This window comes from Acidisoma sp. 7E03, from assembly GCF_054665075.1.
The window spans coordinates 332,820-388,034 of the sequence record NZ_BAAFHE010000001.1; the positions used below are offsets into that span (position 1 = coordinate 332,820).

Genomic DNA, 55,215 nt, shown 5'->3' on the forward strand with positions numbered 1-55,215 from the left:
ACGCCGACCAGATGGGCTTCGCCGAGATCGAAGGCGCCATCTCCAACTTCGGCAAGCGCGCGCGTGATGGGCAGCTCAAGCTCGAAGAGCTGACCGGCGGCACCTTCAGCATCACCAATGGCGGCGTCTATGGCTCGCTGATGTCGACGCCGATCATCAACCCGCCGCAGTCCGCCATTCTCGGCATGCACAAGATCCAGGAGCGCCCGGTCGCCATCGGCGGCAAGGTGGAGATCCGGCCGATGATGTATCTGGCGCTGACCTATGACCACCGCATCATCGACGGCAAGGAGGCGGTCTCCTTCCTGGTGCGCGTCAAGGAAGCGATCGAAGACCCCCGCCGCCTGCTGCTCGGGCTTTAATCAACCGATCGTCTGCTGGCGTGATCGCAGCAGACGTCAACGTCGTCATGGTCGGGTGGGGCCGTCTGCGGCTTGACCCGGCCATCCATCGTCGGGGCGCCGCAGCCTGTGGATGCCCGGCTCGAGGCTGGGCATGACGGAGTGGTGCGTGGAGAGAAAGAGATGAGCGAAGCTTTCGACCTGATCGTCATCGGCTCCGGCCCTGGCGGCTATGTTTGCGCCATCCGCGCCGCCCAGCTCGGGCTCAAGGTCGCCTGCGTCGAGAAGCGCGACACGCTGGGCGGTACCTGCCTCAACATCGGCTGCATCCCGTCCAAGGCGCTGCTGCAGTCCTCCGAGAACTTCCATGAGGCCGCCGAAAGCTTCAAGGAGCACGGCATCCTCATCGATAGCGTGAAGCTCGACCTCGCGCGCATGATGGCGCGCAAGCAGGAGGTGGTGAACGCCAATACCAAGGGCGTCGAATTCCTCTTCCGCAAAAACAAGGTCACCTGGCTGAAGGGCACCGGCAAGATCCTGGGCGCGGGCCGTGTTGCCGTGGACGACAAGGAATACGCGGCCAAGGCCATCGTGATTGCCACGGGCAGCGAGAGCACGCCCCTTCCGGGCGTGACTGTGGACGAGAGGCGCATTGTCACCTCGACCGGCGCGCTCGAACTCGAATCCGTACCGAAGCACCTCGTCGTCATCGGTGCCGGTGTCATCGGCCTCGAACTCGGCAGTGTCTGGCACCGTCTCGGCGCCAAGGTGACGGTCATCGAATTCCTCGACCGCATCGTGCCGACGCTCGACGCCGACGTGGCCCGTGATTTCCAGCGCATCCTCGAAAAGCAGGGCTTCGCCTTCAAGCTCGGTGCCAAGGTGACCACGGCCGAGGCCGGCAAGAAGGGTGTGACCCTGACGGTGGAACCCGCGCAGGGCGGCGCCGCCGAGACGGTGGAGGCCGACGTCGTGCTGCTCGCGATCGGCCGGCGCGTCTATGTCGATGGTCTCGGCCTCGCCGAGGCCGGTGTCGCGCTGGATGAACGCGGTCGCGTCGCGACCGACGCGCATTATGCGACGAACGTGCCGGGCATCTACGCGATCGGTGACGTGCGGGTGGGCCCGATGCTCGCGCACAAGGCGGAGGACGAAGGCATGGCCGTTGCCGAGATCCTGGCCGGCCAGGCGGGGCACGTGAACTACAATGCCATCCCCTCCGTCATCTACACATGGCCGGAAGTGGCGACCGTGGGCGCGGGCGAAGCCGAGCTGAAGGCGGCGGGCGTGGACTACCGGATCGGCAAGTTCCCCTTCTCCGCCAACGGCCGCGCGCGCGCCATTGGCATGACGGACGGCTATGTCAAGCTGATCGCGGAAAAGACGACGGACCGGCTGCTCGGATGCCAGATCATCGGCGCGGATGCAGGCGGTTTGATCGCGGAAGTGACGACGGCGATCGAATTCGGTGCTTCGGCGGAGGATGTGGCCCGGACCTGCCACGCGCATCCGACCTTGAGCGAAGCCGTGCGCGAAGCGGCGCTCGCGCTCGAAGACGGCGCCATCCATATGTGACAAAGGGCGCGGCCCCGCACCACGGGGCCGCGCTGCCCTTGAACCGCAGCCGCCGTCAGACGGCGGCGCGCATCCGGCGCCGCTTCTGCGCCGCGAACATGACCTGCCCCGTGGGGGCAATGCCCACGCCCGTGGGCGCCGGCTGCAGATCAGGGTCCAGCTTCATGAGCTCGGTGAGCGCGCGACGCCCGGCTTCCCGCGCCGGATAATCCGCCCCTACCTTCAGCGCCGCTTGAAGAACGGCTGCCAATTCCTTCTTTCGATTAAGTAACGACGTTTCGAGGTCGCCGGGCGGCAGTTCGATCGCCGCCATGTGTGCCTTATCTCTCGAAATGCGCATGGAGGTCCTCCTTTCACATCCGATGTAACACCTAGAAACAGATGGTGACGGTATAACGCCATTCTCAGGGAGGCATGGGAAGAGTGCAGACCAGTTCTCGTATTTGTGAATGGATGCGCCGTTCGCTCTCGGGGTTGACGGGGTGTCGGCAGCCCACCGCCCTCTTGGACTTCCGCCCTCGCTCCCCATTTGCCGCGGCAAAACCCGGCGCCGCCACGGAGGCTCCTGCGTGACCTTCCCTCGCCTTCTCGCCGCGGCCTGCCTGGTGTTCAGTCTGTCGGGCTGTCTGCATTACGACGCGCCACCCGATACGGCGCAGCTGCCCCAAGGCGCCTTCGGCACCAATGGCGATCAGGACGTGGCGGCGCTCGATGCCGCCGCCCTCGGCTTTGCCCACGCCATCACCGGAAACCCGGCCAAAGCCGCCTATTCCATCGCCGCACTCGATTATCTCGGCGGAGAGCTCAATAGCAATCCGCGCTGGATCGACATGGACCCCCTCGTCCGCCTGCAAATGCTGGACTGGCGGAAGAAGATGCGCACCGAGATCGGCATCAACCCTACCGCCTCCTCTCAAGCCGTGGTCGATACGATGCTGGGCCTTGCGGCGGCCTATCGGGCGGGCGACCAGCCTGCGGTCACGCGCCTGCTCGCCAGTCCGATCTTCACCGTCCCGCCCGGGGCCGTGGCCGCGCGGCTGGACGACATTCCTTATGCGGCCAATCTCAACGCCACCACGATGAGCGCGGACAACGCCATCATGGCGCCGAACTTCGGGCTGTGAGCCGCCCCCGGGCTTGTGACCGCAGGGCCAGGGCAGCTCCGCCTTTGTGACGGTTACGCCTGGTGAAACCGCCAGCCGGCGGCGCCAATTTCTGGAGCGCAACCCAAGGATGCTCCGTCATGCGCGCACGCGCCCCGGCCTTTGCCCTTCTCGCCGCAACATGCTTCGGATTGGCCGCACAGGCCGCGGAGACGCCCCACTCCCCGCAACTCAGCGGAGCGGATGCCGACTTCCTCCGCTATGCCGCCTATGACAATCAGGCCGAGATCGACCTCTGCCTGGTTGCGGAGAAGAAGGCGGCGAGCCCGGCCGTGCAGGCCTTTGCGCGGCTGATGGTGGATGACCACGTGCAAGTGGAAAGCGAACTGGCGGCGCTTGCCAATGCCGAGCAGTTCGAGACGCCGAACGGTATGGGACCAGACGGCCAGAAGACCTACGACACGCTCTCCCCCCTCGGCGGGCAGAGCTTCGACACGGCCTTCCTCAAAGATCAGGTCGAAGATCATGGGAAGGACATCAAGCGCTTCGGGGATGAAGCGGCGAACACGCATGATCCGGGCATCCGGCGGTTCGCGCAGCTCAACATCGCGATCCTCACCCAGCATCGCGATCTCGCCAAGGCGGTGCTCGCCGCCGACCAGTCCGGCGGACACTGACCGCCCTCAGGCGGTCGCAGCCTCGGGCAGCTTCATCCAGGCCGGCGGCTGCGGTCGGAGGCGGGCCTCGCCAGCGCTGAGAGGTGTGGCCCCGTCCAGCACCTCGAGCCGCAGGACGGCGAGGCCGCGTGCCCCTTGTGCCGAGCGCATGGTGCCGACATCCCGCCCCTCCGGCGTCAGCACCGGCGTGCCGGGCGGCGGGACCGCACCCTCGATCTCGACGGGGACGAGGCGGCGCTTGAGCAGGCCGCGGTAGCGGGTGCGTGCCGTCAGCTCCTGGCCCATGTAGCAGCCCTTGGTCCAGGAAATGCCGCCCAGCTCGTCGAACCCGGCTTCGAGCAGCACGGTCTTCTCGGTCTCCAAATCGCGGGAGCCATCTGGCAGACCGAGGGTGAGACGGTGCAGGTCCCACTCTTCCAGCGTTGCGGTCGCCGTCAACGGTTCCGTGGTGAGAAGGCGGAAACCGGCCTCCGGTAGGCGCGGATCGGGAATCAGAAGACCGTCGCCGATACTGGGCGCCGGGCCATCCCATGCCACCTGCACCTGTTCGGGCGAAGCCGCGAGCTGCGCCTTCGCCCGTAGACGGAAGCGGGACAGGCGGCGGATCAGATCCTCCCGCTGCTCCGCCTCCACGTCCAGCAGCAGCCGGTCGCCGTCCTGAACGATGAAGAACTCGGCGAGCCACTTGCCCTGTGGGGTCAGCAGCGCCGACCACAGGGCATGGCCGGGGGCAGCCAGCGTCACGTCCTGGCTCACCAGGCCCTGCAGGAAGGACACCCGGTCTTCGCCGGTCACGGCGATGACGGCGCGGTGGGGCAAAGTCGCGATCTTGGTCATTGCTTGCGTTCCCAGCCCTGTGGGCCCTGTTGCCAGTAGCTCAGCTGGTGGCCCGCGGCCTTCGCCGCCACCCACCGCTTGCGCGCGGCTGCCACCGCCTCACCGTCATTGCCGTCGAAGAGATCGAAGACACGCTCGTATTCGGCGAGGCGCGCACTGTCCTGCCCGTCGATGAGAAAGAGGAAGCGTGCGCGGTTCGGCGCCTCGTCCGCTTCCGTCAGCCAGATCGGCTGCCATTCCGCGTGGCCGGAGCCGGCATGGCCGTGCGGCAGCCAATCAGGATTCTGGCATTGCCAGAGGGCGCTATCGAGATGGGCGAGACGCTCGGCGCTGCCGCAGCGGATGACGGCACGTTGGCCGGCCGCGAGCGTGCGCCCGAGGAGAGGCGGCAGTGCCGCTTCCACCGCCGTGCGCGTCAGATGATAGAAGCCGATCTCCGCCATGGCTCCAGGCTCAAGGGTGATCCGGGTCTTCGTAGCGCGCGGCGACGAGCTGGTCGAGCAGCCGCACGCCGAAGGCGGTAGGCCCGGCGGGATAGCGGCCTTCGGCCTCCTCCCGCGCATCCACCGCGCCGATGTCGATATGTGCCCAAGGAGTCTCGCCCACGAAACGGCCGAGGAAGGCCGCAGCCAGCGACGCATCCGGCACCAGCGGCCCGGTCAGGCACTGCTTGATGTCGGCGATGTCGGAGACCAGCTGCTCGCGCTGCGCGGGCGTCACCGGCATGGGCCAGACCCGCTCGCCGACCGCGACGCCGGCGGCCGCGAGATGGGCGGCAAGCAGATCGTCATTGCCATAGACGCCGGCCATTTCATGGCCGAGGGCCACACCCACGGCATAGGTGAGGGTCGCGAGGTCGATCACGGCGCGGGGGCGGAAGCGGCTGACGGCATAGGAGAGCGCATCGGCCAGCACGAGCCGCCCCTCGGCGTCGGTATCGACGATCTCGACCGTGAGGCCGGCATGACCCTGGATGACGTCGCCGGGGCGGTAGGAGTCCGCTCCCACCATGTTCTCGGCCAGTGCCAGCACGGCAACGGCGGGCGCCGGGGAGTTGCGGCGCGCAAGCGCCAGGATGGCGCCGACGCAGGCGGCCGCCCCCGCCATGTCGCCCCGCATCTCCCACATCCGGTCAGCCGGCTTGATGGAGATGCCGCCCGTATCGAAGGTGATGCCCTTGCCGACGAAGCAGACCGGCGGCTCGGCGAGCCGGCCCGCCCAGCGCAGCACGGCGAGCTGTGGCGGGTTCACCGAGCCGCGTCCCACGGCCTGCAGCAGGCCGAAGCCTTGGGTGGCAAGCGCACGGCCCGAGAGGATTTCGACCGTGAGGCCCGCCGCTTCCAGCGTCTTGATCTGTGCCCCGAAGACCTTGGGGGTGAGCAGGTTCGAGGGTGTCGCGATCAGCCAGCGCGCGAAGCAAACCGCCTCCAACGCGGCCTCCGCCGCCCGGAAGCGGCGCCCGATCCGCTCCGGGTCATCGACCAGCAGGTCGAGGTGCAACGTCTCGCTCTGGCCCGGCTCAGACTCGCGGCGCCCCTGCCTGAGCTGCGGTGGCGCCCAGGCGCGCAGCGCGGCGCCGAGGGCCACCGGCACGCTGAGGCTGCGCGGCAAGCCGCGTCCGTCGATCGTGATGCGGGTCCGATCCCAGAGCGCGGCGGCCGCCGCGGCGCCCGCCTCCTCCGGTTGCGCGCCGTCTCCCAGGCCCAGCAGGAAAACGGGGCCACCCGTCTCGCCCAAGAGCGGCAGGGTCTGTCCCAGGGCCGCGGTGAAGCCGCCGGCGGCCGCCGCAGCCGCATGGTCGGCCGGTACGGCGCCCTGCATGACGGGCAGGACGCGCAGCGACTGGCCCGCCAGATCCGCGGCACCGATCAGCCGCAGGAGCGGCCGGATCTGCAAAGTCGGCATCATGTCAGCAATCCAGGCTGCGAAGCTCAGCCCTCATAATGGTCGCGCACGAGGCGATCGAGCAGGCGCACGCCGTAGGCGGTGGCCCCCTTGGGCGCACAGGCGGCATCCTTGCCGGACCAGACCATGCCGGCGATATCGAGATGGGCCCAGGGCTTGCCGTTGACGAAACGCTGCAGGAACTGGGCGGCGACGATGGCGCTGCCATAGCGCCCCGCGATGTTCTTCATGTCCGCGATCTCGGACTTGATCTGCCGGTCGTAGGCGTCCCCCAGCGGCATGCGCCACAGCTTCTCGCCCGTCGCGAGGCCGGCGGCGGTGAGCTTCTGGGACAGGGCATCGTCATTGCTGAAGAGGCCGCCATTCTCCTGGCCGAGGGAGACGATGATGGCGCCGGTGAGGGTCGCGAGGTTCACCATGAAGGCCGGGTCGAACTTCTCCTGCGCGTACCAGAGGAGATCGGCGAGGACGAGGCGGCCTTCGGCATCGGTGTTCAGCACCTCGATGGTCTGACCGGAATAGCTCGTTACCACGTCACCCGGGCGCTGCGCGGTGCCCGACGGCATGTTTTCGACCAGGCCGACGATGCCGATGGCATCGACCTTGGCCTTGCGTCCGGCGAGCGTCGCCATGGCGCCGACCACGGCCCCCGCACCCGCCATGTCCCACTTCATGTCCTCCATCCCGGAGGCGGGCTTGATGGAGATGCCGCCGGTGTCGAAGGTGACGCCCTTGCCGACGAAACAGACCGGCTTCTTAACGCGCCGTGCCCCGCCGCCGTTCCACTGCATGATGACGACGCGGGGTTCCTGCACGCTGCCTTGCGCGACGCCGAGCAGCGCGCCGAAGCCGAGCTTCGCGAGTTCCTTGGGGCCCATGACCTCGACCTTCACGCCGAGGGCCGTGAGCTTCTTGCACCGCTCCGCCATTTCCGCCGGGGTGAGGACGTTGGCAGGCTCGGTGACCAGATCGCGGGTGAGGAAGACGCCCTCCGCCGTCGCCTTCAGCGGGGCGAAGGCGGCGCGCGCCTTGGTGAGTTCCGCCGCCTGCACCGTAACCGAGGCGAGCTTCGGCTTGTCCTCGGTCTTTTCCTTGGTGCGGTAGCGGTCGAAGCGGTAGCTGCGCAGCACGGCGCCGAGTGCCAGATGCGCCGCGTCCTGGGGCCCGAGGCTCTCGGCGAGGAAGACCGCCTGAGGTTCGGGCGCGAGGGCTGCCGCCAGATGACCGCCGGCTTCTTCGAGCGTGAGGGTCGAAACCTCGGCGCGCTTGCCGATGCCTTGCACGACAACGCGGGTGAGACCGGCCGCCGGGGCGTAGAGCGTGACGCTGCGGCCTTTCTGGCCCTTGAAGCCTGCCACCTCCAGGGCGCGAGCGATCGCTCCCCCCGTCGCCTCGTTCAGGCCAGCCGCCGCGCCGGCCAGCTGCTCCTCCTCGGCCAGCAGCAGAGCGACGGCGCCGGCCTTGGGCACCACGGGCTTGGAGAAGGCGACATCGAGCATGGGCTGATCCTCAAGAACGTCAGGGACCGGCGGCGCCTCCGGCGGAGGGCGGCCGGCGATGGTCCGGCGCAACAGTAACAGCTGCCGCGCGCTTTGCCATGCCGGGCAGGCACGTCTATCACCAGCGAATGCCCCATCGCCCTTCCGACGAAGCCTTGATGCACACCGCCGCGGCGCTGGCGGAGGAGGCCGGCAGCCTGATCCTGCGAATCCGGGCGCGCGGCTTCGCGGTGAACCACAAGGCCGACCGCACGCTGGTGACGGACGCGGACGGCGCAGCGGAGATGCTGATCCTGGATGGCTTGCGGCGGCTCGATCCGGGGGTGCCGGTGGTCGCCGAGGAGGAAGCGGCGGCCGGCATCGCGCCCGATGGCGGGGCCGAGTTCTGGCTGGTGGACCCGCTGGACGGAACCCGGGATTTCGCCGCGGGGCTGGATGATTTCGCGGTCAACGTCGGCCTGGTGCGGCAGGGCAAGCCGGTGCTGGGTGCGGTCGGCGTGCCGGCGAAAGGCCAGGTCTTCTTCGGGCGCGTCGGTCACGGCGCCTTCCGGCGCGATTCCGACGGCACCGCCGCGATCGCCGCGCGCGAGCCGCCGGCAGAAGGGCTGACCCTGGTCGTCTCGCGGTTTCACGGGGATGCGCTGCCCGTCCTGCCCCGCGCACTCGCCGGCCGCCCGGTCGCCCAGATGATCCGCATGGGCTCGGCCGCGAAATTCTGCTGGGTGGCCGAAGGGCGCGCCGATTGCTACCCGCGCCGCGGCCGCACCATGGAATGGGACAGCGCCGCCCCACAGGCGGTGGTGGAGGCGGCCGGCGGCCGCGTGCTCAGCCAGGCGGAGGAGACACCGCTGCGCTACGGCAAGCCTGGCTGGGAAAATCCCGGCATCTTCTGTGTGGGACGCTGAACCGATGGTCGAGACCAAGACGCTTGCATCCGATGCCGCGGGGCTCGCGGAGGCGGCACGTCTGCTGCGCGGTGGCGCCCTCGTCGCCTTCCCGACCGAGACCGTCTACGGGCTTGGCGCCGATGCGACCTCGGAAGCGGCGGTCGCCGCGATCTATGCCGCCAAGGAGCGGCCGCGCTTCAACCCGCTCATCGCCCATTATGCCCGGGCCGAGGCGGCCTTCGCCGACGTGATGCCGACGCCGCTCGCCGAGCGGCTGGCGGAGCTTTTCTGGCCAGGCCCGCTCACCTTGGTTCTGCCACGCCGCCCCGGCTGCCGGGTTTCCCAGCTGGCCGGTGCCGGCCTCGATACGCAGGCCGTGCGCGTGCCGGCCCATCCCCTGGCGCAGCAGTTGCTCGCGGCGACGGGGCGCCCTGTCGCGGCGCCCTCGGCCAACCGCTCCGGCCGGGTGAGCCCCACGACCGCTGCCCATGTGCTAGACGGGCTTTCGGGCCGCATCGCCGCCGTGCTGGACGGAGGCCCCTCGGCGGTCGGCCTCGAATCGACGGTCGTGGATCTGTCCGGCCCAATGCCAGCCCTGCTGCGAAGCGGCGGGGTGACGCTAGAAGCGCTCCGCGCGCATGTGCCCGACCTTTTGGTGCCGGCGGCCGCGGACTCGGACGACGGCGCGCCGCGCTCTCCCGGCCAGATGCTCGCCCATTACGCGCCGCTGCTGCCGCTGCGGCTGGCCGCCACGGCGGTGCGCGCAGATGAGGCGCTGCTTGCCTTCGGCACACCGCTTTCCGGCGCCGCCCTCACCTTCAACCTCAGCCCTGGCGGGGATCTGGGTGAAGCGGCGGCACGGCTCTTCGCTGGCCTCCGGGTGCTGGATGCCGAAGGCCGGGCCCGTGGTCTCTCCGGCATCGCCGCCATGGCCGTGCCGGAGGAGGAGCTTGGTTGCGCCATCAACGACCGGCTGCGCCGCGCGGCTCACGGCGCAGGAAGTTGACCCTATGGGAAGCTCGGCCAATAAATCATTGTTCTATCTAGAGGGTGCCCGCATAATAGTGGCCATGACCGAAACGGACGGCGGATGATGGGCGACGGCGTGGTAACGGCCCCGGCGTCCGACAGGGATCGGGACGACGAGATCGCGAAGGTGGTCCGCGATAGCGGCCTCTTCGATCTCGCTTGGCACAGCGCGGCCTACAAGGTCGACCCGGCAACGGCGCTGGAAGCGTGGTGCCGCACCGGCTGGCGAGAGGGGCAGCGGCCGAATTTTTATTTCGATCCCGCCTGGTATCTCTCTTCTTATCGCGACGTGGCGGCAGGGGACATCAACCCGCTGATCCACTACCTCCATCACGGTGAACGTGAGGGGCGCCGCCCTTCCCTCCTGTTCGATCCGACCTGGTATCGAGAGACATACCATGTCGAGGATGGCGAACTCTGTCTCGCCCATTACTTGCGGGAACGGCTGACAGGCCGGGTCAATCCCAATCCCGATTTCGACAGCGATTACTATCTCACCCTTTACCCGGACATCGCGGCCGCCGGCGTTGATCCCTTTGCGCACTACATCGAGATCGGCTTCCGCGAGGATCGCAACCCTTCGCCCGATTTCGACACCGCCTTCTATCGCAGCCGCTACCTTCGCTATCAGCCGCACATAAACCCGCTCTTGGATTTCCAGGGCCGGCGCGGCGAGACGGGCATCTACCCGAAGCGGCCGCTGCGCGAAGCGACGCTGCCGGGCGAAATCGCGCGTTTCTCCCGCCCTGGCGAGGCCTTCGAGACCTTCGAGCCCCTGCCGCCGGGCACCACCCTGCGGGCCTGGGTGCTGGCCTATTACCTGCCGCAGTTCCATCCGATCCCGGAGAACGACGCCTGGTGGGGCCAGGGCTTTACGGAATGGACCAACCTTACCCGCGGCATGCCGCGCTTCGCGGGCCACTACCAGCCGCGCACGCCGCGTGACCTCGGGCATTACCGCCTCGACGATCCGGAAGCGATCCGCCGCCAGATCGCCATGGCCAAGGCAGCCGGGGTGCACGGCTTCGTCTTCTATTTCTATTGGTTCAACGGCCACCGGTTGCTGGAAAAGCCGCTGGAGATGCTGCTCGCCGATGCGAGCCTCGACATCCCCTTCTGCCTGATGTGGGCCAACGAGAACTGGACCCGGCGCTGGGACGGCCATGATGACGAGGTGCTGATCAGCCAGGACTACCGGCCGAGCGAGGATGAAGACCTCGTGCGCACCTTCGGCCGGCATTTCGCCGATCTACGCTACATCCGCCTGCAGGGGCGGCCCGTGCTGATGATCTACCGGCCGGGGCTGATCCCCTCCGCCCCCGAAACGATTGCGCGCTGGCGCGGCCTGTTCCGCTCGCTCTGCAACGAGGATCCGATCTTCGTCATGGGCCAAGGTTTCGATGCCACCGACCCGAGCGAATACGGCATGGACGGCGCGATCGAATTCCCGCCGCACAAGCTCACCGCGAGCCTGCCGAAGATCAACGACAGTCTCGACTGGCTGGACATGGAGTCCGAGCCCCACGTGATGAGCTATCAGGACACGGTGGCGGTCTCTCTCGCCGAGCCGACGCCGCCATATCCGCTGATCAAGACCGCCGTCCCTTCCTGGGACAATGACGCCCGGCGCGAGGGACGTGGCCTGGTGCTGCACGGCAGCACGCCGGCCGCCTTCGGCGAATGGGTTTCGGCGCTCGTCGCCCGGGCCGAACAGGCGCCCTTCTTCGGCCAGCCCATCCTCTGCATCAACGCCTGGAACGAATGGGCGGAGGGCGCCTATCTGGAGCCCGACCTGCATTACGGCAGTGCCTATCTCAATGCCCTCGGTCGCGCGGTGGCGGAGGACGGGGCCAGCGTGCGCGAGGGCCGTCTGCTCCTCGTCGGCCATGACGGGCATCGCCACGGCGCGCAGATCCTGCTTCTGTCCATCGCCCGCACGCTGCGGCGCCAGCACGGCCTCGCCATCGAATTCCTGCTGCTGAGCGGTGGGCCGATGGTGCCGGATTATCTCGAGGTAGCGCCGGTGACGGTGCTGCAGCGGCTGGGCGATCTGCCGGCGGAAGGCCGCAAACTTGCGGCCCGTGGCTTCTCCCGCGCGATCGTCAACACCCTCGCGGCGGGCGGCGCCTGCCCCATCCTGGACCATGCCGGCATCCGCACGACCTTGCTGGTGCATGAACTGCCGAGCCTGTTGCGCGAGAAGAACCTGACGCAGCTCGCCCGCCGCGGCATTTCGGCCGCGAGCCAAATCGTCTTTCCTGCGGAGAGCGTGCGGGATGGCGTTCTGGCGCATGTCGGCGCTCACACGGCCGACGTGCTCGCCCGCAGCCGAGTGCGGCCGCAGGGCGTCTACCATCCGCAGGAGCGTGACGCGAAGGCCGGACGCGCGCTGCGCCAGACCCTCGGGATTCCGGCCAAGGCCCCCTTCTTCCTCGGCATCGGCTATGCCGACATGCGCAAGGGCTTTGACCTCTTCCTGAAGGCGCTGGACCTGTCCCCGACCGCGCATTTCGCCTGGGCCGGGAACATGGACCATGAGATGGCGAGTTATCTCGGGCCCGACATCGAGGCCGCGAAGGCCACTGGCCGCTTCCATCTGCTCGGCTTCCGACGCGATCTCGGCACGCTGCTGTCGGCCGCGGATGCCTTGCTGCTGACCTCCCGCGAGGACCCCTTCCCCTCCACCGTGCTGGAGGCGATGAGCGCGGGCGTGCCCACCGTCGCCTTCGCGGGCTCGGGCGGCATTCCGGACCTGCTGATGGCGGAGGATGTGGGGCGTGTGGTGCCGCGCGGCGACGTTGCCGCCATGGTGGCCGCGGCCAGTGCGTTCGCCGCAGCCGCGGAGCCGGCGCGCCGGGCACGCCGCACACGCCTCTCCCGCCTGGCCGCGACCCGCTTCGCCTTCACCGCCTATACGCAGGATCTGATCGACCTCGCGGCGCCGGGCATGCTCGCCGTCTCCGTCGCCATTCCGAATTACAACTACGCGACGCATCTCCCGAGCCGCCTCGACAGCGTCTTCACCCAATGGCAGCCAGTGCGCGAAGCGCTGCTGCTGGACGATGCCTCGACGGATGCGAGTCTCGCGGTCGCCGAGACGACGGCGCAGGATGCGGGCCGCGCCCTCCGGATCATTCCGAATGCCGAAAATTCCGGATCACCCTTCCGCCAGTGGCGTCGGGCGGCCGAGGAGGCGACTGGCGAATTCCTCTGGATCGCCGAGGCCGACGACGAAAGCGACCCGCGCTTCCTGACGCGGCTGCGCGACCGGCTCGAAGCCGACCCCGATTGCGTCATGGCCTTCTCCGACAGTGCGGCGATGGATGCCGACGGAACGCTGCTGAGCGACAGCTACAAGACCTATTACGCGCGCTCGGCCCCGGGGCTGCTGGCGGCCGACGCCACCTTCTCCGGCCGGGATTTCCTGGCCAAGTGCCTGTCCGAACGCAACCTCATCCTCAACGTCAGCGCCGTCTTGTGGCGCCGCCAGGCGCTGCTCGACGCCTTCGCACGCCTCGGTGACCGACTCGACTCCTTCAAAGTCGCGGGGGATTGGTATCTCTACGCCGAAATCCTGAGTCAGCCGGCCGCGCGCATCGCCTATGTGGCCGAGCCGCTCAACCGTCACCGCCGCCATGGCGGCAGCGTGACGCATGGGCTCGGGGCACGCCGGCATGTCGACGAAATTGCCGAGGTACAGCGTTTCGTCGCGCAAATCCTGGGCGACGACCGGCGCCTGAAGCGCCGCCAGGCGCTCTACCTCTCCGAGGTGACGACGCAGTTCGGCCTGCACTAGGCTAATCCCGAACAGTTTCGACCGGGCGGCGCCCCCGCCGCGTGTTATCACTGGACAAAGGCGCCATGCCGCATGATGCTGCTGCATGGCCGGCGCAGACCGGCTCGTCCAGCAAGAACGCCTGCACAACGTCCACAGGCTACCGGCTCACCAGGAAACGTGCCCGCCAGAGGCACCGGGAGGATTGGTTCGATGACACATCCAGCGACCAGACGCGCATTGCTGCAAACGGCGGGCTTCGGCCTCGCTGCCCTGCCGCTGATGGTTGCGCGACCAGGCTTCGCCGCCGAGGGCAAGAAGTTCAAGATCGCGCTCTCCAATTCCTATATCGGCAACAAATGGCGCCTGGAGATGGAGAACGTCTTCAAGTCCGCGCTCGCCATGGAGCCGTTCAAGAGCCAGGTCATCGGCTCGATCTACAATTCCGGCAACGATGTGTCGAAGCAGTCCCAGCAGCTCTCGAACATGATTGCGGAGCGCGTGGATGCCATCGTCATCGACGCCGCCTCCCCCACCGCGCTCAACGGCATCATCCATCAGGCGACCTCGCGCGGCATCCTGGTCGTGAGCTTCGACAGCGGCGTCACCGCGCCCTCCGCCATCAAGGTCAACATCAGCCAGTACGACCTCGGCAAGGGCTGGGCCGAATGGATCGTCAAGCAGATCGGTGGCAAGGGCAACGTCATCATGGTGACCGGCGTCGCCGGCACGCAGGTCGATCTCGACCGTAACAAAGGTGCCGACTCGGTCTGGGCGCAGAACCCCGGCATCAAGGTCGTCAACCGTTTCACCGGCATGTGGGATTCCTCGACCGCGGAGCGCAACACCGCAGCGGTGCTGCCCTCCCTGCCGCAGATCGACGCGATCTGGTGCCAGGGTGGAACGGACGGCGTGCTCAAGGCCTTCATCGCCGCCAACCGGCCGCTGCCGCCGACCGCAGGCGAGGCCGAAAACGGCTTCCGCAAGATGATGCTCGGCATCGGCGGCCATAAGGTCGTCGGCTACTCCGCCGGCTCTCCGCCCTATCTTTCGCTGATGGCGCTGGAACTCGCGCGGCGCATCCTCGAAGGCAGCTATCCGAAGAAGAACATCGACGTGCCGAACGTCTTCGTCACCAACGCGGACCTCAAGCTCGGCGTCAACGTCTTCGAAGACCAGCCGGATAGCTTCTTCGATGACTTCACAGCCGGCAGCGGTCCGGACTCGCCGGTCGACATCTGCGCCGCCGCCGCGGTGAGCGGCGCCACCTGCCCCAATGGGCTGCGCATCACCCTGCCGAAAGCCTGATCGTGACGATTGCCGCTGTCGAAGCGGTCGATATCGGAAAAGCCTACGGCGGTGTCGCGGCGCTCACCAAAGCGTCCTTCACCGCCGAAGCCGGCGAGGTGCATGCCCTCGTCGGTGAGAACGGTGCCGGCAAATCGACCCTGATCAAGATCATGGGCGGCCGGGTGCGACCCGATTCGGGAGAAATCCGGATCGGGGGGGCGCCCGTCTCCCTCTCCACCCCCGAAGACGGCCACAAGCTCGGTGCCTGGACCGTGTTCCAGGAGCTGACGCTGCTGCCGGCCATGACGGTCGCCGAGAACCTGCTGCTGCGGCAGGAACCGCGGGGCCCACTCGGCCTCATCGACCGTGCCGCCACGCTGCGGGCCGCGGACGAATTGCTCGCACGCTACGGCGTGCTGCACATCGATCCGCGCGCGCTGGTCGAGGACATCTCGCTCGCCGAACGGCAGACCGTCGAGATCGTCCGCGCCATCAGCCACAATCCCAAGATCCTGTTCCTGGACGAGCCCACCTCCTCCCTCGTGGAGCGCGAGGTGCAGTGGCTCTTCGGCCAGATCCGCCGGCTGCGGGAGGCCGGCTGCGGCATCGTCTTCACTTCGCACCGCTGGGCGGAGATTCGAGAAGTCGCCGACCGCATCACGATCTTCCGCGGCGGAAGCGACGTCGGCACCTTCACCGAGATCGACGAAGACGAGGCGGTGCGGCTGATGACCGGGCGGCGCGTGGAGGCGCTCTATCCGCCCCTCGTCCCGCGGCCGGCAGAAGCGCCCGTGATGCTCGAAGCGCGTGCGCTCAACGGCCCCAACCTGCATGACGTGTCCCTTGCCCTGCACAAGGGTGAGGTGCTCGGCGTGGGCGGCCTCGCGGGCCATGGCCATCGCGAACTCTTCCGCGTGCTCTTCGGCGACGCCCATGCGAGCAGCGGCACCCTTGCCGTGCAGGGGCGCACCCGTAAATTCCGCTCGCCGCGGGCCGCTATCGCCTCCGGCATCGCGCTGGTGCCGGAGGACCGCAAGAGCGAGGGCCTGCTGTTGCGCATGAGCGTGCGGGACAATGCCTCCCTCGCGATCCTCAAGCGGCTCACGCGTTTCGGCATTCTCAAGCCGGACGCCGAGCGGAAGGCGGCGCAGAGCGTGGTGGACAGTCTGCGCGTGCGCACGGCGGGCATCAACCTCGCGGTCGGCGCGCTGTCGGGCGGCAATCAGCAGAAGGTTCTCCTCGGCCGCTGGCTTCTCACCGAATGTCCCATCCTGCTGCTCTATGACGTAACCAGGGGCGTTGACGTGGCGACGAAGCACGAGATCTACGAACTCGTCGCGCGCCTCGCCCGCGAAGGCAACGCCATCCTCTTCTACTCGAGCGACGCCGAAGAACTCGCCCATCTGTGCCACCGCGTCCTCGTGATGCGCGAAGGCCGGGTGGCGGCCGAGCTTGCGGCGCCCGGCATCACCGCCGAGGACATCGTCTCCGCCGCCGTGCGCGACCGCGGCGCCCCCGTCCCGGTGGAGGAATTGACATGAGCCTGACCCCGTCATCCACCGAAACGATCCTGGCGGCGAGCCGCCCGCGCCGCTCCCGCCTGTCGCATGCGCTGGCACAGAACGTCGGCCTTGCGCTGGTCATCGCGCTGCTCGTCGCCTGTATCATCCTCTATTGCGTGCTCTACATCGTGACGCAGCACCGGCTGCCGGGTGGTTTCGAGCTGACTTCGACACTCAACAACACCATGCCGCTGGCCTTCGCGGCGCTGGCCCAGACGCTGGTGGTGCTGACCCGCGGCATCGACCTCTCGGTCGGTGGCGTGGTCGATCTCACCAATGCCATGGCGGCGCTGACGCTGATGGGTGGCCCGGCTTCGACGGCATTCTGGACCCTCGCCATCCTCGCGGTTGGCGCATTGTGCGGCCTTCTCAACGGCGTTCTGGTCGCCGTCGGGCGCCTGCAGCCGATCCTGGTGACGCTCTCGACGCTCTCGATCTTCCAGGGCATCGCCATCAAGATCCTGCCGCAGCCGGGGGGTGCCATGCCGCCGGGCTATACGGCTGTGCTCGCCAATCCCAACGTGCCACTGTCGCTGATCTTCATTCCGATCATCGGTATCCTGTGGGCCGTGTTCCGCCGTACCTCGCTCGGCGTCGCCGTCTTCGCCATCGGCAATGATGCGATGGCGGCGAGCAGCCACGGCATCAACGTCCGCCGCACCACCATCCTCGCCTATATGCTGGGGGGCCTCGCCTCCGCCTGCGCCGGCCTCTTCCTCGCCTCGAACGCGACTGCAGGCGATGCGACGACGGGTGACACCTACACCCTCACCTCCATCGTCGCCGCCGTGCTGGGTGGCGTCAGCCTCTTCGGCGGACGCGGCAGTGGCCTCGGTGCTCTCTTCGGTGCCTTCGTCACCGTCATGGTCGTGAACATCCTGTTCTTCGCCCATATCGATCCGCTCTATCAGACCTTCTACGAAGGCCTGTTTCTGCTGGCGGCCGTCGTCGCCGCCAATGTCATCGGTCAGATCGTGAGGCGCCGGCGATGAGCGCAGCCCAGACCAAGCGGCAGCCCCTGCTCAACCGCGAGCGGCGCCGCATCCTCTACGCTTTCCTTGCCGCCGTGCTGCTCTTCGCCATCGGCGAAGCGATCCGCCCGGGCTTCGCGAGCCTCTCCGGCATCCGCGCCATCCTCGTCGTGGCCTCCTTCGTCGGCCTCGTCGCTGCCGGGCAGACCTTCGTCATCCTCATCGGCGGTATCGACCTTTCGGTGCCTTGGGTGCTCAACGGTGCCGCCATCCTGATGGTGACGAGCTCGCTTGGCCATGACGACCGGGCGATTCCGGCACTGGCGCTGACCCTCGGCATGGGCACCGCCATCGGCGTGATCAACGGCGCCGGCATCGCGCTGCTCGGCATCCCAGCCGTCGTCATGACGCTTGCCATGAACGGCATCATGCAGGGGCTGACCCTCGGCTTCTCCGGCGGCATGACCTGCACGAATTGCGGTGCCTATGCGCCCCCCGTGGTGCAGGCGGCGGTGCATCACAGCTTCCTCGGCCTGCCCATCGTGCTGTGGATCTGGATCGGCATCATCATCGCCGTTTCTTTCGTCCTCGCCATGACGCGCTTCGGGCGGATGACCTACACCGTTGGCAACAATGCGCGGGCGAGCCATCTCGCCGGCATCAACGTCTCGGCGGTCACCATCGCGCTCTACGGATTGAGCGGCTTCTTCGCCGCCCTCGCCGGCATCATGCTGGTGGGCTTCGGCGGCCAGGCGGCGCTCAGCATGGGCGATCCCTACCTGTTCCAGTCGATCGCGGCCGTCGTCATCGGTGGCGTCTACATCCTGGGCGGCCGCGGCCATTATCTCGGCTCGGTCGCCGGCGCCATCAGCCTGACTGCGCTGGTCTCGGTGCTGCTCGCCTTCAACATGCCGGATTACGGCCGCAGCATCGTCTATGGCGTCGTCATCCTCGCTTTGCTGCTGCTCTACGGCCGCGAGGAGGATGCGGGCTAGCCGCCTCTGGCACGGCCTCCGCCTCGGCGGGGGCCGTGGACCAGTTACGGTCGTCCTGCAGATAATCGAAGAGCCGTTCCCGCTCCTCTGCCGAGAGGGGTGACAGGCTGAAACGCTCACTCATCGCCAAGCCCATGGTGGCAGCCCAGCGCACCTCAGCCAGCACCGGATTGGCCGCCTGCGCGCGCACGGTTGCCAGTTGCTCGGCATCCTTCGTGCGGATCGTCTCGAGAATGTCGGGCGCTTCCCCCAACGTCCCGGCGATGGCGAAGACCGCCGAATGGGGCAGAGCGAAGGCCTTGCGGAAAGACGCAATATACGCCGCAAGTTGCGGCTCGGGGTGATCGGCAGGCAGGCTCGCGAGATAGTCCGCGCGATAGGATTCGACCTGCTCCATCTGATTTTCAATCAAGGCCCGCAACACGGCGTCCTTGGTACGGAAATGATGCAGGATGCCGCCCTTGCTGATGCCGCTTTCCCGCGCGACGGCATCGATCGTCAATTTCTTCGCCCCATCGCGGGCGAGGATCGTCAGTGCCGCTTCAATCGCGGCCTCGCGCGTGCGTTTGGAACGCAGGAAATTATCCATCGGCTCGTTCAATCTGTCGTCTGGCGGCCGAGTCTACCCCAAGGGCTGCCGCGCGGACAGTCGTTGCCGCTTCCCCACTTGCTGCGGATGATGCGCTTGTGACCGCCGTTTCAGCCGGAAGGGCCGCGGGATGCGACCCTCACCAGAGGATCAAGAGTCCCGCATGATCCCGCCGCGCCATTATTTCCACAGTTTCGGATTCCACAGCGCATCCGTTTGATCGAGCGCATTGCGAAAATGGTCCAACTGGCCGCGAAACGCCACCAATGTCACATCGGAACCACCGAAAACCGACTGAACGTACAAATCCTCTACCTTGTCGGCCTTGGTCAGAAAGAAGAACACGTTGCTGCTCGCCTGAAATTCCAGAATCTTCTGGTACGGAATCCGCGCTTTTTGTGCCGGGGTCGGAGTTCCGACATAGTAGTACATGTAGACGAGTTCGCCATTCGGGGAGGTCGTCACGTCGATATGGTAGTCGTACTTCCCCGTGACATCGAAGTAAAAATGCGATTTGTCAGCAGAATAAGTCGGCGTGTAGCCCATGTCGGTTACATAGCTCTTGAGCATGTCTTGGACTTTGAGCTGTGCCGCGGGGACGTCCGCCGCCCAGAGCGGCTTCATGCTTGCGATCAGCAGTAACGATCCGAAAAGGCACTGTTTGAGCATTAGGTTCCCTTAGAGGTGAGTCGTCCAGGATTTTTCGATGTGCACGACGTGACCGTGCCCCCACCGCTTGGTCTGCAGCATCTGCTCCAGCACGGCGAGGGTCGCGGCCTCACGCAGGATGGGGTCATTCACCCTGTTGCTGCTGCTCTTCCTCCTGCTGTTGCTCTTCTTCCTGTTGCTGCTGATATTCCTCCTGCTGTTGCTCCTGTTCTTGCTGATACTGCTCCTGCTCTTGTTGCTGCTGCTCGTACTGTTCTTCCTGCTGCTGTCTTTGAGCGGCTGCAGCAGCATTTTGCTGGTCCCACCACTCCTGTTGCTGCTTCTGCTGATCTTCCTGCTGTTGCTGATACTGCTCTTCCATCATCTGCTGCTGGTCCGGTTCCCCATTGTCTTGCTGGGTCTGACCGGATGGGACGGCGGGCGTGGGAGCGCCCGGGAAATAGCTGGGTTGAGCCGGCGCCTGCCCACCGCCAGACAGGGCTGTCAAAGCGTTCCGCGCGTTCACGTTCCCCTGCGCCGCAGCCTTTTCGTACCAGCTCGCTGCTGCGGATATGTTTTGAGGGACACCCTGGCCATGCTCATACAATGATCCGAGTGCCGCCTGCGCGTGCATGTCCCCCTGGTTCGCGGCCTTGGTCAAAAGAAACGCGGCCTGATCATAGTCTTGCTTCACGCCTTGACCATTCTCGTAGAGGATTCCGAGATTGGTCTCGGCCATCGCATCGCCATTCGCCGCAGATTTAGAGTAGTACTCGGCGGCTTTGGCGTAGTTCCGCTTCACACCAAGCCCGCCCGCATAAAGGACGCCCACATCGTAGTCCGCGTCTAGATAACCCTTGTCGGCAGACTTCTGCCACCAGTATGCGGCTTTGGCATAATCCAGCGGTACACCTTCGCCCTTGTAATAAGCGTAGCCCAGGGCGTAGAGCGCGCGAGGATCTCCAGCAGCGGCGCCCTTGCGATACCAAGAGAGGGAGGTTGCTAAATCCTTCGAGACGCCGGTTCCATAATAGTAGTCGTCCCCGATGTTTCCCTCGCAGGCTGCATTGCCGCCCGCCGCCGCCTTGAGACACCATGCATGGCCATTCGCGTAGTCCTTCATGCGGTAGTAGTAGAGTGCGAGCTTATGCTGCGCCTCAGGATCCCCTGCCTGCGCGGCAGTTTGCAGGGTTGCGAGATCCTGTGCCGAGAGAGCTTGCGCCGTAGATGATCCGGTTTGCGGTTGCATCTGGCAGCCCGCAAGGGCGAGAAGAACGCAGCCACAAGCGACTGCAGAGAGCGAATGAGGAAAAGGCACGGTCGTTTCCTTATCAAGAAGACGGCGCAAGTCCCGTCTAACTCAAGAGGCGGATTGCCACCCGCCTCGTTGCCGCGTCATATCATTTTGCTTGTTCATCAAAGGATCTCGTGACCTCGGTTGGACCTCTCAGGGCGCTTCTTTCGCTGAGCCATCGTCCGAGGCTTGAAACGCCCAGTCTCTAACGGCTCCGCGGCGTTTCTCCTTCCCTGCCCAAGCATTGTCCCCTCTGAAAGAGGATCCTGCGATCGCTCGCACTATCCCAGGCAGTCATCATAGCCGTCGGAAAAGCGCGCCGCTTGTATCTGTTTAGATGCATCGGTCATTTTCCACCGGACGAACGAACATCCCCTCATCCGCTCCAGCTACTTTTATCTGATTGATTTGCTTGAACTTCTTTTGTGGCCTGTGCATGCTTGTCTTGGAGGTTCTGCCTGTGCTAGGGCCGGAGACAGTACAGTCACAGTTAGTGTCGGCGGTTGAGGTCCATGTTTGACACGACGACCCTTGAGCGTTTCACCGAATCCTTCGCGATAGCTGTCCGTCCGTTCGGATTCACGGGATTCGTGATTGGTCGGATCCCGGCAAACGGCGACCCTGGAAAACTCTTTTCGGTCCGTTGGCCGCGGTGGATCGAGCATTACGCCGTCAATGGCTTCGTCCATGAGGACATAGCGATCGATCAAACGGCGTGCTCGCTGGAACCCTTCACCTGGGCCGAGCTGCAGAGACGCCGCCCTGGCGAGGGCACGCGCGTGTTCCAGGAATGTCGCCGCTTCGGATGGCCTGACGGTTTCATCGTACCCGTCGATGGGCCTGACGGTCGCCGCGGATTGGTCAGTCTCGCATCGCCCGTGCTGCTGTCACTGAGCAGCGCTGATCACGCTTCCCTCGTGTCTCTCTCGCTATCCGCCTATGGCAAGGCGTGGACGCTCGCCACGGCCGGAGGTGGCCCGCTGCTGAGCCTCTCGGCCCGCGAACAGGAAGCTCTGATGCATGTCGCCGAGGGACGAGACGATTCTGAAATCGCTCTTCACATGTCCATATCGACAGCGACGGCGCACGCTCACGTCGAACGCGCCAAACGTCGGCTCGGCGCCAGCACGCGTGCCCAGGCGGTTGCGCGAGCAATCACCGCTAAACTCATCTGACGATCCCGATTGCCCTGAGAAAACCAGGCTAACGGGCAGAGCGCGGCTTTGCGGCCGTACGGGCAGGGGCGGTCGTTCCTACCGCAGCGCTATTTGAGGAAGGGGTTGGAGATGACGGTACTCTGCCCTTCGATGCAGGTCGGCTGCGGCAGAAGAGCGGCTTCCGACACGACGACGCCGAGACTGAAACCGATAAAGAGCATGGTCGAGGTCCAGAAGAGCAGCTTGCCGGTCGCGCTACGGGGCAGGCTGAATTCGTGCGGCGGAGGGTCGTTGCGGGCGAGGGTCACGAAGAGGCATCCCATCCTAGCGCTGGTTACTGCAGCCGGGCGGCGAGACCGTCAGCCGCCTTGTCCAGCCCGGCGCGCGCGGCCGCCAGGGCGCCGAAGGTCGGCATCGGGTTGAAGGCGTTGGGATACTGCTTCTCCTCATAAGCGAGCAGCAGCCGGCCACTCTCCGCATCGGTGATTTCCACCGCATCCATCACCCAGCCGGTCATCAAGCCACCCTTGCCGCGCGCCGCCTGCACCCCGTTGTAGAGCATGCCGCCGATGTCGACATGCGCGAGCGTGCTGAGCACCTGAGTGCTGGTGGCCGCCCCCGTCAGCGTCACCTTGATCCTGATCGTGTCGGCCGCAGGCTCGGTCACGAGGGTGAAGCGCCGCTGCAGCGCTTGCGCGAAGGCTGCCTGCGCGTGGTGCGCGAGCGCCGCGCGCGCCTCTCCGCTCATCGTGCCGAACTGGTTGTCCGCACCTTGATAGATCGCGACCGGTTCGAGAATGGCGCTGCGGTATTGAGACCAGTCAACGGCACCGTCATATCGGTAGGGAGTCCGGCCGGCTCCCTCGCCGCTCGCCGGCCGCAGATAGGCGCTGGAGGCAAGACCGGTGTAGGGCACTGGCTGCGGCCCGGCACAGGCCGCAAGCATCAAGCATCCGGCCGCCACCGGGAACGCGCGCATCACGCCCGTCTTCATCTCGTCAGCCCCTTCGTCCGTCTGCCCGCAGGCGCCCTCGCCCGCAGTTCGACGTCCGGCATAGGGGATGTTTTACAAACCGTCTAGACGGTTTTTTAATGGGCGATAAAATGCGGACCGTTCTTCCGGGAGATGCGGGATGCCTTCCTTGACTGCGGAGACAGCGGACCAGGCCGCGATGCCGACAGAGACGCCCTGGCCACCAACAGACGCAGAGGCACGGCGGGGCTGCGGGGGCGACAGGCTCGCCATTCTCGTCTGGATCGGGATCTGTCTTCATCCCCTGGCGCTGATCGCGCTGTCTTTCTGCCGGGGATGGCTGTGACGCGGCGGTCGGCCACGTCAGCCGAGAGACCCGCGGAGATCCTCCGCGGGTCTCGTATGGTCAGTTGCTCGGCTGAACGTTGAGCTGGCCGCGGATTTCGCCGTTCGGGAAGGCAGCCGTGTGCAGGTTCACGTAATAGAGGCCGCCCAGAAGCTGGGACACCTGGTCGAGGGTGAGCTTGGCCTGGCCGTCGATCGGGCTGTCATAGGGCGGGTTGAAGGGGATGACCGGCGGCGCATCCATCCCCGGCGTCGCTGGCCCGTGGATATGGGCGGCCATCACCGGGCCGGAGAGGCCAGCATAGGTCAGATGCCAGCTCAGGGTCTGCGTCGAAGGGTCATAATGCGCCACCATTTCGCCGAGGCCGGTGGGCGGCGCGCCCGGAACGGGCACGAGCTTCGCGGTCAGGGTCACCGGGTCGGCGTGCGCGGCGGTGAGACCGCCGAGACCCGCCAGGGTGAAGGCCGCGGCGGCTGCCAGCGGCAGCAGGCTGCGGCGCCGCGGGGAAAGGATCGACTGCGTCATGGCAACTCCTTCGCTTCTCATGAACCGGCCGGGCCTTCCGGCCAGGCGACGCATCATCCTACGACCACCCCAGCCAACGGCGGGATGACGGGATGATTACGCGGCCTTTCGGCCCAGAGCGGCAAAGATGTCAACCAGAGCGGCGACCAGATCGTCCATCATCGCCTCGGTATGGCGCGGCCCCGGCGTGAACCGCAGCCGCTCCGTGCCTCGCGGCACCGTCGGGTAGTTGATCGGCGTCGCGTAATGGCCGTGCTCGGCGAGCAGGCGGCGGCTGACTTCGCGGCAGAGATCGGCATCGCGCACCATCAGCGGCACGATGTGGCTCTCGGACGGCAAGCGCGGCAGGCCGGCCACGTCGAGCTTGCGCTTGAGCCGCTCGGCGCTCGCGAAGAGCGAGGCGCGCAGCGCGTCGTCCCGGCGGATGCGGCGGATGCTGGCGAGCGCCGATCCCACCACCGCCGGCGGCAGGGAGGTGGTGAAGATGAAGCCCGGCGCGGTGGAGCGGATATAGTCGATGACGACGGCATCGGCCGCGACATAGCCGCCATGGGCGCCGATCGCCTTGGCGAGCGTGCCTTCGATGACGGTGAGACGACGGGCGACGCCTTCCCGCTCCGACACGCCGCCCCCGGTCGGCCCATACATGCCGACGGCATGCACCTCGTCGAGATAGGTCAGCGCGCCATAGCGATCGGCGAGATCGCAGATCGCGCCGATCGGCGCGATGTCGGCATCCATGGAATAGACCGATTCGAAGGCGATGAGCTTGGGCGCATCGGCCGGCGCCGCGGCCAAGAGCGCCTCGAGATGGGCGAGGTCGTTATGGCGGAAGACGTGGCAGGTCGCGGGGCTGTTCTTGATGCCCGCGATCATCGAGGCGTGGTTCTTTTCGTCGGAAAAGCAGATGAAGCCCGGTAGGCTGCGCAGGATGCAGGTGAGCGTCGCCTGGTTGGAGACGAAGCCCGAGGCGAAGAGCAACGCCCGCTCGCGCCCGTGCAGGGCGGCGAGTTCTGCCTCCAGCGCATCGTGCAGCGGCGAGGTGCCGCTGATATTGCGGGTGCCTCCGGCCCCGGCCCCCAGCGTCTCGAGGGCGCTGCGGCCGGCGGCGATGACGCCGTCATCTACGCCCATGCCGAGATAGTCATTGGCGGACCAGACGGTGATGTCCCGCGTCCGGCCGTTTTCGGTGAGCTGATAGACGGGGTAGCGGGTGGCATCGCGGGCCAGCGGCGTGAAGCGGCGATAACGGCCCTGGGCCTCGATCTCGGCGAGGTGTGACCGGCAGTGTTCGACGAAAGCGTTCATGCATAGGTCTCCGCAGCAGGTCTTAGGCCCCGAGCGCCACCCGTTGCACCACGGATCGCGAATGCCTGCCGCCCGGACCGGCCTTAGCACACCCACCTTGCAAGACCCTGACCTGGATCAAATCCAGACCCTGCGACGGCAGTGGCCGCCGGCACGCCGTGCTTGCAAGCGCCCGGCAGGAGAGGCAGCATGGGCCATCCTTGACCAGGGCGACGGCGGATCGGGGACAGACCCGCGATGCCGTCCCCTTCCTTCGGAGTCCTCGCCATGCCTGCCCAGGCAAAGACCATCGCGGCCGCCCGGCCGCGCCAGACCGCCCTGCCCATGCCGGTGAAGCTGGCCGCCACCCTTCTCGGCGTCTGCGTCATCGCGGCCTCGGCCCATGTCGCCATTCCCTTCTGGCCGGTGCCGATGACGATGCAGAGCGGCACGATCCTGCTGTTGAGCGCGATCTACGGCAGCGGCCTCGCGGAAGCGACCCTCGCGAGCTACCTCTTCGCCGGCGCGATCGGCCTGCCGGTCTTCGCCTCGGGCGCTGGCCTCGCCTATCTCGCGGGCCCGACGGCGGGCTATCTGCTGGGCTTCTTCTTGGCCGCCTCGCTGATGGGCTTCGCCGCCTCGCGCGGCCTGATGCGCGGCTGGTTCGGCACCATCCTCGCCTTCCTCGCCGGCATCACCGTGATCTATGGCTTCGGCCTCGCCTGGCTCACGCTGCAGGTCGGTTGGAGCAAGGCGCTGGTCGGCGGCCTGGTGCCCTTCCTGCCGGCGGAAGCGACGAAGATGGCGATGGCAATCCTGCTCTATCGCGCGGGCCACATGCTGCGCGGCCGCTGAGCCCATCCGGCTTCGAGGACGAGGGCCTGCTCCCCGCCGGAGCGGGCCCTTTTTCTTTGCCCGTGGCGCAACGAAAAAGGCGCGACCCTCTGGGGCGCGCCTTGACCTGACCTGAGTCGCTATCGGGGAGAACTGGGGCGATCGATGGGGCTCGAACCCACGACATCCAAGACCACAACCTGGCGCTCTACCAACTGAGCTACGACCGCCACCCGTTCACGATGCCCGCGGGCACCGTGGAGGGGCGTTTAGCCTCATCACTCCGCCGCCGTCAACGGCGGGCGGGCGGCGAGCTGCCCCGCACGCATAGAGCGGCTGAGTCGGGCCAGGGCCTCATCGAGCAGCGCGGTCTGCTTGCAGAAGGCAAAGCGCACGTGGTGGCGCGGCTTTTCCGTCGCATAGAAGGCCGAGAGCGGAATGGCGACGACCCCGGCCTGCTCCGCTAGGCGCATGCAGAAGGCAGCGTCGTCCCCATCCGAATCGAGGGCCGAATAGTCGGCGAGCACGAAGTAGCTGCCGGCGGAGGGCAGCGTGCGAAAACCCACTGCATTCAGCCCGCGCACCAGATGGTCGCGCTTGGCCTGGAGATCGGCCGCGAGGCCGGCGAAATAGGCATCGTCCTTGGCAAGCCCCACCGCCACCGCCCGCTGCAGATTGGGCGGCGTCGTGAAGGTGAGGTTCTGATGCGCCCGCGCCACCACGCCCATCAGCGCGGCGGGACCGGAGATATAGCCGACCTTCCAGCCCGTCAGGCTGAAGGTCTTGCCGGCCGAGCCGATCCGCAAGCAGCGCTCGCGCATGCCGGGCAGCGCCATGAGCGGCAGATGTCGCTGCCCGTCGAAGACCAGGTGTTCGTAGACTTCGTCGCAGATCGCATAGGCATCGTGCTGCTGAAGAAGACCGGCGATGAAGCCGAGTTCCTCCGCGGAAAAGACCTTGCCGATCGGGTTCATCGGGCTGTTGAGCAGGATCGCCTTGGTCTTGGGGCCGAAGGCCGCGGCGAGCGCCGCGCGCGGCAGGTCCCAATGCGGCGGTTCGAGCCGCACGAGGCGCGGCACCGCTCCCAGCATGCGGACCACGGGAAGGTAGGTATCGTAGAGCGGCTCGATGAGGACGACCTCGTCCCCCGGGTCGACCAGCGCCATCAGCGACGCGGTGATCGCCTCGGTGGCGCCGGAGGTGACGACAACCTCGCGCTCCGCATCGATGGCGAGGCCGTAGAAGCGGGCATTGGCGGCGGCGACGGCCTGGCGCAGTTCGGGCAGGCCGGTGAGCGGCGGATACTGGTTGCGCCCGTCTTGCAGCGCCTCGGCCGCGGCCTGGATGACGTCGGCCGGCCCGTCGGTATCCGGGAAGCCCTGGCCGAGATTGATGGCCTGATGTTTTTGAGCCAGCGCCGACATCACGGTGAAGATCGTCGTTCCGGTTTGCGCGAGGAGGCTGTTGGCAGGCTTCACGGCGAGGCTCCCTGATAAGGGCGCGTAATGTGACGGAGACGGGCACCGCAAACAATGCCTGTCGGAGGGCAGAGGGTTGCACCCAAATCAGGCAAAACGCCGAGGCAATCGCCCAAAGGACGGGCGAAACGGCGGATCGCTCATGAAAATCACGCCCTACGCTCACCTGCCGATTGCAGGCCGGTGGCTGGCGTGCGAGTTTGCGCCGGCATGGGAGGTGCCCTGAAGGTGCGCTGGCCGCTCGTTTGCATGGCGTCCGCACCCGGGCTCACCCGACCCGCGACGAGGATGCGATGAAGAAAATCGAGGCCGTTATCAAACCCTTCAAGCTCGACGAGGTGAAGGAAGCGCTGCACGAGGTTGGCCTGCAGGGCATAACCGTGGTGGAAGCCAAAGGCTTCGGCCGGCAGAAGGGCCATACCGAGCTTTATCGCGGCGCCGAATACGTGGTGGATTTCCTGCCCAAGGTGAAGATCGAACTCGTCTGCGAGGACTCGGTCGCCGAGCGGGCCGTGGAAGCCATCATGAATGCGGCCCGGACGGGCCGCATCGGCGACGGCAAGATCTTCATCTCGACCGTGGACGAGGTCATTCGCATTCGGACGGGGGAACGCGGCGCCGACGCCGTCTGACCCCGAAGGACGTGCCGACGGCGGCCACCCTCCGCGTGGCCGTGCCCAGAGACCGGTCCGCCCCTCTGGCGGATCAAGACGCTTCAACATGAACGAGGATTTCAGGATGGCGAGCGAGTCCCTGACGGGTGTTCAGAAGGTCATGGAAATGATCAACGAACATTCCGTTGAATACGTGGATCTGCGTTTCACGGACATGCGCGGCAAGTGGCAGCACACGGCCCAGCACGTGTCCACGATCAACGAGGATTCCTTCGTCGACGGCATCATGTTCGACGGTTCCTCCATCGCCGGCTGGAAGGCGATCAACGAGTCCGACATGATCCTGATGCCGGACCCGAACACCGCGGTGATGGACCCCTTCACCGCCAAGCCGCAGCTCATCCTGTTCTGCGACATCATCGAGCCCTCCACCGGCCAGGGCTACAGCCGCGACCCGCGCTCGACCGCGAAGCGCGTCGAGGAATACCTGAAGGCGACCGGCATCGGTGACACCATCGTCGTCGGCGCCGAAGCCGAGTTCTTCATCTTTGACAGCGTGAAGTTCGGCACCGGCGGCAACTACGGCATGTACCAGTTGGACAGCATCGAAGGCCCCGGCTCGTCCATGAAGGACTATCCGGAAGGCAACATGGGTCACCGCCCGGCGGTGAAGGGCGGCTACTTCCCGGTGGCGCCGGTGGACGGCGACGTCGATCTCCGCGCCGAGATGCTCTCGACCATGGGCGAGATGGGCCTCATCATCGAGAAGCACCATCACGAGGTGGCGCAAAGCCAGCACGAGCTCGGCACGCGCTTCCAGACGCTGACCAAGATGGCCGACGACATGCAGATCTATAAGTACTGCGTGCACAACGTCGCGCACAGCTACGGCAAGACGGCGACCTTCATGCCGAAGCCGATCTATGGCGACAACGGCTCGGGCATGCACACCCACCAGTCCATCTGGAAGGACGGCAAGCCGCTCTTCGCGGGCAACGGCTACGCCGACCTGTCCGAGATGTGCCTGTACTTCATCGGCGGCATCATCAAGCATGCGAAGGCCATCAACGCCTTCACCAACCCCTCGACCAACAGCTACAAGCGCCTGATCCCGGGCTTCGAGGCCCCCGTGCTGCTCGCCTATTCGGCGCGCAACCGCTCCGCCTCCTGCCGCATCCCCTACACCACCAGCCCGAAGGCCAAGCGCGTCGAAGTCCGCTTCCCTGACCCGAGCGCCAACCCCTACCTCGCCTATGCCGCCATCGCCATGGCCGGCATCGACGGCATCAAGAACAAGATCCATCCGGGCGACGCCATGGACAAGGATCTCTACGACCTGCCGCCGGAAGAGCTGAAGGAAATCCCGACGGTCTGCGGCAGCCTGCGCGAGGCGCTGGGTGCACTGGCCGCCGACCAGGACTTCCTGCTGCAGGGCGACGTCTTCACCAAGGACATGATCGAGTCCTACATCGAGCTGAAGATGAAGGAAGTGTACCGCTTCGAGCACACGCCGCACCCGGCTGAGTTCGAGATGTACTACTCCGTCTGATCCCGAGCCGGATCAGCGAGACGACGAACGGGGCGCCTTCGGGCGCCCCGTTTTTCATCAGGGTCCGCGCGCGAAGGCGAGCGGGAGCTTCGCGCGGCTCCAGCCGCGGCATCATGCGAAACTGCGGTTGTTGAAGATGATCCATCGATCTGCCGCAGCGCCTAGTGATAATCAGCCTCCGAGACGTAAGCTGATCTCGAAGGCAGTTCGGGGCAGAACTTGAATAACCGAGAGTCGTGCCGGCTGGTTTTCAATCTCCTGCCGCGCGTATCTGCTGCCGATCGGCGCCCTGCTGCTGATGGATTTCGTCCCGCGCTTTTTCCAGGGTGATTCCGTCTCGTATCTATCCACCCAGATCGGTCAATGGGTCCCGCCGGACCGCTCTTGGGAATTCGGCCTCATGGTCAATTTCCTGCTTCGCCACACACATGGGCTCAGCGCGTTTATCTTCATTCAGATCGGCGTATTGATCGCGCTGGTGGAAGGCATGCGCTGCCTCTTTGCTCATCGTGCCTGTGGCGCGCTTGGTTGGGTATCGGCTGCACTGATGCTGGCCATCGACCCGCTCATGGAACTCTATGCGCGCTTCTACATGAGCGATTTCCTCGCGATGGGATTCTTCCTTTTCGCCATAGGAGGCCTCATTCTTGCTCTGCGCCCAGGCAAGACACGGACGAGCATTTACGGGGCGGCAAGCCTCATTCTGCTCGGAACACTCGGCGCCGTGTTCTTCCGTGTTGCCTATGCTCTTATCATCCTCCTGTCAGTTGTTCTCTCAGGCTTACTGCTGAGCCGCAGGCTGACGCGACGCGACTGGGGGAAGTTAGTCCTCGCGGGCTTTGTGCCGGTCGTCGCGGTCCTTGCCGTCGTCGGGGCGAACCGTGTCATGTTCGCCAAGGAATTCCCCGGACAGTTTTTCGCCACCAAACTGTCCGGGGTATTCTTGGCCGGTGTTTTTACCCCCGCTCTTCACCCGGAAGACTTTGCAAGGGCAGGGATTCCCGTAACAGCTGAGGAATACGCCAAGCTCGACTTGAGCAATTATCAGAAGCGGGTGGTGCAGGTGTGGGGACATGATCCGTCCGATCTTCACCAGCTCATCAAGGATAAGCTCCATATCTCGGCTGACTACACGGCCGCGGTCGATCGCGCGGCGTCCAAGCTCGTGGCGAGCGCTTTCGAACGCGATCCGCTCGCCTTTCTCAAAGTGTATCTGGTGAGCGCACTGGACTATGTGCGACCTGATCAATGGCGCAGGCAGGTGCCAGGCGAGATGGGCCTGACGCGTCCACTGCCAGACTTTTTCGTCGCCTTCGTAAACCGCTATGCGGTGCTGAAAGTCACCCCAGAGATTACAACCGTCCGATCACTGCTGATCCGCATCTATACAGCAGCATCTTATGCCTATCCCTTCTTGCTCCTGCTGGGGCTGGGGGCGGGCTTCATACTCCTGTGGACCCAAGGAGTCACCGTTGGAGTCGTTGTGCCGTTTGCAGCCTTCCTGGCCGACCTGGCTTCAGCGCCCCTCTATGGCAACTATCTGATCGCGCGATACGTGCTTGCGGCGATTTTCCTCGCCTACCTCCTCATAGGCCTGGGGATCAGCGACATCGTGACCCGCATGTTCCCCGAAGAGAAGCGCGACCCCGCCCCATAACGGAGAGGAGGGGGTCGCCCCTTTAATGCAGGCGGGGTTTCTTGAGCAGGCCGCGACGGTCGATGCTGGCGATCGCGACGGTCATCCGCCGCTCGTCTCTCTGCACGGAGAGGGTGACGCGGGCGCCGGCCGGCCCGTGACCGCGCAAGAACCGCCAGAGGTCGGCGAGGCTCTCCACCGCCTGGCCTTCCACCGCCAGCACCTCGTCCCCCTGACGGAGCCCGGCGACGTCCGCCGGCCCGCCTTCGGCCACGCCACCGATCACCACCCGCTCCTCATCCTCCATCGCATAGATGCCGAGCCAGGGCTGCGGCGGCCGGTCGACCTGGCCGAGGCGGGTCAGATCCCCCAGGATGCCGTGCAGGAGGTCGATCGGCACGACCATGTTCATGTCGAGCCGGTTGCCGCGCTGATCGTCCTGCTGGAGGCTGAGCGAACCGATGCCCAGCAGCTTGGCGTCCCGGCTGATGAGCGCGCCGCCGCCCCAGAAGGGATGGGCCGGCGCGGTGAAGAGCGCATCCTCGATGAGGTATTCCCAATACCCGGCGAATTCCTGGCGCCCGACGATCCGGGTTTCGATCGCCATGCGGCGGCCGCCGGCGGAGGCGAAGATGGCACTCTGGCCGACCTCGACATCGGCGCTGCGGCCGAGCGCGAGCGCCGGCGCCTGCAGCCGGCCGAGCGGCTGGACGAGGCCGAAGCCGCTCTCCGCATCATAGGCGAGCGCGTCACCCGCCAGCGTCTGCCCCTCCGCCGTCGTGATCCAGATGTCCTCGGCTTCCGTGATGAGATAGCCGATGGTGAGGATGAGGCCATCCTCGCGGATGACGACGCCGGAGCCCTCGCGCTCGGTGCCGAGGGCTGCGGCGGTGAAGGCATCGGCCGGGGCCGTGGCCCGCAGGCCGACGATGGAGGCGAAGGCCGCTTCGAGATCGACGCTGTAATGGGCGGGATCGGGCTGCAGTTCCGCCGGAATCGGCTCGGCTTTGGGCATGGCGGGTCCTCCGTCCGGGGCGGCATGGGCTGCCGCCTCTGCCATCATGATGCGGCCGGCGCAGGGAGCGGAGCGCCGGAGCGGATGCGGCATGATATGGGAAAGCAGCCTCCGGGCAACAGACGCGCGACGATCACCCGGAGGGGATTTGCGCGCAGCGCCAAAGCCGCTACAAACCGGGCGCCGGGCTTGGGGCCGCACATGGCCCTGCCCTGCCTCGCCACGGCGCCGGGTTAGCACAGCGGTAGTGCAGCGGTTTTGTAAACCGAAGGCCGGGGGTTCAAATCCCTCACCCGGCACCAGTGTCCGACTTCAGCTCACCAGCCAGCGATCCGCCGAGGATTGCAGATGCATCCGCATCGCGGCCTCCGCCCGCAGCGGGTCGCGCGCTTCGAGCGCCGTGACGATCGCCTCGTGCTCCAACAGAGCGCTGCGCCAGGTTACGCTCGAATCGAACTTGCTGCTCAGCACCTTGTGGATGCCGCCATGGCGGGCATCGAACAGATCGCCGACGAGCCGCGAGAGCACGCTGTTGCCGGCAAGCCCCGCGATGGCGAGGTGGAAATCCCGGTCCGGCTGCAAGGGGCTGTCCCCTGCCTCGATCCGGCGGCGCATCGCATCCAGCAGATCGCGCAGCCGCGCCACCGCCTCGGCCGCGCTGCGCGCGCAGGCGAGGACCACGACCGCCCCTTCCACCGCGATGCGCGCCTCCATAATTTCGGAGGGACTGTCGCCGAGCCCGGCATCCGGCGGCGCCCCCTTCTCGCCCCGGCCCGTGACGTAGATGCCGGAGCCCATGCGCACTTCGACGCTGCCGCCAATCTCGAGCGCGATGAGGGCCTCGCGCAGCGAGGGCCGGGAGACGCCGAGGATCTGCGCCAGTTCCCGCTCCGCGGGCAGGCGCGAGAGGGGCGGGAAACGGCCGGAGGCGATGAGCTGCCGGATCTGGCTCGCCACGGTCTGATAGAGCCGCTTCGCCTCAGGCGGTCTGGCCAATTCATCGTTAGAGAGCATCGTTCCCACCGATTTGCCAGCGCATGCTTGACTGGTAAGGCCAATCACCCCTAGCCTGATCCACAAGCGCCGTCCAGAGAAGGTGGCGCCGCGGAAGAGGAAACCTTCATGGGAGCAGCAGGCCTGGGCACCGCCCACGCAGGCAGGCAAGCCGCCGGCACGGAGCCCCTGCTGCGGCTGGAGGGGATCACCAAGCGGTTTCCCGGTGTGCTCGCGCTGGACGACGTCGGCTTCGACCTGCGGCGCGGAGAAGTGCATGCGCTGTGCGGCGAAAACGGCGCCGGCAAATCAACCCTCATGAAGATCATCAGCGGCGTGCAGAAGCCCGATGACGGCCGCATCATCTACAAGGGCGAAACGCGGACCTTCAGCTCCACGCTGGACGCGGAACGCGCGGGCATCGCCATCATCCACCAGGAACTCAACCTGGTGCCGCATCTCGACGTCGCGGAGAACATCTTCCTGGCGCGCGAGCCGCGGCGCGGCCCCTTCGTCGACCGGCGCCGGCTGCTGCGCGACGCAGAGGCCTGCCTGCAGCGGCTCGGTCTCTCCATCGATCCGCGTGCCTCGGTCCGCGCGCTCTCGGTTGCGCAACAGCAGATGGTCGAAATCGCCAAGGCACTGTCGATCAATGCCGAAGTGCTGATCATGGACGAGCCGACCTCCTCCCTCACCGAATCCGAAACCGCCGTGCTGTTCCGCGTCATCCGGGATCTGCGGCAGCAGGGTGTCGGCATCATCTACATCACCCACCGGCTGGACGAGATGGCTGCCATCGTCGATCGCGTGACGGTGCTGCGTGACGGGCGGATGGTCAGCACGAACGATTTGGCAGCGACGACGACGGACGAGATCGTCTCCCGCATGGTGGGGCGCTCGCTCGAAAAGAAATTCCCGCCCGCGACGCGCGTGCCGAGTGAAGACGTCATCTTCGCAGCCGAAGGGCTGAGTCGGAAGGGCGTGTTCGACGCGGTGAGTTTCACGCTGCGCCGCGGAGAAATCCTGGGCTTCGCCGGCCTCATCGGTGCCGGGCGCACGGAAGTCGCGCGCGCCATCTTCGGCGCCGACAGGCGTGACGGCGGCACACTGCGTCTCGAAGACCGCAGCCTGTCGATCACGCAACCGCGCCACGCGATCACAAACGGCATTGCCTACCTCTCGGAAGATCGCAAAAGCCAGGGTCTCGCCGTCAAGATGTCCGTCGCCGCCAATATGACGCTTGCCAATATTGGCGGTGTCTCCTCGCGCCTCGGCCTTCTCGATCATCGCCGCGAAGCGGAGGTGACGCGGGAATACATCGACCTGCTTGGCATCCGCACACCCTCACCACACCAGATCGTCCGCCTGCTCTCCGGCGGCAATCAGCAGAAGATCATCATCGGCAAATGGCTCTTCACCGGGTCCCGCCTGCTGTTCTTCGACGAACCCACGCGCGGCATCGACGTCGGCGCCCGCTATGCGATCTATGAGATCATGGATCAACTGGCGGCACGCGGCGTCGGCGTCATCCTCATCAGCTCCGACCTGCCGGAGATCCTCGGCATGTCGGACCGCGTCGCTGTTTTCCACGGCGGCCGCATCGCCGCCATCCTCAACACCCGCGAGACCGATCAGGAAGAGATCATGCACTATGCATCCGGACGCGGCGGTCTCAGCCGCCCGTCCTCTGCCGCACGGGCCGAGGCATGACGGGCGAGACCTCTCCCACCGCCCCCATGAGTCGCGGCGTGTCCACTGCCGATGAGAAGGCAAGTCCGGCTGCGGCGCGTGGCGGCTTGCTCGACCGCCGGCGTGAGCTGATCCAGAAATTCGCGGCCTTTTGCGGCCTCGTGCTGCTGGTCATCGCCTTCTCGCTGACGAGCCCCGCCTTCCCGACGGTCGACAATGCGCTGACGGTCAGCCTGCAGGTGACATCGATCGGCATTCTCGGCGTCGGCATGACCTGCGTCATCATCACCGGCGGCATCGACCTGTCGGTGGGGTCCATCCTGGCGCTCGCAGGCGTCGTCGCCGCGATGGCGGTGCAGGCTGGCCTCCCCGTCTGGCTCGGCTTCCTGTGCGGCATTTTCATAGGCGCACTCTGCGGCGTTGCCAACGGACTGCTAGTGACGCGCCTGCGGCTGCCACCCTTCATCGCGACGCTCGGCATGATGATGGTGGCACGCGGCGTCGCCCTGCAGATCACCGGCGCACGCGCCGTCTCAGGCCTCGGCCAGGGCTTTGGCGTGCTCGGCAACGGCTCGCTCTTCCGTGTCGAGACGATCGGCTCGGATGGCTTTCCGAACGTCGCCTTTCCCGGCATTCCCTATCCCGTCATCATCATGGTCGTTATCATGGTGCTGGTCTCACTGCTGCTCACGCGCACCGTGCTCGGCCGACACATCTACGCCGTCGGCTCCAATAGCGAGGCCGCGCGGCTTTCCGGTGTCAACGTGCCGGGCGTCACCCTATTCACCTATGTGCTGTCAGGCACGCTGGCTGGCGTCACCGGCTGCATCCTGATGTCGCGGCTCGTCACCGGCCAGCCGAACGAGGGTATCGGCTATGAGCTGGATGCGATCGCAGGCTCCGTCATCGGCGGCACCTCGCTGCTCGGCGGCATCGGCACCATCTCCGGCACTGCCATCGGCTCCTTCATCATCGGCATTCTGCGCAACGGCCTCAACATGAACGGCGTGTCCTCGTTCACGCAGCAGATCGTGATCGGCCTCGTCATCCTGCTCACGGTGTGGATCGACCAGCTCCGCAACCGTCGCTGACCCTTCAACCCCTTCCCGTCCAGACGGGACAATAAGGAGACAATAGGTGAAACGTCCCTCGCTTCGTGCCACTCTTGCCGCCGGTGTTGCAGCAGCCTTGCTCACCGCCTTCTCCCCGGCGCATGCCGCGGACAAGGAAATCGCCGTCATCGTCAAGACGGTCAATTCCAACTACTGGCAGAACGTCAACAAGGGCGCGCAGAGCGCCATGAAGGATGCCAACGGCTATACGCTCACCTTCCAGGGCCCGGCTTCCGAAGCAGCGGTCGCCGACGAAGTCAACATGGTCGAGAATGCGGTCAACCGGCACGTCGCCGGCATCGTCCTCGCCCCCTCCGACCCCGACGCCCTCATCCCGGCGGTGAAGGCCGCCTGGGAAGCGCATATCCCCGTCATCATCATCGATTCCGCGCTCGGCGATGCGGGCAAGCAGTATTACCAATCTTTCCTCGCGACCGATAACCGCAAGGCCGGCGAACTCTGCGCCGAGGCGCTTCTCGCCAAGACCGGCAAGGACGGCGAAATCGCCATCATGTCCTATGTCGCCGGCGTCGGCTCCGAAATCGGGCGCGACGGCGGCTTTGAGGACTACATCAAGGCCCATTCCAACCTGAAGATCCTCGGGCCCTATTACTCGCAGTCCCAGATGGCGACGGCGCTGAACCAGACGACGGACGTGCTGACCGCGCATCCGCATCTGAAGGGCATCTTCGGCGCCAACGAACCGACGGCCATCGGCATGGGCCGCGCGCTCAAGCAGTCCGGCCGGACGGACGTGGCGGCGGTCGGCTTCGACGGCAACAAGGATCTGCAGAACTTCGTGCGTGACGGCACGCTGCTCGCCATCGCCGTGCAGGGCTCCTACCAGATGGGCGAGAAGGGCGTGCAGACCCTGCTCTCCGTCCTGAACCATCAGCCGGTGCCGAAGCAGATCGACACGGGCGTCGTTCTGGTGACCAAGGCGAACATCGATTCGCCGGAAGCGCAGAACGTCCTCTACTGAGGCTGAGGCGCGAGGGACCGGTCGCCGCGTCGCGGCCGGTCCTCCTTCCTCCTTGCGCTCTCAGCGCGCGTAAGCCGCCCGGCTGCCGGCCTGCGCCCGCGCGGCGTTCCGCCCCGGTGCAGACGCACCGGCCTCGCCCTGTTCCGGACCAAGAACGAAGGTCGATACCAGACTGTGCAGCGCGTTCGCCTCCCGGTCGAGGTTGACGGCGGCAGCGCTCGTCTCTTCCACCATGGCGGCGTTCTGCTGTGTCACCTGGTCCATCTGATTGACCGCGGTGTTGACCTCCTGCAGCCCCGTCGCCTGTTCCTGCGCCGAGGCCGCGATGTCCGCAATCAGGCTGTTGAGTTTGGTCACCTGCTCCGCGATCATATTGAGGACCTCGCCAGTTTCACCCACCAGCCTGACACCGACTTCCACCTGCTGCCCCGAGGTGGAGATGAGTTGCTTGATCTCCTTCGCAGCCTCCGCCGAGCGCTGGGCGAGGGCGCGCACCTCCGTCGCCACCACGGCGAAGCCGCGCCCGGCCTCACCCGCACGCGCCGCCTCGACCCCCGCATTGAGCGCGAGGAGATTCGTCTGGAAGGCGATCTCGTCGATCACGCCGATGATGTTGCCGATCTGGCGGGAGGAACCTTCGATCCCTCCCATGGCGGCCACTGCATCACGCACCACCGTGCCGGACCGTTCGGCGCCCTGCCGCGCATCGGTGACGAGGCGTCGCGCTTCGCCTGCGCCCTCGGCGGTGCGCCGCACCGTCGCGGTGATCTGATCGAGGGCCGCCGCGGTCTCCTCCAGACTGGCGGCCTGATGCTCCGTCCTCTTCGAGAGATCGCCGGAGGCTTCCGAGATATCGGCAATGCCGCGGTAGATGGAGGTGGTGCTTGCCGAGACCTGGGACATGGCGGCTTGCAGAAGGCCGAGCGATTCGTTGAAGTCCCGCTTCAGGCTGGCGAATTCCTCGGTCATCTCCTCGGTGATGCGATAAGCGAGGTTCTTGGCGGCGAGTTCCGACAGCCCCTCCTCCACCGCCCGCACGGCGCGCACGCGGCCGCTCACGTCGGTCGCGAATTTGACCACCTTGTAGACGTGGCCGTTGAGATCGAAGAGCGGGTTGTAGGAGGCTTCGAGCCAGATTTCCTTGCCATTCTTGCCGAGCCGCTTGTATTCGGCGGCAAGGAACTCGCCGCGGGCGAGCCGCTCCCAAAACACCTTGTAATCGGCGCTTGCGGAGACTTCAGGTTCCACGAACATGCGGTGATGCTGGCCCACGACTTCCGGCAAGGTATAGCCGAAGGTGCTGAGAAACGGCCCATTGGCGGCCAGCACCACGCCTGCCGGGGTGAATTCGATGACGGCCTGCGCCTTGGAAATGGCCTTGACCTTGGCTTCGAACTCGGCGTTGCGAAGCTTCACCTCGGTCACCACGGTGGCCACCTTGATGACGCGGACGACCTTGCCACCCGCTCCGATGACGGGATTGTAGGTCGCCTGAATCCAGACCTCCTGACCACCTTTGCCGATGCGCTTGTATTCGCGGGCGTCGAACTCGCCGCGACGCAGCCGGTCCCAGAACTGGGTATAGTCGGCGGAGGCGGCATAGGTGGGTTCGACGAACAGGCTATGGTGCCGCCCGCGGATTTCCGCCCAGCTATAACCCATTGCTTGACAAAAATTCTCGTTGGCCCGAAGGATTTTTCCCCGCGGATCGAATTCGATGATCGCGAGGGAACGATCCAGAGCGCGCAAAAGACGCGTGGAGAGCGACGAGTAGCCAAGCATGATAGCATCCTCTACGAAACGTTTCGAGGGCCGATCGGGATGGCAACCTCTTCCGGAGCGATGAAGCTAGACAGAATTGTCTAATCCTTCGTGAATATCCTTTCCTAATCACCGCCTTAACATTGCCGCGAAGGCCAATTTTTTTACAGATTACTTAAAGAATAGGCTCCTCTATCGCCACAGTTCTGGTCCAGACGCCGCGTCCGTCGGGGCCGGACAGGGCCAACAGGGTGATTCTCGATAGCACCCGTCCGAAAGAAGAATGCCATGGCAGGAAGCAGCGACCGACGTGTCCGCATCTGGCCGCTGCGGGCTGGAGCGCTCTGCGCGGGCATGCTCGCCGTCGCGGCATCCGCCGTCTCTGCCGCCGCGGCGGCTACACAGGCTCGCACATCCGCGCTCCCTGCCCTCTTCACCCAGGGTGATGCGGATCGTGGGCGCCAAGTCTACGCGCAGAATTGCGCCGGCTGCCATGGAGCCGATCTCCGCGGCAAGATCGGTCCGGCGCTTCTGGGGCCCGCCTTCGGCTCCGCCCGAAACCACACCACCGTCGCGATCATGTTCAACGTCATCGCCTTCGAGATGCCGGCTGGCGCCCCGGCGAGCTTGCCCCAGGCCGACTATGCCGCCGTCATGGCCTATCTCCTGCAGCGGAACGGCTATCCGGCAGGCTTGCATGCGCTGACCTACACCGCGGCCCAGGCGGCGGACGTGCCCCTCGTTTCCCACCCGCGGGCCAGCCGGTAGGATCCCCTGCGCCGGAGGAGACTTTTCGTCTCCTGACCGCCCGCAAGCCGACACAATTGCCGTCCAGAAGGCGCGCCCTCGCCTCTTGGCGCAACCCTTGTTGCCATTTAAGAACCGCTTGGCCTGTCCTGCCGGCAGGGGAACGAACCCCGCGCCTGCCGATAAAAGAAGATCAACTTTGGCCGTTGCCTCGCCGCTTTCCTCCTCCCCGACCGGCCATGCCACACCGAAGGGGCGCTACCGCTGGCAAGCGCCAACCCGCCTCGGCTTGCAGGGGGCCATCGCGATCCTGCGCGCGCTTGGCCCGGAACGCGCCTCGCGACTGGCAGGGGCCGTCGCCGCCGCCATCGGCCCCCGCCTGAGCCCGTCACGCACGGCTGACCGCAACCTCGCCCTCGCCTTCCCGGACCTCGACGCTCCCGCCCGCCGCCGCATCATCAGCGCCGTCTGGCGCAATCTCGGCAGCAATGTCGGCGAATTGCCGCATCTCGCCGCCCTCAAGCGCACGGTCTCCGGCCCCGGCTGGGAGCTGGTGGGCGAGGAGCATCTGCCAAAGGGCCAGGCGATCTTCTTCTCAGCCCATTGCGGCAATTGGGAGATGATCCTGCCGGTCGCTTCCCAGCTCGGCCTTGCGGTATCGGGCGCCTATCGGCGGGCCTCCAACCCAGCGGTTGAGGACGTCATCCAGGCCCTGCGCTGCGCCGCCCATGGCAGCCATGTGACGATGTTCCCGAAGGGCGCCGCCGGCGCGCGCGCCGCCATCGCGCACCTCTCCCGCGGTGGCTCGCTCGGCCTGCTGGTCGACCAGAAGATGAATGACGGCATTCCCGTCCCCTTCTTCGGCCGCCCGGCCATGACGGCGACCGCACCGGCGCAATTTGCCCTGCGTTTCAACCTGCCGCTGATCCCCATCCGGATCGAACGGCTGGGCCCGGCGCGGCTTCGGGTGATCTGCGAAGCCGCGCTCGAAGTACCGCTGAGCGGCAACCGGACGGCGGACATCCAAGCTCTCACCGCCGCGCTGACCGCGCGCGTGGAAGATTGGGTGCGGGCCGATCCGGGCGCCTGGCTGTGGCTGCACCGGCGCTGGCCGAAAGCGGAACGACCGCCGAGTTGAACCGGCGGCGGTGGCGTGGCATGGGTGAGCTTCGGTCCGCTTTCGCGACAGGAACTTGCCATGAGACGCCTCGGCCTCGCCCTTCTTCTCGCAGCCTTCGCCGCGGGGACCGTATCGCTCCCCGCCGATGCCGGAACCTACGGTTGCAAGAAGGAAGACAAGCTGGCGAAGAACCACAATGGTGAGGACCCGACCCGGGCCGGCACCATCGGCGGCTGCGGCACCGGCCAGTACAAGCTGGACACCTACCAGCAAGACCAGAACACGTTGAAAAACCAGCAGATCATGACCGGGCCGAAGCGCTTGAACGGCAGCGACGGATTCTAGCTCCGGCTAGGCCCCGCTCATCATGGCGGCGGCCCCGGCCTGAACCTCGCCCAACTCGCCGCCGCGCAGCTCCCGCGCCGGTGCGGCCGTCGGCTCGGATGCCGGGGCCAGGCTATCGGGCGGCATCGGCATGGTCTTGAGCAGTTCTTCCGTCAAATATTCCGTCTCGATCCATCGCAGGACGAGTTCGATGACGGATTTGAGGTCCCGCAAATCCTTCTCCGCCCAGGGGCGCGGATAGGCCTCGCTGCCCAGCCATACGGCCCGCCGTGCCACGTCCCTGACGTTGACGTCGGTCACGTAGCGCTCGATGCAGACGGCGAGCGGCGCCTCCTCGATAGCCGAACGCTCCTCCGCGCGGCGCGAGATGAGATAATCCTTGATCAGGAATTCCAGCGCCTTGCGGTAGCCGACACCGGCAAGCTGCTGCAGCCCCTCCGCCTCGGCGCAATAGCATTCGCGGAACATCTCGGCGTAATTGGTGGAGATGCGCTGCACGAATTGCGGCAACTCGGGCACCAGGACTTCCCGCGGGCGGCAGCGCAGGAAGGTGTAGAGCCCGTTCCGCTTCTCGTAATAGCCCAGGAAATATTCCCGGCAGGCATCGCTGGGGCAAACGTAGACGATGGTGAGGTTGCCGTCATAGACGCGGCCGCCCGCGCCGCCGGTCATCACGTTCGGGGTGATGCGCGTCTGGCAGATCGGGCAAGTATCGGGGCGACGATCGATCGTGACCTGGCCGATGCCGGCGAGGTTGAGGACGGAGGGCATGCGTCGAGGCTCATATCTTGTTGCGGATCATTCCGGAAAGCGCATGAGTCGCTCCACCTTTACCCCGCGAAGATTAACAGGGGTAAAAGAGGGGCGCCGGACCGGAGCCTGACCGCGCCCGAGATCGGCTGGCCGCGCGGCCTCAGGTCGGGGCCGGATAGGAGATCGCCAGCACCTCGATGGTTTCCGGCCCGCGCGGGGTGCGCACGGTCACCTCATCGCCCACACGCGCGCGCAGCAAACTGAGCGCAATGGGCGACCCGATGCTGATCTTATTCTCGGCCATGTCCGCCTCGTCCACGCCGACGATGGTGACACGCTTTTCCTCGTCCCGCTCGTTGACGAAGGTGACGGTCGCACCGAAGAAGACGCGATCGCGCTGGCTCTGGGCCGCCGGGTCCACCACCTCGGCATGCGCCAGGCGGCGGGTGAGAAAGCGCAGCCGACGGTCGATTTCGCGCAGGCGGCGCTTGCCCTCCTTGTAGTCCGCATTTTCGCTGCGATCGCCATTGCCGGCTGCCCAGGCGACGATCTCAACCACGCGATGCCGCTCTTCGCGCCGGGCGGCGAATTCGGCCTCGAGCCGCGCGAAGCCTTCCGGCGTCATGTAGAACTTGCCGCCCGACAACCGGGGCGGACCGTCATCCTCGTCTTCGTCGTCGAAGGCCATCATCCAGCCGCATCATTCATCGGGGGCGCACCATAGACAGGCCCCGGCCGCCCGCCAACGCCCACGACTTCTGGCTTCTTCTCCTTTTCGCAACCTTTTGATATGCAGAGTAACGTTTCAGCAACGCTCGTGCCTAATGCTGCCTCCTGATGGTTCGGGGCTCCGTTTCCATGGCTCGACTCTTCCGCCGCTTCGGCTACGGCCTCTTCTGGGTCATGTCCGGCTATTTGGCCCTGATGCTCGTCATCGCGCTCAGCGAGCAAGGCCAACCCACGGATGATCTCGCCGTGAGTGCTCAGGCCCCCGGGCTCTACCCGGTCTGGTATCAAAATGCCGGATTGCAGAACGCCGCCCAGATCGGCGTGTTCGTCTATCCGGTCGCCGCCCTCGCGCTGCTGCTGGCGGCCGTCCTGCGCGGCCGAGCGGGGCAGAGAGCGCCGGTGACAGCTGAGCGCCTCGCCGATTGGCCGGCGCCTGAGGCGGATGTGGCGGCCGTGGCCGCAAGCGCTGCGCCCCCGCGGGCTACCGGGCTGAGCGACCCAGCCACGCTGTGCCGGGTGGACCGGCTCCTCGTCATTCGCGGCATCGGCGCGGAAGCGGCCGATCTCTTTGGAGTGTCGCCCACGGCGCTGATCGGCCAGCCGCTGCTGCCCCAGGTGATGCCGCAGGATGCGCCCCGCCTGCAGCAGGCGGTGGCAGCCGTCCATGCCGAACCGACCCGGCCCGTTCTGCTCGAGATTCACGTCCACCAGCCTGACGGCACGGTGCTGAAGGTGCGGGTAGAATGCCATCCTCGCCAGGGTGCCGAAGGCCCTGAGACCTTGCTGCGCCTGCTGCCCGCCGCCGAACGCGGCTCACTCGGGGATCAACTCGCGGCCGTCTGGTACTGAGCGCCTCGGGCCAAGCCCTCCTCCACGCAAATCCGCGGGAAACAAGACCGTAGGGGTGCGGTATTTATCGAACCGTCCGAAACGCCTAAGTTCGGCGAAAGGCCGCCCCTGCGCGGCCCGAGGCCAGATCAGGACAAAGAGAGATGACCGAGACCTCCCCCGGCTACGTGCCGCCCAAAGTCTGGAGCGCGCCGACGGCCGCAGGCGGCGCCTTCGCCAACATCAACCGGCCGACCGCCGGCGCCACGCACGAGAAGGACCTGCCGATCGGCCGGCACCCGCTGCAGCTCTATTCGCTCGCCACGCCGAACGGCCAGAAGGTCACCATCATGCTCGAGGAGCTGCTTGCCCTCGGCCATGCCGGCGCGGAATACGACGCCTGGCTGATCAACATTCGCGAGGGCGACCAGTTCTCCTCGGGCTTCGTGCGCGTCAATCCGAATTCCAAGATCCCCGCGCTGCTCGACCGCAGCGGGGAAACACCGGTGCGCGTCTTCGAATCAGGCTCGATCCTGCTGTATCTCGCAGAGAAGTTCGGCGCGCTGCTGCCCAAGGATCTTCTCGGCCGCACCGAAGCGCTCAACTGGCTGTTCTGGCAGATGGGCTCCGCCCCCTATGTCGGCGGCGGCTTCGGCCATTTCTACGCCTATGCGCCGGAGAAGTGGCAATACCCGATCGACCGCTTCACCATGGAGGTGAAGCGCCAGCTGGACGTGCTGGACCGCCACCTCGGCGAGCACCGCTACATGGCGGGCGAAGACTATTCCATCGCCGACATCGCGATCTGGCCCTGGTATGGCGGCCTCGTGATTGCCAACCAGTATAATGCGGCTGAGTTCCTCTCCGTGCAGGACTACAAGAACGTGGTTCGCTGGGCGCAGGCGATTGCCGAGCGGCCGGCCGTGAAGCGCGGCCGGCGGGTGAACCGCGTGATGGGCCCCGAAGAAGAGCAGCTGGCCGAACGGCATTCGGCCGCCGATCTCGACTGATGGGCGAAGGGGCGCTGCGGCGCCCCTTCCCGCTAGCGCGGCGCCTGGGTGACGATGACGTTCCAGGAGCTGGGCTTGAGGCGGGCGGTGATGCGCTCGCCCTCGACCTGAACCTCGGCGAGCACCCGCGGTGCCACGGCATTCGGCCGCTCGCGGGTATTCATGGCCTTCAGCTGCGCATCATGCACCTCCGTCGCCGAGACGAGGCGGCGGTCACGGCCGAGGCCGCGCAGATCCGCCGACAGATCGAGCGTCTCGTCCAGATGGCGGTTCATGGCGAAGATCGCGGTGGTGCCGTCCGCCGGATTATCCACGACGCATGACAGCAGATAGGGGATCTCCGGGAAGGATTTCGCGGCATAGGCCGGGCTCTCGACCTGCGTGCGCATCACCCGGCCATGCCCATGGCGGCTGGCGAGGGCGAAGGGGTGGAAGATCGTCTGCCGCCAGGCGGCGCCGCCCGGCTCCGTCATGATCGGCCCGATCACGTTGACGAGCTGGGCGAGACAGGCCGCCTTGACGCGATCGGCATTGTTCATCAGCGCGATGAGCGCGCCACCGACGATCAGAGCATCCTCGACGTTGTAGACTTCCTCGATCAGCCGCGGCGCCTCCGGCCAGCCGGGCCGACGCATATGCTCGATCTGATGCGTGCGATACCAGACGTTCCATTCGTCGAAGGACAGCATGATCTTCTTCTGCGAACGCCGCTTGGCGGCGACCGCATCGGCGATCGCCACCACCTCGCGAATGAAGGTGTCCATCAGCTCGATGACGCCGAAATACTCGCGCATGTCGTCCGCGTCATTCCGAAAATAGGTATGCAGGGAGATGAAGTCGACCTCGTCGAAGCAATGGTCCAGCACTTCGTATTCCCAGGCGCCGAAGCTCGGCATGCTGCGGTGGGAGGAGCCACAGGCTGCGAGCTGCACGGTGGGATCGACCCAGCGCATGACCTTGGCGGTTTCCAACGCAGCCCGGCCGTATTCCGCGGCTGTCTTGTGGCAGATCTGCCAGGGCCCATCCATCTCGTTGCCGAGACACCAGAATTTCACGTCATGCGGCTTTTCCCAACCATGGGCGCGCCGCAGATCGGATAGCTGCGAGCCTCCGGCATGGTTGCAGTATTCGAGGAACTGCCTTGCCTCGTCCGGCCCCTTGGTGCCGAGGTTGACGCCGAACATCGGCTCGATCTCCGCCTTGCGGCACCAGTCGATGAATTCGTTCGTGCCGAATTGATTGGTCTCCGTCGAGAACCAGGCAAGGTCCCGGCGCACCGGCCGCTGCTCCTTCGGGCCGACCCCATCCCGCCAGTCATAGCCGGAGAGGAAATTGCCGCCGGGATAGCGGATGATGGTGGGCCCGAGTTCCCGCGTCAGCTCCAGCACGTCGCCGCGGAAGCCCTGGGCATCCGCCGTCGGGTGGCCGGGCTCGTAGATGCCGGTATAGACGCAGCGGCCCATATGCTCGACGAAGGCGCCGAAGATGCGACGATCGAGATCGGCGAGCACGAAGTCGCGGTCTACCACGAGACGGGCATGCGGCATGGCGGTTTCTCTCATCCCTTGATGCCGGCCGAAAGCATCACGGCTTCCGTCACCCGGCGTTGGAAGATCAAATAGGCGGCAGCGACCGGCAGCGCGGCGAGCACGGCAGCCGCCATGTTGCGCGCATACTGCACGCCGAAGGCGTCATGCACCTGCACGATGCCGACCGTGACGGTCATTGCGCGATCCGTGCTCGTCACCAGGAACGGCCATAGGAAGTTGTTCCAGGCAGCGATGAAGGTGATGATGGCGAGCGCCGTGGTAATGCCCCAGTTCATCGGCAGATAAATCCCGACGAAGAGGCGGAACTCGCTTGCACCATCCACCACGGCGGCTTCACGGAACTCCCGCGGGATGGAATCGAAGAACTGCTTGTAGACGATCACGGCGACCGGCACGATGAGCTGCGGCAGGATGACGCCGCTCCAGCGATCCACCATGCCAAAATCGTTCATCAGGATGAAGTGCGTGATCATCAGCGCCTGGATGGGCACCATGAAGCTCGCCAGAATCATGGCGAAGAGCAGCCGGCGGCCACGAAAGCGCAACTGCGAGATGGCATAGCCGCAGGCCGCGCTCATGAGGAGCACGAGAAGCGTGATGAGGACGGAAGTTCCAAGCGAATTGATGTACCACCGGCCAAGCGGCGTATGGGCGAAGACATAGGCGTAGCCGGCCACCGTCCAGATCTGCGGTAGCAGATGAAGGCCGGGCTTCACCACCTCATATTCCGGCTTCAGGGAGGTGACGATGGCCCAGTAGAGCGGAAAGGCCCAGATGAGAGCGGCCACCACCGCGAGCACGGTGAGGAGCGCCGCACCCGGGCGCAAGACGAGCGCCTTCATCGCACGCCTCTCAGCCGCAGCAGCTGGTATTGCAGGACGGAGAAGGCCACGATGAGCACGAAGAGGACGACCGCGACGGCGGCCCCGTAGCCGCCGTGGTTGAGCACGAAGGCCTGGCGGTAGACGTACTGCACCAGCACATAGGTGGAGTTGAACGGCCCACCGGCTGTCAGAAGATAGACCTGATCGAAGATCTTGAGCTGCAGGATGAGCTGGATCGTCAGGACCAGGGTGGTCACCGGCCAGATCAGCGGCCAGGTGACGTGGCGGAACTGGGCGATGCGGCCGGCGCCGTCGAGCGCGGACGCGTCGTACATATCCGCTGGAATGTTGCGCAAGCCCGCGATGAAGAGCAGCACGTTGAAGCCGCAGGTCCACCAGATGGTGACGAGGGCGACCATGGGCATGGCCCAGAGCGGGTTCTGGAAGACGGCGATGCCATGAGGGTCGGCCAGGCGAAGAAACCTCTGGCCGATGCCGAACTGCAGATCGAGCATCCATTCCCAAATCTGCGTCACCACCGTCACGGGCAGCACATAGGGTAGAAAGAAGCAGGCAAGGACGACGCTCTGCAGCCACCCCCGCAGACGCGAGACCATCAAGGCGATGCCGAGGCCGAGCAAGGTGGTGGGCACCACCGTCAACAGCACGAAGTAGCCGGTATGCACCACGGATGACTGAAACAGATGATCGCGCAAGAGTCGGAGATAGTTGTGAAGACCGACGAAATGCCCAGCGCCGATCAAAGGCGCGTTGCTGAAGCTGAGCTGCAGCATGCGCAGGCTGGGATAGATGAAGAGCACGAGATAGGCGAACAGGAAGGGCGCCGTGAAGCCCAAGGCGGCCCAGCCGTTATACCGCTTGCGGCGCGGCGCAGAGGTGATGGTGCCCTGCACGGATCGGACGGCGCGGGCATGGCGCATGGCGGGGGCCGTCTGCGCGCCCGCCATGCTACTGCAGGTCCCCTTCCAGCTCATCCTTCAATTGGGCGATCGCGGCCTTCGGTGCGATCTGGCCGTTGATCGCCGGCTGGATGAAGTTGTTACACGCGTCATAAACCGGCGAGGCGACCCCGGCGATCTTGGACCCTGGATCGAAGACCGCGGTCTTGGCGAGCGACGCATAGGTCGCATTCGGCTGCATGTCCTGGAAGGCGGCGCTGTCCGTCACCGGCTTGTAGGCAGGGATGTGCCCCGCCCCTGCCCACAGGATGGCATGTTGTTCGATCCAAGAAATCACCGTCAGATCCGCCTTGATCTTCTCCGGCGGCACTGGGTTGCCGCGACGATCGGGAATGGCGAAGGAATGCGAATCCGCCCATGTGGCCGGATGGTCGAACAGGACGGGAATCTGCACCGCGCCCCAGTGAAAGCCGAGTTTGCCCGATTTTGCGAGATCCACCATCGTCGGCACTTCCCACACGCCGTTGATGTGCATCGCCGCTTTTCCGGAGGTGAAGAGGGCGATGGAGGCCGGATAGTCGGTGAGCTTCGGCGCCCAACCCTGCTTCACCCAATCGGCGATCGTCTCGGTCGCCTGAACCGCCTTGGCCTCACTCTCCCCCGGCAGCACGGTATCGTCCTGCAGGAAGGTGCCGCCCATCTGGTTCAACAGCGTGTAGAAGAGACGCCAATCGGTCGCGCCATCGGTATCGGCGCTGGCGAAGGAAACGCCGTACTGGGCGCCGTTGGCGCCCGTCAGCTTCTTCAGCGCCGCATCGAAGTTCTTGATGCCGTCGAGGCCTTTTGGCAGCCCATCCGCGCCGAGCAGCCCCTGCTTCGCCAGAAGGTCTTTGTTATAATAGAGAATGATGGAGTGGATATCGAGGGGGATGGCGTAGAGCTTGCCATCCACATGCGCCGCCTGCCAGTCGGACGGGAAGAAATCCTTGGCGGACAGTCCGGCGGATGCAAGCTCGGCATCCGTAAAGGGCCTGAGCGTGCCGGTGGAAACACCGAGCGGCAGGCGCGAAAGATGATAGGTCATGATATCCGGCCCCTGCCCGACGGCGGCAGAGGTCTGCACCTTGGTATAAAAGGCCGTACCCCATTGCAGGGTGGTCGCATCGATCTCGATGTCGGGATGCGTCGCGTTGAACTGGGCGATCATCGCCTTCATGCGCAAGCCGTCGCCGCCGCTCAGAAAATCCCACCAGACGACGTGCGTCTTGTCGGCGGCGGCAGCGCCAGTGGCGATTCCGCAGGAGGCTGCCAGCAGGGCAGCCAAACACAGGCCAGCACGTTTCATCGGTGCCCTCCCCGTTTTCGGTGGGGAAATCCCCCGCCAGACAGCGGTAAGGTTTCCCTTCTTGACCAATGGTATTATCATATGCGGCAAAAGCCTGTCGACCCCTTTTGGCGGGCCGAGCGGGCGGGGAGGCAAAGGGCGCATGCTCGAACGGGATCTGACGGTGGTCGGCACCATGAGTGCGCAAATCGAGCGTAGCCTCGGCATGCGCGTCGTCGCGGGCGAGTTCGCGCCCGGCACCGCCCTCCCGATCGAAAGCGAACTTTGCGAAGTCTACGGTGTGAGCCGCACTGTGATCCGAGAGGCGGTGAAAGCCCTCGCCTCGAAACGTCTGGTGGAAGTCTCTCCCCGCACGGGCACGCGCGTGCTCCCCTTCGGGGACTGGAACCTGCTCGATCGGGATGTCTTGGCCTGGCGCCTGGCCGCGAAGTTCGACGACAAGATCGTGGAAGACATCTTCGAGATGCGGCTCTGTTTCGAACCGCGCGCGGCCTTCCTTGCAGCCCGCGACGGCACCGAAGAGGACCATGCGGCGATCGGCCGCCATTGCCGCGACATCGCCGAGGCGCATGCCGAGCAGCTGTCTCCGCGCATCGCGGCCGAGGCTGCCCTCTCCTTTCACTTGGCCGTGATCAACGCCTCACGCAACGGCCTCTTCATCACCATCGGCGCAGCTGTGAAATCCGCACTGCGCCTGTCCTTCGATCGAGAGCACGGCCAGCCCGCCGATCCGGCGGAGGACGTGGCCCTGCATCAGGCGGTGGCGGAAGCGATCACGCAGCGGGAGGCGGAGGCGGCCGCTGCGGCGATGGAACGGCTGCTCCTGGCCTGGCGTCGGCGCCTGCTGTCGCCCCCGGGAGGGTGATCAGGCGCCAGCCGGGTGGCCGGCAGGCGCGGCGGAGGGGGCGGCCCCCTCTCCCGCGGCGCGCAGTGTCGCCAGCATGCTGACGAGTTGCGTGCGGAGCGCCGCCGGGGAGCAGGGCTTGCCGCAAACCGCGGCACCGGGATACCGCTGCTTCAGGGAGCCTTGGTCGGCATGGCCGGAGTGGAAAATGATCGGGATGCCGGCATCGCGCAGCCGGTCCGCGGCGGGATAGACCTCGCCATCCCGCAGCCGCACGTCGAGAATGGCACAGGCAGGCCGCGGATGGCCCTCGGCGCTCAGCGCCTCCATGGTCTCGCGCAGCGTCGCGTAGGGCCCGTCCACCACGAAGCCGTTGTCTTCCACCGTGGTCTGCACGTCCAGCGCCACAAACAGCTCGTCTTCGACGAGCAGGATGGTCTCACTCATCGACGAGAACCTCCCTGGGCAAAACCAGTTCGATCATGAATCGGTTGCCATCGGCGGCGCGTCGTAGCTTCGCCCCGAGCTGACGGGAGGAGGTCTTTACCAAAAGCGTGCCGAAGCCGGGGCTGGAGACTTCCTTCGCGCCCCGCGCACTCTCTTCCTGCCAATCCAGCACGAGCCCCTCTTTTTCCAGCCACCAGTGCACGGTGAGCTTTCCCGCGCCACCATCGCCAAGAGCCCCGTATTTCACGGAATTGGTCGCCCACTCATGTAACATCAGCGCGAGGGGGGAAAGGCAGGTGCGGTCGATCAGCACCGTGGGCCCGGCCAGGCTGATCTGCGCGTGATCCCGATAGGGGGCGATCGTCGTCTCGATCAAGGCGGCGAGATCGATCATGTTCTGCTCGCCGGTCGGCGAGGCCAGGGAATGCGCCTGGCCGAGGGCCACGATACGCTCCCGCATATCGGCAGCGAAGGTGGGAACGTCGCTATGCGAACGGGCCGCGGCGGTGACCATCCCGCCGATGATCGCGAAGAGGTTCTTCACGCGATGGTTCATCTCGCGCAGCATCAGCTCGCGGGTTTCCGCCACCGCATATTCGGAGGTCACGTCGATCGAGACACCGATCATGCGGGCCGGCCGCGCCCCTTGCACCAAGCGGCCGAAGGCCTTGATCCAGCGCGGCGAGTCCCCGCCGGTCCGAAGGCGGAAAGTCGCTTCGAAATCGCCGCCGGACTTGTGCGCCTGGCCCAGTCCGGCCGCGACGGCGGCGCGGTGGTCCGGGTCGATCTGGCGCAGCAGCCGATCCAGCGACACCGCCTCTTCCCCCTCTGGCAGGCGGAACAGCCGGCGTTGCCCACTATCGAGCACCACGGCTCCGGCCTCGAAGCGGTATTCCCAGACGCCGATGCCGCCGGCCTTGATCGCGAGATCGAGCCGCTCGCGTTCGGCGGCCAGCGCGCGTTCGAGCGACAGGGCTTCGGTGATTTCGGTCAGCACCAGGCTTGCCCCGTCCGCCGTGCCGTCCTGCCCGCGATAGGGCAGGATGCGCAACGAGAAGGTCCGCGCGCCATCCCGGCTCACCACCCGCCGCGCCACCACCTGCTCGCCCTGCACCACGCGCCGCGCATCGTCGAGATACACGGCCTCTTCCAGCCGGCTGGCCACGTCTTCGAGCGGGCGGCCGCGGTCACTCGGCTGCAGCGGGAAGATGCTGGTTGCGGCAGCCGTATAGCTGCGGATGCGCAGGTCGCGATCGACGACGACGACGGCGAGATCGGTCGATTCGAGGAAGTTGCGCATGTCCGAGTTCGCGCTGGTCAGCTGCTCGACCTTGCTCTTCAACTCGTCATTGACGGTTGCGAGCTCCTCGTTGGTCGACTGCAGCTCCTCGTTCATCGACATCATTTCTTCGTTGGAACTTTTGAGTTCCTCGTTCGCCGTCTCCAGCTCCTCCACCGTCGAGCGCAGCCGGTGCCGCGTCAGCCGCAATTCGTCTTCCAGCGCCTCGATATGGTCTTCGCCCGGCTGCAGATCGGTGAAGTCCGTCGCGTCCACGGCACGGAACGGCCCTGCGTCGCGGAAGACGAACAGGAAGGTTCCGTCGCCCAGCGGATCACAGACGATTTCGAGCGGTTGCACGCCGAATTCGGTTGCAACCTCGACCTCCCGCGCCACCAGCCGCTTCTGCTCATCCCGCCCGCGCCGCAGCAGCGGGCCGAGCACACCGCGCAGACCCGGACGCGCGAGCGTGATGGCGCTGGAACCGCCCGTCCGCGTCACGGGGAAATCGAAATACCGCCCGAGCCGGCCGTATGCGGCGATGATTCCCCCATCTTGGTCCAGCACCATGGCGGCGGGGGCATAGCGGTCGATGATGCGGCGGATCGCCATGGTTTCGTCGGCGAGGGACGCCTGCACACCGCGCGTCTCGCGCTCACGGCGGATCGGCCGTTCGCGCTGGCTGCCGGGCAGGTCGATCGGATAGGTCGGCGCGCCCGGCGAGCGCACGAAGAGGCGTGCATGCTGATCGATCACTGGAAAGAGATGCTCGAAGCGACCGACGCTTTCGGACGGGCCGAGAAAGAGAAAACCACCGGGCCGCAGCGCGTAATGCAGCAGCGGCATGATGGATTGCTGCAACCGGTCGTCGAAATAGATCAGCAGATTGCGGCAGGAGAGCAGGTCGATCCGCGAAAAGGGCGGGTCCTTCACCAGGCTGTGGCTGGAGAAGCGGATCAGATCACGGATCTGGCCGATCATGGTGAAGCGTTCGCCATGGGGCGCCGTGTAGCGTTCCCGCAGCGGCGCCGGAATATCCGCGAGGGCCGCGGCCGGATAGACGCCATCGCGCGCAATGTGCAGCATCTGCTCGTCGATATCGGTCGCGAAGATCTGCACCGCCAGCGGCTGGCCAAGTTCGCGCGCCGTCTCCGCGAAGAGCATGGCGATGCTGTAGGCTTCCTCCCCGCTCGAACAGCCTGGAATCCAGACGCGCAGATCCTCGTCCGGATCACGCTCGCGCATCAGCGGCTCGATCACCTTGCTGCGCAGCGCTTCGAACAGGTCGGCATCACGGAAGAAGCGCGTGACGTTGATGAGGAGATCGCGAAAGAGCGCGTTGCACTCTTCAACGTCCCGTTGGACACGCTGCAGATAGGCATGGCCGGAGGAGATGCCGAGCACATGCATGCGCCGTTCGATGCGGCGGATGAGGGTGGACCGCTTGTAGCCGGTGAAGTCATGCCCGACCGTCGTTCGGAGCGCGGCGCAGAGATCGTCCACATGGTCGGAAACGAGAGTGCTGGCCTCCGCTTCATCCTCCGCGCCGCGCCGCGCGAAGAAGCTCGCGAGACAGGGGATGATCTCGGGGGATGGGCGCACGAAGTCGACCAGGCCGGTACCGACCGCCGAAAGCGGCATGCCGTCATAGCGCGCGCTGGTCGGCTCCTGCACCACGCACACGCCGCCATTCTCCTTGACGGCGCGCAGGCCGGTCGTGCCGTCCGCGCCGGTGCCGGACAGGATGACGCAGGCGGCATTCGCCTGCTGATCGGAGGCGAGGGACAGGAAAAAGTCGTCGATCGGGCGGCGCAAGCCGCGCGGCTGGGCAAAGTCGGTGAGTTCGAGCACGCCGTCTCGGATCGCCAGGCCGCGACCCGGGGGGATGATGTAGACGCGATCGGGGGCGATCCGCTCTCCGCCCTCACACTGCAGCACTTCCAGCACCGTATGCCGGTCCAGCAGTTGCGCCAGCATGCTTTCGTGATTGGGATCGAGATGCTGGACGATGACGAAGGCCATGTGCGTCGGCAGCCGCGCCGCGGCCAGCATGTCGCGCAGAGCTTCCAGGCCGCCGGCGGAGGCACCGATCCCAACGATGGGAAAGCGGTCAGGGCCGGGGGATGCGCCGTCCGGGCCGGTCATTCGGCGTGGTCCCGAGCCAGGGTGTCGAGCGTCATCTTCGCCTGGGCGATGAGAGCGGCGCTGCTGCCGATCGTCATCAGCGATCCCTCGATGATCAGCCCGGTCGGCGCGAGCGCGGGGTCGAGGTCGCTCAAGGTACGATCCAAGGCGGCGTCATAATCCGCCAGCAGCGAGGGCTGGGTGCGGCTGATGTCAAACTGGGAGGCGAAGATGAAGCGCACCGCATCGTCCCGCCCCCGCAGCTTCGACATGTAGAGGAGGTTGACGAAGGGGCGGCCGTCCTTGCGGAAGTTGATGATCGGCGTGCGCAGATTGCCGATCCGCCGGTCGGACAGAAAATCGCGGATCTTGCGGCGCGCCTCACCATTGTCCGCCTCTTTCTGAAGAAAGCGGCAGTTGCGGCCGGTCACGTCCTCCCCCGAGAAGCCGGTCAACCGATGGAAGCCCTCGTTCACCAGAAGCAAGGGTTGGTCGCCCTCAGCCGCCGCCAGCGCAAGCGCGACCGGCGACTGCTCGAGGTAGCTACGAAGCAGGTTGGGAATGGGATCCGATATCACGCAGAAATTTCCGTACGCGGACGATAAAGCATCCCCTTCCCCGATCGACAAGGGAAGTCCCACTTTTGTGTTGTCCGCGGACTAGGCGCTGTCCAGGCTGGTCAGCTCCCGGTGGAACTCGCAGCGCCGAGCGCATAGATGACGCGGTGGCCGGACGGCAGTTCCAGAATTTGACAGTCTATCCCGTAGGTTTCCGCGAGGCGCTCGCGGTCGAGCACGTCGGGCATGGCGCCTGCTGCTGCCAGGCGTCCCCCGTCCAGAAGCAGGGCGCGTTCGGCAAAGCGGGTCACGAGATTGAGATCATGCAAGATCATCACCGTCACGATCGCGTGACGCCGCGTATAATCGCGCACGAAGTTTAGCAGATGCAGCTGGTTGGTGATGTCGAGCGCGGAGGTCGGCTCATCCAGCAGCAAGAGGCGCGGCCGCCGCACCAGGGCGAGGGCCAGCGCCACCATCTGCCGCTGCCCGCCCGAGAGATGCAGCGGCATTGCGCCAGCATGGGCGGTCAGGCCGAGATCGGCCAGAATGGCCTCCGCCATCGCGAGGGACTGGGCACGCGGCCGCCAGCCGAGCTGATGCGTGTTCTGCGCGAGGACGAGCAGGTCCAGCACCGAGAGCCGGGCGGTGGTCGCCGCCAGCTCCTGCGCCATGTATCCGATGGCGCTGCCGCGCGCGGCCGGCGACAGCGCCGCGAGCGACTGGCCCGCAAGCCGCACCTCGCCCTCCATGGGGATGAGCCCAGCCAGCGCGCGGATGAGACTGGTCTTGCCCGCGCCGTTGCGGCCAAGCACGGCGGTGATGCTGCCAGCCGGCGCGACGAAGCCGAGATCCCGCAGGATCG

The 55,215-nt window shown here is 66.0% G+C and carries 52 protein-coding genes and 2 tRNA genes (2 of these 54 running past the window's edge); 26 read left to right on the top strand and 28 right to left on the bottom strand.

Going from position 1 to position 55,215, the window contains the following annotated elements; all coding sequences use genetic code 11:
• Together odhB and lpdA are read left to right on the top strand one after the other, a co-directional pair.
• Nucleotides 1-362: the end of a 2-oxoglutarate dehydrogenase complex dihydrolipoyllysine-residue succinyltransferase gene (gene odhB, locus ACYQ6W_RS01620; protein ID WP_459673433.1), read on the top strand. The gene continues 847 nt to the left of window position 1, outside the view; only the last 362 of its 1,209 coding nucleotides appear in the window; its start codon lies beyond the left edge, outside the window; it ends in the stop codon at nucleotides 360-362.
• A gap of 162 nt (nucleotides 363-524) precedes the next feature.
• A complete protein-coding gene (gene lpdA / locus ACYQ6W_RS01625; protein ID WP_459673138.1) occupies nucleotides 525-1,916 on the top strand; it encodes a dihydrolipoyl dehydrogenase in 1,392 nt (463 codons plus the stop codon).
• 55 nt (nucleotides 1,917-1,971) lie between these two features.
• On the opposite strand, the gene ACYQ6W_RS01630 is transcribed toward lpdA, so the two are convergent.
• Entirely contained in the window at nucleotides 1,972-2,229 is a 258-nt protein-coding gene (locus tag ACYQ6W_RS01630; protein WP_459673141.1) for a hypothetical protein, read from the bottom strand.
• A 256-nt stretch (nucleotides 2,230-2,485) separates the two neighbouring features.
• Here ACYQ6W_RS01630 and ACYQ6W_RS01635 point away from each other — a divergent pair, with 256 nt between their 5' ends.
• Nucleotides 2,486-3,040, top strand: a complete 555-nt coding sequence (locus ACYQ6W_RS01635; RefSeq protein ID WP_459673142.1) for a hypothetical protein — start codon at nucleotides 2,486-2,488, stop codon at nucleotides 3,038-3,040.
• A gap of 119 nt (nucleotides 3,041-3,159) precedes the next feature.
• Nucleotides 3,160-3,696 (top strand): DUF4142 domain-containing protein, encoded by a 537-nt coding sequence (locus ACYQ6W_RS01640; RefSeq protein WP_459673143.1) that lies wholly within the window; start codon nucleotides 3,160-3,162, stop codon nucleotides 3,694-3,696.
• A 6-nt stretch (nucleotides 3,697-3,702) separates the two neighbouring features.
• Here the strand turns inward: ACYQ6W_RS01640 and ygfZ are convergent, their stop codons facing one another.
• Genes ygfZ through ACYQ6W_RS01660 form a run of 4 tightly spaced genes read right to left on the bottom strand, consistent with a single transcriptional unit; the run spans nucleotide 3,703 to nucleotide 7,937 of the window.
• Complete coding sequence (ygfZ, locus tag ACYQ6W_RS01645) at nucleotides 3,703-4,533, bottom strand: CAF17-like 4Fe-4S cluster assembly/insertion protein YgfZ (protein WP_459673145.1); 831 nt, start codon at nucleotides 4,531-4,533, stop codon at nucleotides 3,703-3,705.
• Nucleotides 4,530-4,976: a DNA polymerase III subunit chi gene (locus ACYQ6W_RS01650; RefSeq protein WP_459673147.1), complete on the bottom strand. Its 447-nt coding sequence runs from the start codon at nucleotides 4,974-4,976 to the stop codon at nucleotides 4,530-4,532. Before ACYQ6W_RS01650 ends, ygfZ begins: the two co-directional genes overlap by 4 nt.
• A gap of 10 nt (nucleotides 4,977-4,986) precedes the next feature.
• A complete protein-coding gene (locus ACYQ6W_RS01655; protein WP_459673150.1) occupies nucleotides 4,987-6,441 on the bottom strand; it encodes a leucyl aminopeptidase family protein in 1,455 nt (484 codons plus the stop codon).
• 23 nt (nucleotides 6,442-6,464) lie between these two features.
• Nucleotides 6,465-7,937: a leucyl aminopeptidase gene (locus ACYQ6W_RS01660; RefSeq protein WP_459673152.1), complete on the bottom strand. Its 1,473-nt coding sequence runs from the start codon at nucleotides 7,935-7,937 to the stop codon at nucleotides 6,465-6,467.
• Between the two features lie 158 nt (nucleotides 7,938-8,095).
• On the opposite strand from ACYQ6W_RS01660, the gene ACYQ6W_RS01665 reads away from it, so the two are divergent.
• From ACYQ6W_RS01665 to ACYQ6W_RS01695, 7 genes are all read left to right on the top strand, one after another.
• The gene (locus ACYQ6W_RS01665) at nucleotides 8,096-8,842 is read left to right on the top strand and encodes a 3'(2'),5'-bisphosphate nucleotidase CysQ family protein (RefSeq protein WP_459673153.1); all 747 of its coding nucleotides are present in this window, start codon (nucleotides 8,096-8,098) and stop codon (nucleotides 8,840-8,842) included.
• A 4-nt stretch (nucleotides 8,843-8,846) separates the two neighbouring features.
• A complete protein-coding gene (locus tag ACYQ6W_RS01670) occupies nucleotides 8,847-9,830 on the top strand; it encodes an L-threonylcarbamoyladenylate synthase (RefSeq protein ID WP_459673156.1) in 984 nt (327 codons plus the stop codon).
• An 84-nt stretch (nucleotides 9,831-9,914) separates the two neighbouring features.
• Nucleotides 9,915-13,649: a glycoside hydrolase family 99-like domain-containing protein gene (locus ACYQ6W_RS01675; RefSeq protein WP_459673158.1), complete on the top strand. Its 3,735-nt coding sequence runs from the start codon at nucleotides 9,915-9,917 to the stop codon at nucleotides 13,647-13,649.
• Nucleotides 13,650-13,841: 192 nt separating this feature from the next.
• A complete protein-coding gene (locus ACYQ6W_RS01680) occupies nucleotides 13,842-14,936 on the top strand; it encodes a sugar ABC transporter substrate-binding protein (RefSeq protein WP_459673159.1) in 1,095 nt (364 codons plus the stop codon).
• Between the two features lie 2 nt (nucleotides 14,937-14,938).
• Nucleotides 14,939-16,459 carry a sugar ABC transporter ATP-binding protein gene (locus tag ACYQ6W_RS01685; protein WP_459673161.1) on the top strand — a complete coding sequence of 507 codons (1,521 nt, stop codon included), beginning with the start codon at nucleotides 14,939-14,941 and terminating at the stop codon, nucleotides 16,457-16,459.
• Complete coding sequence (locus ACYQ6W_RS01690) at nucleotides 16,456-17,472, top strand: ABC transporter permease (RefSeq protein WP_459673164.1); 1,017 nt, start codon at nucleotides 16,456-16,458, stop codon at nucleotides 17,470-17,472. Before ACYQ6W_RS01685 ends, ACYQ6W_RS01690 begins: the two co-directional genes overlap by 4 nt.
• The gene (locus ACYQ6W_RS01695; RefSeq protein ID WP_459673166.1) at nucleotides 17,469-18,446 is read left to right on the top strand and encodes an ABC transporter permease; all 978 of its coding nucleotides are present in this window, start codon (nucleotides 17,469-17,471) and stop codon (nucleotides 18,444-18,446) included. The genes ACYQ6W_RS01690 and ACYQ6W_RS01695 overlap by 4 nt, the downstream gene beginning before the upstream one ends.
• Here ACYQ6W_RS01695 and ACYQ6W_RS01700 read toward each other — a convergent pair.
• From ACYQ6W_RS01700 to ACYQ6W_RS01715, 4 genes are all read right to left on the bottom strand, one after another.
• Nucleotides 18,397-19,035: a TetR/AcrR family transcriptional regulator gene (locus ACYQ6W_RS01700; RefSeq protein WP_459673168.1), complete on the bottom strand. Its 639-nt coding sequence runs from the start codon at nucleotides 19,033-19,035 to the stop codon at nucleotides 18,397-18,399. The two genes, ACYQ6W_RS01695 and ACYQ6W_RS01700, sit on opposite strands and share 50 nt — an antisense overlap.
• Before the next feature lie 180 nt (nucleotides 19,036-19,215).
• Entirely contained in the window at nucleotides 19,216-19,659 is a 444-nt protein-coding gene (locus ACYQ6W_RS01705) for a hypothetical protein (protein WP_459673170.1), read from the bottom strand.
• Between the two features lie 54 nt (nucleotides 19,660-19,713).
• Nucleotides 19,714-19,836, bottom strand: a complete 123-nt coding sequence (locus ACYQ6W_RS01710) for a hypothetical protein (protein ID WP_459673173.1) — start codon at nucleotides 19,834-19,836, stop codon at nucleotides 19,714-19,716.
• Nucleotides 19,829-21,031, bottom strand: coding sequence for a tetratricopeptide repeat protein (locus ACYQ6W_RS01715; RefSeq protein WP_459673175.1), 1,203 nt, complete (start codon nucleotides 21,029-21,031; stop codon nucleotides 19,829-19,831). The genes ACYQ6W_RS01710 and ACYQ6W_RS01715 overlap by 8 nt, the downstream gene beginning before the upstream one ends.
• Before the next feature lie 458 nt (nucleotides 21,032-21,489).
• Between ACYQ6W_RS01715 and ACYQ6W_RS01720 the strand changes: the two genes are divergently transcribed.
• Nucleotides 21,490-22,152 (top strand): helix-turn-helix transcriptional regulator, encoded by a 663-nt coding sequence (locus ACYQ6W_RS01720; protein ID WP_459673177.1) that lies wholly within the window; start codon nucleotides 21,490-21,492, stop codon nucleotides 22,150-22,152.
• Nucleotides 22,153-22,241: 89 nt separating this feature from the next.
• Here ACYQ6W_RS01720 and ACYQ6W_RS01725 read toward each other — a convergent pair whose 3' ends face one another.
• The 4 genes from ACYQ6W_RS01725 to hemA all read right to left on the bottom strand — a co-directional run bounded on the left by ACYQ6W_RS01725 (nucleotide 22,242) and on the right by hemA (nucleotide 25,286).
• Complete coding sequence (locus ACYQ6W_RS01725; protein ID WP_459673178.1) at nucleotides 22,242-22,442, bottom strand: hypothetical protein; 201 nt, start codon at nucleotides 22,440-22,442, stop codon at nucleotides 22,242-22,244.
• Between the two features lie 26 nt (nucleotides 22,443-22,468).
• Complete coding sequence (locus tag ACYQ6W_RS01730) at nucleotides 22,469-23,113, bottom strand: DUF3313 domain-containing protein (RefSeq protein ID WP_459673180.1); 645 nt, start codon at nucleotides 23,111-23,113, stop codon at nucleotides 22,469-22,471.
• Nucleotides 23,114-23,513: 400 nt separating this feature from the next.
• Entirely contained in the window at nucleotides 23,514-23,978 is a 465-nt protein-coding gene (locus ACYQ6W_RS01735) for a CHRD domain-containing protein (protein ID WP_459673182.1), read from the bottom strand.
• 96 nt (nucleotides 23,979-24,074) lie between these two features.
• A complete protein-coding gene (gene hemA, locus ACYQ6W_RS01740; RefSeq protein ID WP_459673184.1) occupies nucleotides 24,075-25,286 on the bottom strand; it encodes a 5-aminolevulinate synthase in 1,212 nt (403 codons plus the stop codon).
• Between the two features lie 267 nt (nucleotides 25,287-25,553).
• Here hemA and ACYQ6W_RS01745 point away from each other — a divergent pair, with 267 nt between their 5' ends.
• The gene (locus ACYQ6W_RS01745; RefSeq protein ID WP_459673185.1) at nucleotides 25,554-26,120 is read left to right on the top strand and encodes a biotin transporter BioY; all 567 of its coding nucleotides are present in this window, start codon (nucleotides 25,554-25,556) and stop codon (nucleotides 26,118-26,120) included.
• Between the two features lie 133 nt (nucleotides 26,121-26,253).
• Here ACYQ6W_RS01745 and ACYQ6W_RS01750 read toward each other — a convergent pair.
• Both ACYQ6W_RS01750 and ACYQ6W_RS01755 read right to left on the bottom strand, forming a co-directional pair.
• Nucleotides 26,254-26,329, bottom strand: a tRNA-His gene (locus tag ACYQ6W_RS01750).
• A 48-nt stretch (nucleotides 26,330-26,377) separates the two neighbouring features.
• The gene (locus tag ACYQ6W_RS01755) at nucleotides 26,378-27,577 is read right to left on the bottom strand and encodes an aminotransferase (protein WP_459673187.1); all 1,200 of its coding nucleotides are present in this window, start codon (nucleotides 27,575-27,577) and stop codon (nucleotides 26,378-26,380) included.
• 293 nt (nucleotides 27,578-27,870) lie between these two features.
• Between ACYQ6W_RS01755 and ACYQ6W_RS01760 the strand changes: the two genes are divergently transcribed.
• From ACYQ6W_RS01760 to ACYQ6W_RS01770, 3 genes are all read left to right on the top strand, one after another.
• Nucleotides 27,871-28,209, top strand: coding sequence for a P-II family nitrogen regulator (locus tag ACYQ6W_RS01760; RefSeq protein ID WP_459673188.1), 339 nt, complete (start codon nucleotides 27,871-27,873; stop codon nucleotides 28,207-28,209).
• 106 nt (nucleotides 28,210-28,315) lie between these two features.
• On the top strand, nucleotides 28,316-29,740 hold the full coding sequence (gene glnA / locus ACYQ6W_RS01765; RefSeq protein ID WP_459673189.1) for a type I glutamate--ammonia ligase: 1,425 nt from the start codon (nucleotides 28,316-28,318) through the stop codon (nucleotides 29,738-29,740).
• 298 nt (nucleotides 29,741-30,038) lie between these two features.
• On the top strand, nucleotides 30,039-31,397 hold the full coding sequence (locus ACYQ6W_RS01770) for a hypothetical protein (protein ID WP_459673190.1): 1,359 nt from the start codon (nucleotides 30,039-30,041) through the stop codon (nucleotides 31,395-31,397).
• A 22-nt stretch (nucleotides 31,398-31,419) separates the two neighbouring features.
• Here ACYQ6W_RS01770 and ACYQ6W_RS01775 read toward each other — a convergent pair whose 3' ends face one another.
• A complete protein-coding gene (locus ACYQ6W_RS01775) occupies nucleotides 31,420-32,391 on the bottom strand; it encodes a S1C family serine protease (protein ID WP_459673191.1) in 972 nt (323 codons plus the stop codon).
• A gap of 227 nt (nucleotides 32,392-32,618) precedes the next feature.
• On the opposite strand from ACYQ6W_RS01775, the gene ACYQ6W_RS01780 reads away from it, so the two are divergent.
• Nucleotides 32,619-32,693: transfer RNA gene (locus ACYQ6W_RS01780), tRNA-Thr, on the top strand.
• A 10-nt stretch (nucleotides 32,694-32,703) separates the two neighbouring features.
• On the opposite strand, the gene ACYQ6W_RS01785 is transcribed toward ACYQ6W_RS01780, so the two are convergent.
• Nucleotides 32,704-33,405, bottom strand: coding sequence for a FadR/GntR family transcriptional regulator (locus tag ACYQ6W_RS01785; RefSeq protein WP_459673193.1), 702 nt, complete (start codon nucleotides 33,403-33,405; stop codon nucleotides 32,704-32,706).
• A gap of 108 nt (nucleotides 33,406-33,513) precedes the next feature.
• Here ACYQ6W_RS01785 and ACYQ6W_RS01790 point away from each other — a divergent pair, with 108 nt between their 5' ends.
• From ACYQ6W_RS01790 to ACYQ6W_RS01800, 3 genes are read left to right on the top strand one after another with little or no spacing between them, the layout of a single operon-like run.
• Nucleotides 33,514-35,094: a sugar ABC transporter ATP-binding protein gene (locus tag ACYQ6W_RS01790; protein WP_459673194.1), complete on the top strand. Its 1,581-nt coding sequence runs from the start codon at nucleotides 33,514-33,516 to the stop codon at nucleotides 35,092-35,094.
• Nucleotides 35,095-35,132: 38 nt separating this feature from the next.
• Nucleotides 35,133-36,164, top strand: coding sequence for an ABC transporter permease (locus tag ACYQ6W_RS01795; protein WP_459673196.1), 1,032 nt, complete (start codon nucleotides 35,133-35,135; stop codon nucleotides 36,162-36,164).
• A gap of 46 nt (nucleotides 36,165-36,210) precedes the next feature.
• Nucleotides 36,211-37,167, top strand: a complete 957-nt coding sequence (locus tag ACYQ6W_RS01800; RefSeq protein ID WP_459673197.1) for a substrate-binding domain-containing protein — start codon at nucleotides 36,211-36,213, stop codon at nucleotides 37,165-37,167.
• A gap of 60 nt (nucleotides 37,168-37,227) precedes the next feature.
• Here ACYQ6W_RS01800 and ACYQ6W_RS01805 read toward each other — a convergent pair whose 3' ends face one another.
• The gene (locus tag ACYQ6W_RS01805; protein ID WP_459673198.1) at nucleotides 37,228-38,949 is read right to left on the bottom strand and encodes a methyl-accepting chemotaxis protein; all 1,722 of its coding nucleotides are present in this window, start codon (nucleotides 38,947-38,949) and stop codon (nucleotides 37,228-37,230) included.
• Nucleotides 38,950-39,216: 267 nt separating this feature from the next.
• Here ACYQ6W_RS01805 and ACYQ6W_RS01810 point away from each other — a divergent pair, with 267 nt between their 5' ends.
• From ACYQ6W_RS01810 to ACYQ6W_RS01820, 3 genes are all read left to right on the top strand, one after another.
• Nucleotides 39,217-39,696: a c-type cytochrome gene (locus ACYQ6W_RS01810; RefSeq protein WP_459673200.1), complete on the top strand. Its 480-nt coding sequence runs from the start codon at nucleotides 39,217-39,219 to the stop codon at nucleotides 39,694-39,696.
• Between the two features lie 268 nt (nucleotides 39,697-39,964).
• Complete coding sequence (locus ACYQ6W_RS01815) at nucleotides 39,965-40,813, top strand: lysophospholipid acyltransferase family protein (RefSeq protein ID WP_459673435.1); 849 nt, start codon at nucleotides 39,965-39,967, stop codon at nucleotides 40,811-40,813.
• Between the two features lie 60 nt (nucleotides 40,814-40,873).
• A complete protein-coding gene (locus tag ACYQ6W_RS01820) occupies nucleotides 40,874-41,140 on the top strand; it encodes a hypothetical protein (protein WP_459673201.1) in 267 nt (88 codons plus the stop codon).
• Nucleotides 41,141-41,146: 6 nt separating this feature from the next.
• Here the strand turns inward: ACYQ6W_RS01820 and ACYQ6W_RS01825 are convergent, their stop codons facing one another.
• Together ACYQ6W_RS01825 and greB are read right to left on the bottom strand one after the other, a co-directional pair.
• Nucleotides 41,147-41,911 (bottom strand): hypothetical protein, encoded by a 765-nt coding sequence (locus tag ACYQ6W_RS01825; RefSeq protein ID WP_459673202.1) that lies wholly within the window; start codon nucleotides 41,909-41,911, stop codon nucleotides 41,147-41,149.
• A 142-nt stretch (nucleotides 41,912-42,053) separates the two neighbouring features.
• Nucleotides 42,054-42,581: a transcription elongation factor GreB gene (gene greB, locus ACYQ6W_RS01830; RefSeq protein WP_459673436.1), complete on the bottom strand. Its 528-nt coding sequence runs from the start codon at nucleotides 42,579-42,581 to the stop codon at nucleotides 42,054-42,056.
• Between the two features lie 170 nt (nucleotides 42,582-42,751).
• On the opposite strand from greB, the gene ACYQ6W_RS01835 reads away from it, so the two are divergent.
• On the top strand, nucleotides 42,752-43,471 hold the full coding sequence (locus ACYQ6W_RS01835) for a PAS domain-containing protein (protein WP_459673203.1): 720 nt from the start codon (nucleotides 42,752-42,754) through the stop codon (nucleotides 43,469-43,471).
• Nucleotides 43,472-43,614: 143 nt separating this feature from the next.
• Nucleotides 43,615-44,460 (top strand): glutathione-dependent disulfide-bond oxidoreductase, encoded by an 846-nt coding sequence (gene yghU / locus ACYQ6W_RS01840; protein ID WP_459673204.1) that lies wholly within the window; start codon nucleotides 43,615-43,617, stop codon nucleotides 44,458-44,460.
• Nucleotides 44,461-44,492: 32 nt separating this feature from the next.
• Here the strand turns inward: yghU and arfA are convergent, their stop codons facing one another.
• The 4 genes from arfA to ACYQ6W_RS01860 are packed head-to-tail and all read right to left on the bottom strand — an operon-like array spanning nucleotide 44,493 to nucleotide 49,099.
• Complete coding sequence (gene arfA, locus ACYQ6W_RS01845; RefSeq protein WP_459673206.1) at nucleotides 44,493-46,007, bottom strand: arabinosylfuranosidase ArfA; 1,515 nt, start codon at nucleotides 46,005-46,007, stop codon at nucleotides 44,493-44,495.
• 11 nt (nucleotides 46,008-46,018) lie between these two features.
• Nucleotides 46,019-46,852, bottom strand: a complete 834-nt coding sequence (locus ACYQ6W_RS01850) for a carbohydrate ABC transporter permease (protein WP_459673207.1) — start codon at nucleotides 46,850-46,852, stop codon at nucleotides 46,019-46,021.
• Complete coding sequence (locus ACYQ6W_RS01855) at nucleotides 46,849-47,802, bottom strand: carbohydrate ABC transporter permease (protein ID WP_459673208.1); 954 nt, start codon at nucleotides 47,800-47,802, stop codon at nucleotides 46,849-46,851. The genes ACYQ6W_RS01850 and ACYQ6W_RS01855 overlap by 4 nt, the downstream gene beginning before the upstream one ends.
• A 1-nt stretch (nucleotide 47,803) precedes the next feature.
• Complete coding sequence (locus ACYQ6W_RS01860; protein ID WP_459673210.1) at nucleotides 47,804-49,099, bottom strand: extracellular solute-binding protein; 1,296 nt, start codon at nucleotides 49,097-49,099, stop codon at nucleotides 47,804-47,806.
• Nucleotides 49,100-49,241: 142 nt separating this feature from the next.
• Here ACYQ6W_RS01860 and ACYQ6W_RS01865 point away from each other — a divergent pair, with 142 nt between their 5' ends.
• Nucleotides 49,242-49,964: a FadR/GntR family transcriptional regulator gene (locus ACYQ6W_RS01865; protein ID WP_459673211.1), complete on the top strand. Its 723-nt coding sequence runs from the start codon at nucleotides 49,242-49,244 to the stop codon at nucleotides 49,962-49,964.
• Here ACYQ6W_RS01865 and ACYQ6W_RS01870 read toward each other — a convergent pair whose 3' ends face one another.
• From ACYQ6W_RS01870 to ACYQ6W_RS01885, 4 genes are all read right to left on the bottom strand, one after another.
• Complete coding sequence (locus ACYQ6W_RS01870; RefSeq protein WP_459673213.1) at nucleotides 49,965-50,390, bottom strand: response regulator; 426 nt, start codon at nucleotides 50,388-50,390, stop codon at nucleotides 49,965-49,967.
• Nucleotides 50,383-53,814, bottom strand: coding sequence for a chemotaxis protein CheB (locus ACYQ6W_RS01875; RefSeq protein ID WP_459673214.1), 3,432 nt, complete (start codon nucleotides 53,812-53,814; stop codon nucleotides 50,383-50,385). The genes ACYQ6W_RS01870 and ACYQ6W_RS01875 overlap by 8 nt, the downstream gene beginning before the upstream one ends.
• Nucleotides 53,811-54,371, bottom strand: a complete 561-nt coding sequence (locus ACYQ6W_RS01880; protein ID WP_459673215.1) for a PAS domain-containing protein — start codon at nucleotides 54,369-54,371, stop codon at nucleotides 53,811-53,813. The genes ACYQ6W_RS01875 and ACYQ6W_RS01880 overlap by 4 nt, the downstream gene beginning before the upstream one ends.
• A 101-nt stretch (nucleotides 54,372-54,472) precedes the next feature.
• Nucleotides 54,473-55,215 carry the 3' portion of an ABC transporter ATP-binding protein gene (locus ACYQ6W_RS01885; RefSeq protein ID WP_459673217.1) on the bottom strand. It continues 43 nt past the right edge of the window, so 743 of the gene's 786 nt are visible here — the last part of the coding sequence; the start codon falls outside the window, past its right edge; it ends in the stop codon at nucleotides 54,473-54,475.

What these genes read in the sequence shown, in the direction of transcription:
- lpdA (WP_459673138.1), top strand. Translation starts at nt 525, where the DNA reads ATGAGCGAAGCTTTCGACCTGATCGTCATCGGCTCCGGCCCTGGCGGC.
- ACYQ6W_RS01630 (WP_459673141.1), bottom strand. Translation starts at nt 2,229, where the DNA reads ATGGCGGCGATCGAACTGCCGCCCGGCGACCTCGAAACGTCGTTACTT.
- ACYQ6W_RS01640 (WP_459673143.1), top strand. Translation starts at nt 3,160, where the DNA reads ATGCGCGCACGCGCCCCGGCCTTTGCCCTTCTCGCCGCAACATGCTTC.
- ygfZ (WP_459673145.1), bottom strand. Translation starts at nt 4,533, where the DNA reads ATGACCAAGATCGCGACTTTGCCCCACCGCGCCGTCATCGCCGTGACC.
- ACYQ6W_RS01650 (WP_459673147.1), bottom strand. Translation starts at nt 4,976, where the DNA reads ATGGCGGAGATCGGCTTCTATCATCTGACGCGCACGGCGGTGGAAGCG.
- ACYQ6W_RS01655 (WP_459673150.1), bottom strand. Translation starts at nt 6,441, where the DNA reads ATGATGCCGACTTTGCAGATCCGGCCGCTCCTGCGGCTGATCGGTGCC.
- ACYQ6W_RS01660 (WP_459673152.1), bottom strand. Translation starts at nt 7,937, where the DNA reads ATGCTCGATGTCGCCTTCTCCAAGCCCGTGGTGCCCAAGGCCGGCGCC.
- ACYQ6W_RS01665 (WP_459673153.1), top strand. Translation starts at nt 8,096, where the DNA reads ATGCACACCGCCGCGGCGCTGGCGGAGGAGGCCGGCAGCCTGATCCTG.
- ACYQ6W_RS01670 (WP_459673156.1), top strand. Translation starts at nt 8,847, where the DNA reads ATGGTCGAGACCAAGACGCTTGCATCCGATGCCGCGGGGCTCGCGGAG.
- ACYQ6W_RS01675 (WP_459673158.1), top strand. Translation starts at nt 9,915, where the DNA reads ATGATGGGCGACGGCGTGGTAACGGCCCCGGCGTCCGACAGGGATCGG.
- ACYQ6W_RS01680 (WP_459673159.1), top strand. Translation starts at nt 13,842, where the DNA reads ATGACACATCCAGCGACCAGACGCGCATTGCTGCAAACGGCGGGCTTC.
- ACYQ6W_RS01690 (WP_459673164.1), top strand. Translation starts at nt 16,456, where the DNA reads ATGAGCCTGACCCCGTCATCCACCGAAACGATCCTGGCGGCGAGCCGC.
- ACYQ6W_RS01695 (WP_459673166.1), top strand. Translation starts at nt 17,469, where the DNA reads ATGAGCGCAGCCCAGACCAAGCGGCAGCCCCTGCTCAACCGCGAGCGG.
- ACYQ6W_RS01700 (WP_459673168.1), bottom strand. Translation starts at nt 19,035, where the DNA reads ATGGATAATTTCCTGCGTTCCAAACGCACGCGCGAGGCCGCGATTGAA.
- ACYQ6W_RS01705 (WP_459673170.1), bottom strand. Translation starts at nt 19,659, where the DNA reads ATGAAGCCGCTCTGGGCGGCGGACGTCCCCGCGGCACAGCTCAAAGTC.
- ACYQ6W_RS01720 (WP_459673177.1), top strand. Translation starts at nt 21,490, where the DNA reads ATGTTTGACACGACGACCCTTGAGCGTTTCACCGAATCCTTCGCGATA.
- ACYQ6W_RS01730 (WP_459673180.1), bottom strand. Translation starts at nt 23,113, where the DNA reads ATGCGCGCGTTCCCGGTGGCGGCCGGATGCTTGATGCTTGCGGCCTGT.
- ACYQ6W_RS01735 (WP_459673182.1), bottom strand. Translation starts at nt 23,978, where the DNA reads ATGACGCAGTCGATCCTTTCCCCGCGGCGCCGCAGCCTGCTGCCGCTG.
- hemA (WP_459673184.1), bottom strand. Translation starts at nt 25,286, where the DNA reads ATGAACGCTTTCGTCGAACACTGCCGGTCACACCTCGCCGAGATCGAG.
- ACYQ6W_RS01745 (WP_459673185.1), top strand. Translation starts at nt 25,554, where the DNA reads ATGCCTGCCCAGGCAAAGACCATCGCGGCCGCCCGGCCGCGCCAGACC.
- ACYQ6W_RS01760 (WP_459673188.1), top strand. Translation starts at nt 27,871, where the DNA reads ATGAAGAAAATCGAGGCCGTTATCAAACCCTTCAAGCTCGACGAGGTG.
- glnA (WP_459673189.1), top strand. Translation starts at nt 28,316, where the DNA reads ATGGCGAGCGAGTCCCTGACGGGTGTTCAGAAGGTCATGGAAATGATC.
- ACYQ6W_RS01770 (WP_459673190.1), top strand. Translation starts at nt 30,039, where the DNA reads ATGGATTTCGTCCCGCGCTTTTTCCAGGGTGATTCCGTCTCGTATCTA.
- ACYQ6W_RS01775 (WP_459673191.1), bottom strand. Translation starts at nt 32,391, where the DNA reads ATGCCCAAAGCCGAGCCGATTCCGGCGGAACTGCAGCCCGATCCCGCC.
- ACYQ6W_RS01785 (WP_459673193.1), bottom strand. Translation starts at nt 33,405, where the DNA reads ATGCTCTCTAACGATGAATTGGCCAGACCGCCTGAGGCGAAGCGGCTC.
- ACYQ6W_RS01790 (WP_459673194.1), top strand. Translation starts at nt 33,514, where the DNA reads ATGGGAGCAGCAGGCCTGGGCACCGCCCACGCAGGCAGGCAAGCCGCC.
- ACYQ6W_RS01805 (WP_459673198.1), bottom strand. Translation starts at nt 38,949, where the DNA reads ATGCTTGGCTACTCGTCGCTCTCCACGCGTCTTTTGCGCGCTCTGGAT.
- ACYQ6W_RS01810 (WP_459673200.1), top strand. Translation starts at nt 39,217, where the DNA reads ATGGCAGGAAGCAGCGACCGACGTGTCCGCATCTGGCCGCTGCGGGCT.
- ACYQ6W_RS01820 (WP_459673201.1), top strand. Translation starts at nt 40,874, where the DNA reads ATGAGACGCCTCGGCCTCGCCCTTCTTCTCGCAGCCTTCGCCGCGGGG.
- ACYQ6W_RS01825 (WP_459673202.1), bottom strand. Translation starts at nt 41,911, where the DNA reads ATGCCCTCCGTCCTCAACCTCGCCGGCATCGGCCAGGTCACGATCGAT.
- greB (WP_459673436.1), bottom strand. Translation starts at nt 42,581, where the DNA reads ATGGCCTTCGACGACGAAGACGAGGATGACGGTCCGCCCCGGTTGTCG.
- ACYQ6W_RS01835 (WP_459673203.1), top strand. Translation starts at nt 42,752, where the DNA reads ATGGCTCGACTCTTCCGCCGCTTCGGCTACGGCCTCTTCTGGGTCATG.
- yghU (WP_459673204.1), top strand. Translation starts at nt 43,615, where the DNA reads ATGACCGAGACCTCCCCCGGCTACGTGCCGCCCAAAGTCTGGAGCGCG.
- arfA (WP_459673206.1), bottom strand. Translation starts at nt 46,007, where the DNA reads ATGCCGCATGCCCGTCTCGTGGTAGACCGCGACTTCGTGCTCGCCGAT.
- ACYQ6W_RS01850 (WP_459673207.1), bottom strand. Translation starts at nt 46,852, where the DNA reads ATGAAGGCGCTCGTCTTGCGCCCGGGTGCGGCGCTCCTCACCGTGCTC.
- ACYQ6W_RS01855 (WP_459673208.1), bottom strand. Translation starts at nt 47,802, where the DNA reads ATGGCGGGCGCGCAGACGGCCCCCGCCATGCGCCATGCCCGCGCCGTC.
- ACYQ6W_RS01860 (WP_459673210.1), bottom strand. Translation starts at nt 49,099, where the DNA reads ATGAAACGTGCTGGCCTGTGTTTGGCTGCCCTGCTGGCAGCCTCCTGC.
- ACYQ6W_RS01865 (WP_459673211.1), top strand. Translation starts at nt 49,242, where the DNA reads ATGCTCGAACGGGATCTGACGGTGGTCGGCACCATGAGTGCGCAAATC.
- ACYQ6W_RS01870 (WP_459673213.1), bottom strand. Translation starts at nt 50,390, where the DNA reads ATGAGTGAGACCATCCTGCTCGTCGAAGACGAGCTGTTTGTGGCGCTG.
- ACYQ6W_RS01875 (WP_459673214.1), bottom strand. Translation starts at nt 53,814, where the DNA reads ATGACCGGCCCGGACGGCGCATCCCCCGGCCCTGACCGCTTTCCCATC.